Annotated in this window: 54 protein-coding genes (2 of these 54 cut by a window edge); 19 read left to right on the top strand and 35 right to left on the bottom strand. The window is 61.1% G+C overall.

Translation table 11 applies throughout. The annotated features are described in order from the left end of the window. The 9 genes from nuoL to BLR80_RS00960 form a co-directional block, all read right to left on the bottom strand. Positions 1–1,391, bottom strand: the 5' portion of a protein-coding gene (nuoL, locus tag BLR80_RS01000; RefSeq protein WP_092075355.1) for an NADH-quinone oxidoreductase subunit L. Its footprint begins 589 nt before the window's first position; 1,391 of the gene's 1,980 nt are visible here — the first part of the coding sequence; the start codon lies at positions 1,389–1,391; its stop codon lies off the left edge, out of view. Between the two features lie 48 nt (positions 1,392–1,439). Beyond that, on the bottom strand, positions 1,440–1,742 hold the full coding sequence (gene nuoK, locus BLR80_RS00995) for an NADH-quinone oxidoreductase subunit NuoK (RefSeq protein ID WP_092075354.1): 303 nt from the start codon (positions 1,740–1,742) through the stop codon (positions 1,440–1,442). Positions 1,743–1,751: 9 nt separating this feature from the next. Beyond that, positions 1,752–2,264: an NADH-quinone oxidoreductase subunit J family protein gene (locus BLR80_RS00990; RefSeq protein WP_092075353.1), complete on the bottom strand. Its 513-nt coding sequence runs from the start codon at positions 2,262–2,264 to the stop codon at positions 1,752–1,754. Positions 2,265–2,284: 20 nt separating this feature from the next. Next, positions 2,285–2,680 carry a NuoI/complex I 23 kDa subunit family protein gene (locus BLR80_RS00985; protein ID WP_092075352.1) on the bottom strand — a complete coding sequence of 132 codons (396 nt, stop codon included), beginning with the start codon at positions 2,678–2,680 and terminating at the stop codon, positions 2,285–2,287. A 33-nt stretch (positions 2,681–2,713) separates the two neighbouring features. Next, positions 2,714–3,718 carry an NADH-quinone oxidoreductase subunit NuoH gene (gene nuoH, locus BLR80_RS00980; RefSeq protein WP_245691298.1) on the bottom strand — a complete coding sequence of 335 codons (1,005 nt, stop codon included), beginning with the start codon at positions 3,716–3,718 and terminating at the stop codon, positions 2,714–2,716. Between the two features lie 74 nt (positions 3,719–3,792). After that, positions 3,793–4,971 carry an NADH dehydrogenase (quinone) subunit D gene (gene nuoD, locus BLR80_RS00975; protein WP_092075350.1) on the bottom strand — a complete coding sequence of 393 codons (1,179 nt, stop codon included), beginning with the start codon at positions 4,969–4,971 and terminating at the stop codon, positions 3,793–3,795. A gap of 39 nt (positions 4,972–5,010) precedes the next feature. Then, entirely contained in the window at positions 5,011–5,490 is a 480-nt protein-coding gene (locus tag BLR80_RS00970; RefSeq protein WP_092075349.1) for an NADH-quinone oxidoreductase subunit C, read from the bottom strand. A gap of 53 nt (positions 5,491–5,543) precedes the next feature. Then, positions 5,544–6,086, bottom strand: coding sequence for an NADH-quinone oxidoreductase subunit B (locus tag BLR80_RS00965; protein WP_092075348.1), 543 nt, complete (start codon positions 6,084–6,086; stop codon positions 5,544–5,546). After that, on the bottom strand, positions 6,077–6,433 hold the full coding sequence (locus tag BLR80_RS00960; RefSeq protein WP_092075347.1) for an NADH-quinone oxidoreductase subunit A: 357 nt from the start codon (positions 6,431–6,433) through the stop codon (positions 6,077–6,079). The genes BLR80_RS00965 and BLR80_RS00960 overlap by 10 nt, the downstream gene beginning before the upstream one ends. 338 nt (positions 6,434–6,771) lie before the next feature. Here BLR80_RS00960 and BLR80_RS00955 point away from each other — a divergent pair, with 338 nt between their 5' ends. Continuing rightward, on the top strand, positions 6,772–7,674 hold the full coding sequence (locus BLR80_RS00955) for a complex I NDUFA9 subunit family protein (RefSeq protein WP_092075346.1): 903 nt from the start codon (positions 6,772–6,774) through the stop codon (positions 7,672–7,674). Between the two features lie 93 nt (positions 7,675–7,767). Here BLR80_RS00955 and BLR80_RS00950 read toward each other — a convergent pair whose 3' ends face one another. Next, a complete protein-coding gene (locus BLR80_RS00950) occupies positions 7,768–8,166 on the bottom strand; it encodes an iron-sulfur cluster assembly scaffold protein (protein ID WP_092075345.1) in 399 nt (132 codons plus the stop codon). A 218-nt stretch (positions 8,167–8,384) separates the two neighbouring features. On the opposite strand from BLR80_RS00950, the gene BLR80_RS00945 reads away from it, so the two are divergent. Next, positions 8,385–10,895: a helicase C-terminal domain-containing protein gene (locus BLR80_RS00945; RefSeq protein WP_245691269.1), complete on the top strand. Its 2,511-nt coding sequence runs from the start codon at positions 8,385–8,387 to the stop codon at positions 10,893–10,895. Positions 10,896–11,257: 362 nt separating this feature from the next. Continuing rightward, a complete protein-coding gene (locus BLR80_RS00940; protein ID WP_092075343.1) occupies positions 11,258–13,375 on the top strand; it encodes a carboxy terminal-processing peptidase in 2,118 nt (705 codons plus the stop codon). A 64-nt stretch (positions 13,376–13,439) separates the two neighbouring features. On the opposite strand, the gene BLR80_RS13290 is transcribed toward BLR80_RS00940, so the two are convergent. After that, a complete protein-coding gene (locus BLR80_RS13290) occupies positions 13,440–13,574 on the bottom strand; it encodes a hypothetical protein (protein ID WP_281241564.1) in 135 nt (44 codons plus the stop codon). Between BLR80_RS13290 and BLR80_RS00935 the strand changes: the two genes are divergently transcribed. From BLR80_RS00935 to BLR80_RS00890, 10 genes are all read left to right on the top strand, one after another. Then, positions 13,573–14,304: a PilZ domain-containing protein gene (locus BLR80_RS00935; protein ID WP_092075342.1), complete on the top strand. Its 732-nt coding sequence runs from the start codon at positions 13,573–13,575 to the stop codon at positions 14,302–14,304. The two genes, BLR80_RS13290 and BLR80_RS00935, sit on opposite strands and share 2 nt — an antisense overlap. A gap of 407 nt (positions 14,305–14,711) precedes the next feature. Further along, positions 14,712–16,049 carry a Na(+)-translocating NADH-quinone reductase subunit A gene (locus BLR80_RS00930; protein WP_092075341.1) on the top strand — a complete coding sequence of 446 codons (1,338 nt, stop codon included), beginning with the start codon at positions 14,712–14,714 and terminating at the stop codon, positions 16,047–16,049. A gap of 5 nt (positions 16,050–16,054) precedes the next feature. Next, complete coding sequence (locus BLR80_RS00925) at positions 16,055–17,209, top strand: NADH:ubiquinone reductase (Na(+)-transporting) subunit B (RefSeq protein WP_092075340.1); 1,155 nt, start codon at positions 16,055–16,057, stop codon at positions 17,207–17,209. Beyond that, the gene (locus tag BLR80_RS00920) at positions 17,202–17,969 is read left to right on the top strand and encodes a Na(+)-translocating NADH-quinone reductase subunit C (protein WP_171906267.1); all 768 of its coding nucleotides are present in this window, start codon (positions 17,202–17,204) and stop codon (positions 17,967–17,969) included. The genes BLR80_RS00925 and BLR80_RS00920 overlap by 8 nt, the downstream gene beginning before the upstream one ends. A 2-nt stretch (positions 17,970–17,971) precedes the next feature. Beyond that, the gene (locus tag BLR80_RS00915; protein WP_092075338.1) at positions 17,972–18,589 is read left to right on the top strand and encodes an NADH:ubiquinone reductase (Na(+)-transporting) subunit D; all 618 of its coding nucleotides are present in this window, start codon (positions 17,972–17,974) and stop codon (positions 18,587–18,589) included. Between the two features lie 11 nt (positions 18,590–18,600). Further along, positions 18,601–19,209, top strand: coding sequence for an NADH:ubiquinone reductase (Na(+)-transporting) subunit E (nqrE, locus tag BLR80_RS00910; RefSeq protein ID WP_092075337.1), 609 nt, complete (start codon positions 18,601–18,603; stop codon positions 19,207–19,209). Between the two features lie 32 nt (positions 19,210–19,241). Continuing rightward, positions 19,242–20,468, top strand: coding sequence for an NADH:ubiquinone reductase (Na(+)-transporting) subunit F (gene nqrF, locus BLR80_RS00905; protein WP_092075336.1), 1,227 nt, complete (start codon positions 19,242–19,244; stop codon positions 20,466–20,468). 101 nt (positions 20,469–20,569) lie between these two features. Continuing rightward, positions 20,570–21,025, top strand: coding sequence for a ferritin family protein (locus BLR80_RS00900; RefSeq protein WP_092075335.1), 456 nt, complete (start codon positions 20,570–20,572; stop codon positions 21,023–21,025). 177 nt (positions 21,026–21,202) lie between these two features. Next, a complete protein-coding gene (locus BLR80_RS00895; protein WP_092075334.1) occupies positions 21,203–22,243 on the top strand; it encodes an FAD:protein FMN transferase in 1,041 nt (346 codons plus the stop codon). A gap of 111 nt (positions 22,244–22,354) precedes the next feature. Next, positions 22,355–22,636 carry a hypothetical protein gene (locus BLR80_RS00890; protein WP_092075333.1) on the top strand — a complete coding sequence of 94 codons (282 nt, stop codon included), beginning with the start codon at positions 22,355–22,357 and terminating at the stop codon, positions 22,634–22,636. 101 nt (positions 22,637–22,737) lie between these two features. On the opposite strand, the gene BLR80_RS00885 is transcribed toward BLR80_RS00890, so the two are convergent. Next, positions 22,738–23,616 (bottom strand): GGDEF domain-containing protein, encoded by an 879-nt coding sequence (locus BLR80_RS00885; protein ID WP_092075332.1) that lies wholly within the window; start codon positions 23,614–23,616, stop codon positions 22,738–22,740. Positions 23,617–23,921: 305 nt separating this feature from the next. Between BLR80_RS00885 and BLR80_RS00880 the strand changes: the two genes are divergently transcribed. After that, the gene (locus tag BLR80_RS00880) at positions 23,922–25,115 is read left to right on the top strand and encodes a M24 family metallopeptidase (RefSeq protein WP_092075331.1); all 1,194 of its coding nucleotides are present in this window, start codon (positions 23,922–23,924) and stop codon (positions 25,113–25,115) included. Positions 25,116–25,374: 259 nt separating this feature from the next. Here the strand turns inward: BLR80_RS00880 and BLR80_RS00875 are convergent, their stop codons facing one another. From BLR80_RS00875 to BLR80_RS00850, 6 genes are read right to left on the bottom strand one after another with little or no spacing between them, the layout of a single operon-like run. Beyond that, positions 25,375–26,259 carry an eIF2B alpha/beta/delta subunit family protein gene (locus BLR80_RS00875; RefSeq protein WP_092075330.1) on the bottom strand — a complete coding sequence of 295 codons (885 nt, stop codon included), beginning with the start codon at positions 26,257–26,259 and terminating at the stop codon, positions 25,375–25,377. After that, positions 26,259–26,726 carry an NUDIX domain-containing protein gene (locus BLR80_RS00870; protein WP_092075329.1) on the bottom strand — a complete coding sequence of 156 codons (468 nt, stop codon included), beginning with the start codon at positions 26,724–26,726 and terminating at the stop codon, positions 26,259–26,261. The genes BLR80_RS00875 and BLR80_RS00870 overlap by 1 nt, the downstream gene beginning before the upstream one ends. 4 nt (positions 26,727–26,730) lie before the next feature. After that, on the bottom strand, positions 26,731–27,756 hold the full coding sequence (locus tag BLR80_RS00865; RefSeq protein ID WP_092075328.1) for an ABC transporter substrate-binding protein: 1,026 nt from the start codon (positions 27,754–27,756) through the stop codon (positions 26,731–26,733). After that, on the bottom strand, positions 27,753–28,526 hold the full coding sequence (locus tag BLR80_RS00860; RefSeq protein ID WP_092075327.1) for an ABC transporter permease: 774 nt from the start codon (positions 28,524–28,526) through the stop codon (positions 27,753–27,755). The genes BLR80_RS00865 and BLR80_RS00860 overlap by 4 nt, the downstream gene beginning before the upstream one ends. A 1-nt stretch (position 28,527) precedes the next feature. After that, positions 28,528–29,397 (bottom strand): ABC transporter permease, encoded by an 870-nt coding sequence (locus BLR80_RS00855; protein ID WP_092075326.1) that lies wholly within the window; start codon positions 29,395–29,397, stop codon positions 28,528–28,530. Next, complete coding sequence (locus tag BLR80_RS00850) at positions 29,394–30,530, bottom strand: ABC transporter ATP-binding protein (protein WP_092075325.1); 1,137 nt, start codon at positions 30,528–30,530, stop codon at positions 29,394–29,396. The genes BLR80_RS00855 and BLR80_RS00850 overlap by 4 nt, the downstream gene beginning before the upstream one ends. 279 nt (positions 30,531–30,809) lie before the next feature. Here BLR80_RS00850 and BLR80_RS00845 point away from each other — a divergent pair, with 279 nt between their 5' ends. Then, positions 30,810–31,304, top strand: a complete 495-nt coding sequence (locus BLR80_RS00845; RefSeq protein WP_216095154.1) for a macro domain-containing protein — start codon at positions 30,810–30,812, stop codon at positions 31,302–31,304. On the opposite strand, the gene flgL is transcribed toward BLR80_RS00845, so the two are convergent. From flgL to BLR80_RS00805, 8 genes are all read right to left on the bottom strand, one after another. After that, a complete protein-coding gene (gene flgL, locus BLR80_RS00840) occupies positions 31,261–32,136 on the bottom strand; it encodes a flagellar hook-associated protein FlgL (protein WP_092075324.1) in 876 nt (291 codons plus the stop codon). The two genes, BLR80_RS00845 and flgL, sit on opposite strands and share 44 nt — an antisense overlap. A 2-nt stretch (positions 32,137–32,138) precedes the next feature. Further along, on the bottom strand, positions 32,139–33,536 hold the full coding sequence (gene flgK / locus BLR80_RS00835) for a flagellar hook-associated protein FlgK (protein ID WP_092075323.1): 1,398 nt from the start codon (positions 33,534–33,536) through the stop codon (positions 32,139–32,141). A 3-nt stretch (positions 33,537–33,539) separates the two neighbouring features. After that, positions 33,540–33,896: a hypothetical protein gene (locus BLR80_RS00830; protein ID WP_092075322.1), complete on the bottom strand. Its 357-nt coding sequence runs from the start codon at positions 33,894–33,896 to the stop codon at positions 33,540–33,542. A gap of 21 nt (positions 33,897–33,917) precedes the next feature. Beyond that, positions 33,918–35,216: a flagellar hook protein FlgE gene (locus BLR80_RS00825; RefSeq protein ID WP_092075321.1), complete on the bottom strand. Its 1,299-nt coding sequence runs from the start codon at positions 35,214–35,216 to the stop codon at positions 33,918–33,920. A gap of 42 nt (positions 35,217–35,258) precedes the next feature. After that, positions 35,259–35,528, bottom strand: coding sequence for a hypothetical protein (locus BLR80_RS00820; protein ID WP_171906266.1), 270 nt, complete (start codon positions 35,526–35,528; stop codon positions 35,259–35,261). A 32-nt stretch (positions 35,529–35,560) separates the two neighbouring features. Next, on the bottom strand, positions 35,561–36,229 hold the full coding sequence (locus BLR80_RS00815) for a flagellar hook assembly protein FlgD (RefSeq protein WP_092075319.1): 669 nt from the start codon (positions 36,227–36,229) through the stop codon (positions 35,561–35,563). A gap of 54 nt (positions 36,230–36,283) precedes the next feature. After that, complete coding sequence (gene fliD / locus BLR80_RS00810; RefSeq protein WP_092075318.1) at positions 36,284–37,591, bottom strand: flagellar filament capping protein FliD; 1,308 nt, start codon at positions 37,589–37,591, stop codon at positions 36,284–36,286. Between the two features lie 271 nt (positions 37,592–37,862). Next, on the bottom strand, positions 37,863–38,522 hold the full coding sequence (locus BLR80_RS00805; RefSeq protein WP_171906265.1) for a winged helix-turn-helix transcriptional regulator: 660 nt from the start codon (positions 38,520–38,522) through the stop codon (positions 37,863–37,865). A 321-nt stretch (positions 38,523–38,843) separates the two neighbouring features. Between BLR80_RS00805 and BLR80_RS00800 the strand changes: the two genes are divergently transcribed. Both BLR80_RS00800 and BLR80_RS00795 read left to right on the top strand, forming a co-directional pair. After that, the gene (locus BLR80_RS00800; RefSeq protein ID WP_092075316.1) at positions 38,844–39,551 is read left to right on the top strand and encodes a response regulator transcription factor; all 708 of its coding nucleotides are present in this window, start codon (positions 38,844–38,846) and stop codon (positions 39,549–39,551) included. Positions 39,552–39,572: 21 nt separating this feature from the next. Continuing rightward, on the top strand, positions 39,573–40,937 hold the full coding sequence (locus tag BLR80_RS00795) for an ATP-binding protein (protein WP_092075315.1): 1,365 nt from the start codon (positions 39,573–39,575) through the stop codon (positions 40,935–40,937). A 38-nt stretch (positions 40,938–40,975) separates the two neighbouring features. Here the strand turns inward: BLR80_RS00795 and BLR80_RS00790 are convergent, their stop codons facing one another. The 4 genes from BLR80_RS00790 to BLR80_RS00775 all read right to left on the bottom strand — a co-directional run bounded on the left by BLR80_RS00790 (position 40,976) and on the right by BLR80_RS00775 (position 48,726). Then, a complete protein-coding gene (locus BLR80_RS00790; RefSeq protein WP_092075314.1) occupies positions 40,976–44,080 on the bottom strand; it encodes an efflux RND transporter permease subunit in 3,105 nt (1,034 codons plus the stop codon). After that, entirely contained in the window at positions 44,077–45,291 is a 1,215-nt protein-coding gene (locus BLR80_RS00785) for an efflux RND transporter periplasmic adaptor subunit (RefSeq protein WP_171906264.1), read from the bottom strand. Before BLR80_RS00785 ends, BLR80_RS00790 begins: the two co-directional genes overlap by 4 nt. Before the next feature lie 97 nt (positions 45,292–45,388). Then, positions 45,389–46,846 (bottom strand): efflux transporter outer membrane subunit, encoded by a 1,458-nt coding sequence (locus tag BLR80_RS00780; protein ID WP_171906263.1) that lies wholly within the window; start codon positions 46,844–46,846, stop codon positions 45,389–45,391. Between the two features lie 128 nt (positions 46,847–46,974). Further along, positions 46,975–48,726, bottom strand: coding sequence for a PAS domain-containing sensor histidine kinase (locus BLR80_RS00775; RefSeq protein ID WP_092075311.1), 1,752 nt, complete (start codon positions 48,724–48,726; stop codon positions 46,975–46,977). Positions 48,727–48,843: 117 nt separating this feature from the next. Between BLR80_RS00775 and BLR80_RS00770 the strand changes: the two genes are divergently transcribed. Further along, positions 48,844–49,680, top strand: a complete 837-nt coding sequence (locus BLR80_RS00770; protein ID WP_092075310.1) for an ATP-binding response regulator — start codon at positions 48,844–48,846, stop codon at positions 49,678–49,680. Next, entirely contained in the window at positions 49,677–50,549 is an 873-nt protein-coding gene (locus BLR80_RS00765; RefSeq protein WP_092075309.1) for an HDOD domain-containing protein, read from the top strand. The genes BLR80_RS00770 and BLR80_RS00765 overlap by 4 nt, the downstream gene beginning before the upstream one ends. Positions 50,550–50,596: 47 nt before the next feature. Here BLR80_RS00765 and nosR read toward each other — a convergent pair whose 3' ends face one another. The 5 genes from nosR to BLR80_RS00740 all read right to left on the bottom strand — a co-directional run. Then, a complete protein-coding gene (gene nosR / locus BLR80_RS00760) occupies positions 50,597–51,940 on the bottom strand; it encodes a response regulator c-di-GMP phosphodiesterase, NosR family (RefSeq protein WP_171906262.1) in 1,344 nt (447 codons plus the stop codon). A gap of 167 nt (positions 51,941–52,107) precedes the next feature. Then, positions 52,108–54,138 (bottom strand): diguanylate cyclase domain-containing protein, encoded by a 2,031-nt coding sequence (locus BLR80_RS00755; RefSeq protein WP_092075307.1) that lies wholly within the window; start codon positions 54,136–54,138, stop codon positions 52,108–52,110. Next, entirely contained in the window at positions 54,138–54,638 is a 501-nt protein-coding gene (locus tag BLR80_RS00750) for a ferritin family protein (protein ID WP_092075306.1), read from the bottom strand. The genes BLR80_RS00755 and BLR80_RS00750 overlap by 1 nt, the downstream gene beginning before the upstream one ends. Then, positions 54,635–56,326: an ATP-binding protein gene (locus BLR80_RS00745; protein ID WP_092075305.1), complete on the bottom strand. Its 1,692-nt coding sequence runs from the start codon at positions 56,324–56,326 to the stop codon at positions 54,635–54,637. The genes BLR80_RS00750 and BLR80_RS00745 overlap by 4 nt, the downstream gene beginning before the upstream one ends. A gap of 3 nt (positions 56,327–56,329) precedes the next feature. Next, positions 56,330–56,531, bottom strand: the 3' portion of a protein-coding gene (locus BLR80_RS00740; protein ID WP_092075304.1) for a response regulator. 176 nt of this gene lie beyond the right edge of the window; only the last 202 of its 378 coding nucleotides appear in the window; the start codon falls outside the window, past its right edge; its stop codon occupies positions 56,330–56,332.

The following is a 56,531-nucleotide window of genomic DNA, read 5'->3' as shown; positions in this document are numbered from 1 at the left end:
GCACGGGCGTCCGTCTTCTGCTCGCCAAAGAAGGTCATAAAAACCAGGCGGAACATATAGAAGGCGGTCATCCCGGCGGCGATGGCCCCCATCAGCCACAGACCCCAGTGGCCACGGGTTGACGCAAAAGCCCACCAGAGAATCTCATCCTTGGAGAAAAAGCCGGAAAAGAACGGGATGCCGGCAATGGCCAAAGTCGACAACAGAAAGGTCACAAAGGTGATCGGCATTTTCTTGCGCAAACCACCCATGTTGCGCATATCCTGCGGATCATCATGCAAGTGAGCATGGTGATAGGCATGGTGCATAGCGTGGATCACTGAGCCGGAGCCCAAGAACAGACAGGCCTTGAAGAAAGCGTGGGTCAGCAGATGGAAAATGCCGGCAGTGAAGGCGCCGACCCCCATGGCCAAAAACATATAGCCAAGCTGCGATACCGTGGAGTACGCCAGAACCCGTTTGATATCATTCTGGGCCAGGCCGATGGTGGCGGCAAACAGGGCCGTAGCGCCACCAACAATGGCGACGACCAGCATGGTTTCAGGTGCCAGGGCATAAAGGCCATTCATCCGGCCAATCATATAGACCCCAGCGGTCACCATGGTGGCGGCATGAATCAGGGCCGAAACCGGCGTCGGACCTTCCATGGCGTCTGGCAACCAAGTATACAGCGGAATCTGGGCGGACTTGCCGGTGGCACCAAGAAAGAAACACAGGGTCACCAGCGTCACAACCAGACCACCCTGTTCCAACAGATGAGCATTGGCGGCGATTTCCGTGAACCGAATAGTCCAAACCCCCTTGGAGCCAAGAGACCAGAACAGCAGAAACAGACCCAGCAGAAAACCGAAATCGCCGATCCGGTTAACGACAAAGGCCTTTTTCCCGGCATCGCTGGCGCTTTTCTTCTCGTAATAATAACCGATCAGCAGGTATGAACACAGACCGACGCCCTCCCAGCCAACAAACAGCACCAGGGCGTTGTTGCCCATCACCAGCATCAACATGGCGAAGGTGAACAGGTTCAGGTAGGAAAAATAACGCGGATAGCCATCCTCACCATGCATGTAACCAATGGAATACAGGTGAATCAGCGTCGCCAAGCCGGTGACATTGAGCATCATCAGGGCCGACAGGGGATCGAACAGGAAACCCCAGTCCACCTGCAGGCTGCCCACCGACATCCAACTGGCGACAACAACCTCGTGCACCTTGACCTCATCGGCCAGTAATTGCAGGAAATAACGGCACGACAGCAGGAAGGAAGCAAAGATGGCAAGGGTACCAATGGCACCAATGACTTTTTCATTCTTGATTTTTCTGCCAAGCAGCCCGTTGATCAGAAATCCCAGAAAGGGAAACAGCGGGATGAGCCATAATTTATCGTACATCTATCTCTCCTCTAGGCGAGTCTGGATACCCGGCGCAACCCCGACAAACTACCATTTCAACAGGCTGAAGTCCTCGACATCAATGGACTCGCGGTTGCGGTAAAAGGCGATCATCAGTGCCAGGCCAACCGCCGCCTCGGCAGCAGCCACCGTCATAATGAAAAAGACGAACACCTGGCCATCCATGTTGCCCAGATGGCTTGACAGGGCGATGAAGGACAGATTGACAGCATTGAGCATCAGTTCAACGCACATGAACAGCACGATGGCATTACGCCTGGTCAGCACACCGATGACACCCAGGCTGAACAGGATGGCGCTGAGCACCAGATAGTGATAAACGGTAATCATAAACGCCCCCTAGACCTCCCGCTTGGCCAGCACCACTGCACCGACAATGGCCACCAGCAACAGAATGGATGCGATTTCAAACGGCAACAGAAAATCGGTGAACATGGCAAAACCAATCAACTCGGTATGGCCGACCGCTTCGACCGTCTGGGCGTTGATGGTACCGCCCGTAGGACTGACACCGCCCTGCTTGACCAGAATCAGCAGTTGCAGCAACAGCAATCCACCCGCCACCAGTGCTCCCGTCACCGCGTGGCGGTATCGTCCCACCACTTCAGAGCCCAGATTGAGCAGCATAATAACAAACATGATCAGCACCATGATGGCACCGGCGTAAACCATGATCTGTACCGCCGCCATGAAGGGCGCATGCAGCATCACATAAAACACCGCCAGGCAGAAAAAGGTCATCACAAGGGATATGGCGCTATTGATGGGGTTTTTGCACCGAATGACCAGAAAGCCGGAAACCAGAGTCACCAGCGCAACCAGATAAAAAAACAGCTGCTGCAACAGATCCATGAGTAAGGCTCCTCTACCGTTTATTTAAGCAGGCGATCTTTGCTGAAACAGAAATCTTCCCGCGTGTAATTGGCCAGCTCATACTCTCCTGTCATTTCGATGGCTTCAACAGGACAGGCTTCAACACAGTAGCCACAGAAAATGCAACGCAGCATGTCAATCTGGTAGACCGTCGGATATTTCAGGCCGTTTTCGTCCTCAGCCGCTTCTACCGTAATACATTTGGCCGGACAGACGGTCGGACACAGGTAGCAGGCGACACATTTCTCGCGGTTATGCGCTGGCACCAACCGATGCAGGCCACGGAAGCGTTCTGACGGCTGCAACTTGACCTTGGGATATTCGACCGTCGTGGAATGACCCGGCAAAAGATGCTTGGCGGTGATGCTCAGGCCCTGGATAAATTCTTTGATCATGGGTTGTTCCTTTGTATCGATGTTGGCCAGCGACTAGAGCACCAGCACGATTCCGGTCACGACAATGTTCAGCAGCGCCAGCGGCAGAAACACCTTCCAGCCCATGAACATCAACTGGTTATATTTCACTCGCGGCATCGTGGCCCGGACCCAGATAAAGAAGAACATGAATCCGAACACCTTCAGCAGCAGATTGACGGCACCGGGAAACGGGCCGGCCGGACCACCCAGAAACAGTGTGGATGCGATAGCCGATACGACCACCATGTTGGCATATTCAGCCATGAAGAACAGGGCGTACTTCATCGACGAATATTCGGTGCAAAAACCTGAAACCAGTTCGGTTTCTGCTTCCGGCAAGTCAAAGGGCGTCCGGTTGACCTCAGCCATGGAGGTAATCACAAACAACACGAAGGCCAGCGGCTGTGAAAAAATGTACCAGTTCATTACCGAACCGGACTGGGCTGCAACGATACCGCGCAGGCTCAGGGTTTCTGCCAGCATGAACACAGCGATGATCGAGAGGCCTGCCGCGAGTTCATAGGAGATCATCTGCGCAGCGGAACGCACGCCACCAAGAAGGGAATACTTGTTATTGGAGGCCCAACCAGCCAGAACAATGCCATAGACCCCCAGGCCGGCCATGGCCAGAACATAGAGGATACCGACATTCAGATCAGCTATCTGCAGCGGAACACGATAGCCACCAACCTCGATATCACCACCAAAAGGCACCACCGCGATGGTGATGAAAGCTGGCACCAGAATCATCATCGGCGCCAGCACAAAGGCCACCTTGCTGGCCTGAGCCGGGATGATGTCCTCCTTGAAAAACAGCTTCAATCCATCGGCAATCGGCTGCAACAGCCCCAGCGGCCCGGTCATGGTCGGGCCAAGACGCGTCTGCATGTGGCCAATGATCTTGCGCTCGGCGTAGGTAGCGTAAGCCACGATCAGGATGACGACGACGAACACCGCCAGAATCTTGGCCAGCATCACCGCGACAAACAGGAGGGGGTCGTTCGAGAGGCTAAGCATCTCAGGCATGATCTTCCTCTTTCTCTATCGGTTTATTCCACCGCCAGGCCAGCAGGCCGCACCGACGGAAACGATCAACGGTCGATTTCACCCAGAACGATGTCCAGGGTTCCGATGGCGGCAATAACATCAGCCAACAGCGCGCCCCGGACCATCTGGGGCAGGGCCTGCAGATTCACAAACGATGGTGGCCGGATCTTCATGCGGTAGGGTTGAGCTGAACCATCGGAAACCAGATAGTAGCCAAGTTCCCCCTTGGGGGCCTCGATTCCCTGGTAGACCTCGCCCGCCTCGGGCTTGAAGCCGTCAGTGATCAGCTTGAAGTGATGAATCAGCCCCTCAATACTGCTGACCACATCCTTCTTTGCCGGCAAACAGACACCCGGCGCATCGGCCAAAATGGGGCCGGGCTTAAGCTTATCAAGGGCCTGGCGAATGATCTTGCAGGATTCGCGCATTTCGTCGAGCCGCACCTTGTAGCGATCGAAGGTGTCACCACCACTGCGGGTCACAACCTTGAATTCATAATCCTCATAGCCACTGTAGGGGTTGTCGCGCCGCAGATCCCAATCGACGCCACTAGCGCGCAGGGCGGGCCCGCTCAAGCCGACATCAATAGCGGCAGCAGCATCGATCGTCGCCACACCGATCGTACGCTTCTGCCAGATCTTGTTGCCAGTCAGCAAGCCTTCATAGGTTTCAATATGACCTGGCATGGCATCAATAAAGGTCCGCACATCGGCCTCGAAGCCCTCGGGCAGATCCTGCGACAGACCACCAACACGGAAATAGTTGGATGTCATGCGGGCACCGGACAGCTTCTCGTACATATCCATGATGGCTTCGCGCTCACGGAAGCAGTAGAGAAATACCGTCATGGCGCCGATATCAAGCGCGTGAGTCGCCAGCCAGACCAGGTGACTCTTGATGCGGGTCAGCTCCGCCATCATGACCCGCACCACCTTGGCACGCTCAGGGATCAGGTCCGTGATGCCCAGCAGCTTCTCCACAGCCAGCACATAGCCCAGGTTGTTACTCATTGGCGCCAGATAGTCGAGCCGATCGGTCAGCGGCAATGCCCGGTGGTAGCTGCGATTCTCCGCCAGCTTCTCTACCCCGCGATGCAAAAAACCAATGTGCGGCACCGCATCGACAACGGTTTCGCCATCAAGCTCTAGGACCAGCTGCAACACCCCGTGGGTCGAGGGGTGCTGAGGGCCCATATTGATTGTCATGATATCTTTTTTAGCCATAGGAAAGCCTCGTCAGTTGAAGTGCCCGGCAGTGATCAATCAGGAAAGACGTCCCTGGTAAGGCTCACGACCGGGCCCCTGCAGCGGGTAGTCCTTACGCAGGGGGTGGCCCTGCCAGTTGTCCGGCATCAGAATACGCCGCAAATCCGGGTGGCTGGCAAAGCGAATACCAAGCAGGTCCCAGCACTCCCGCTCATGCCAGTTGGCCGTACTCCAGACCCCCGACACGGTTTCAACGCAGGCGTCCGCCTCGGGCACCTGAACCTTCAGGCGCAGCCGCTCTTTGGTGGCAATGTTGTAAAGATTGTAGACCACCTCGAAACGCGGCTGGCGACCGAGATAGTCCACACCACAGAGGTCACAAAGGAAATTGTAACCAGCCTGTTCCTTAAGATAACGGCAAACAGCAACAACCTGCGCGCGGTCGACAACCACCGTCCACTCGCCGCGATGCTCCCGCACCGACCCGACCGCAGCCGGGAAGGCTTCCTTCAGCTTTGCAACGACAGCTTGACTCATAGTCCCTTACCCTCATCCGCAACCGCCAGGCGGTGCGTTTCAAGAATGAATCTCTATCCGCGAATGACCTGGCCGGCGCCAATGGCGGCACCGAAACTGTTCCGTTCCCGCATGATCTTTTCCTGCAGCTTGATCAGACCATACAGCAGTCCTTCGGGCCGCGGCGGACAACCGGGCACATAGACATCCACCGGCAGCTCCTGATCAATGCCCTGCAGCACGCTGTAGGTATCGAACACGCCGCCAGATGAGGCGCAGGCCCCCATGGCAATGACATATTTGGGCTCGGGCATCTGCTCGTAGACAGTACGGATAACCGGCATCATCTTGTGGGTCACGGTACCGGCAATAATGATGACATCAGCCTGGCGGGGTGACGCCCGAAACAGAACCCCCAGCCGGTCAAGGTCGAAACGGGCCGCGCCGGCCGCCATCATCTCAATGGCACAGCAGGCCAGACCGAAGGTCATCGGCCACAGCGACCGTGACCGCGACCAGTTCACCAGCTTATCGAGAGACGCGGTCAGGATATTGTTGCCCAGCACATTGTTGTGTTCCGCCAGGGACGGCGCAATCTCCTGCTGATTCACTCCCATTCCAGCGCTCCTTTTTTCCAGACGTAAACGTAACCCACCAGCAAAATCAGGATAAAAACACCCATTTCGATAAAGCCGAACATGCCCAGCCGCTTAAACACCACCGCCCAGGGATAGAGAAATACCGCTTCAATGTCGAACAGAATAAACAACATGGCGACAATGTAGAACTTGACGGAAAAACGCTCGCGCGCCGTTCCGAAGAGCGGCATCCCACACTCGTAGGGAGCCAGCTTGACCGCGCTGGGCTTTTTGGGTCCGAAAATGAATGAAAAAACAACGGATCCCAGAGCGAACAGGACGGCGAGGGCTATGAGGACGAGTATCGGCAGATAACTCTCTAGCATGAAAACAGCTCCTCCAGACAGGGTTGACTTCGGGACTTGGCAGGCCGCAACCAGTGGTTTCAGCGTCGTGCACGTTAGGTCAATCGACTGCCTTTGTCAAGGGAAAAATAGGGTATACTGTATGCAGTAGATCCACTACTGACTCATGTTATTTCAGGTTGTTACAGAATGCTTGTCCCTGATTTTAGCTGGTCTTCAGACCCCTTCCGAAGCAGCTCCGGACAGCCCGCAAAATGGCCGCTTGGCCCAGTTCGAAAGCCTGTTATACTGCCCGGCAGCCAGAGGCAGAAAACCTGTCTACTTCCGATTCCCATCCGCTCCAGCGACGGAGGCCTACCATGAAAATCCTTCTCACCGGCGCCACCGGTTTTGTCGGTCAAGCCGTCCTGACCTGCCTGCTGCATCATGGCCACCAGGTTCACTGCCTGGTGCGCCGCCCGAATGCCCTGCCCCCCGCCCATGGGGCCCTTGCCTTTACCGGCGACGTGCTGGATGATACCAGCCTCGACCGTGCCGCCGCCGGTTGCCAAGCCGCCATCCATCTGGTCGGCATCATCCGCCAGTACCCGCAACAGAATATTACCTACCAGCGCCTCCACGTCGAGGCCAGCCGACGGGTGCTGGCCGCCGCCCAGCGGGCCGGCATCCGTCGTTATCTGCATATGAGTGCCAATGGCGCTCGCAGCGGCAGTCCCAGCGGCTACTGTGACAGCAAGGGCCGCGCCGAGGAACTGGTGCGCCAGAGCGCGTTGGACTGGACCATCTTCCGTCCCTCGCTGATCTACGGCCGGCAGGGTGCCTTCACTCGCATGCTGGCCCAGCAGGTCCGCCTGCTGCCGGCGGTGCCAGTCATCGGTGATGGCCGCTACCCGCTGGCTCCAGTCGCGGTTGACGACATCGCCGGAGCCTTTGTCTCCGCCCTGGAGCAACCAGACAGCCACGGACAAACCTACCCCTGCTGCGGCCCGGATCGGCTTAGCTACAATGAATTGATTGATGCCGTAGCCCTGGCCCTTGGCAAAAAACCACCACTCAAACTGCATCAGCCGGCCAGCCTGATGCGTTGGCTCAGCCGCCCCCTGCAACACCTGTCCTCCTATCCGGTAACAGTAGAACAGATTGACTTGCTGCTGGCCGGCAACTGCTGCGACGATCAGCGCTGGTGCGACACTTTCGCCCTGCAACCCACCTCCCTGACCAACGGCTTGCACCAGGCATTGGAAGACTTCCCCTGGCACTGAAATCAAAAGGGCCCCGCAGGAAATCGTTCCGGCGGGGCCCTCTGTGGGAGGATATTCAATTCATTTGCCCGACCGAAGGTCGGCGGCAGGCGGTCAGTTTCCGCTGCCTTCACCACCCGCCTTGACCTCCGGCGGATGCAGGTAACGGGTGACCGCGGCCCGAATCGCCGTCGCCGCCAGATTGGAGCAGTGCATCTTGCTCTCGGGCAGGCCACCGAGGGCCTCAGCCACACGCTCGTCAGTCACTTCCAGCGCATCGGTCAACGTCTTGCCTTTTACCAAGGTACTGGCCATCGAGGTGGTGGCAATGGCAGCACCACATCCATAAACCCGGTATTTGATGTCAACGATGATATCGTTTTCGATTTTCAGAAAAATCAACACCGCATCGCCACAGCCGGGGTCACCGACCTTGACAACAACGTTGGGATTGTCAATCTGCCCCACGTTGCGCGGATTGGAAAAATGATCCATCACTTTATCGGTATACATCGCCTGACCTTTCCTTTCCCGACCAGCCCTGTTTTCCGAGTCTGACCGTCTGGATTCTGGCGGGCGATCTTACTCCGCCCAACTGCAACCGTCAAGCCTGGCGCACCTCGACAAAAAAAACCCTCTTCAGCCTTCTTGGTGATATGGTAACGACCTCTGGCCATCGCCAGGTCCGCGTCGACCGCAACCACCGTTCCCCTCAACCAAAGCCTGAACCCGTGAGTGACCAGTCCCCCCAAGACGTCTATCCATCGCATTGCATTGCTCAATTGCGCCAAATCATCGACGAAAATGCTGGAAACGCCCTGTATTGTATTGGTCAAACCGATGCCAGCCAGCAGCTGCAAAGGGTGCAACCCCTGACTACCAGCGATCTGCTGGCGCTGCTGTCCCGGCCGGAGCCACCCCCCCACAGCGCCATCCTGATCCATAATCATCCATCCGGCGACCTCTCTCCGACGGCAGCTGAACAGGATTTGGCGCGCGAATTGGCTGACCGCGGCCTGGCCTTACACCTTGTGGACAACCCGGTGGAAAACATCAGGGCGCTTGTGGATAACGACAAAACCGTACCACTACCCGGCCTTGACCCGACCCTGGTACGACAGCATTTCAGCGCCGACGGCCATCTGGCCAACCAGGTCGGTGGCTACGAGGACCGCCCCCAGCAACAAACCATGGCGCGCCAGATCACCGCCGCCCTCAACGCCAACCTGCTGACCGTCATTGAAGCCGGCACCGGCACCGGTAAAAGTCTGGCCTATCTGCTGCCCTGCGCCCTGTGGGCTGAACGCCACGACGAAACCATTGTCATTTCGACCAACACAATCAATTTGCAGCAGCAACTGCTCAGCAAGGATCTGCCACTGCTGCACCACTGCCTGGACGATCCGCCCCGAGCCGTGCTGGTCAAAGGCCGCAACAACTATCTCTGCCTGCGCCGGTTGCAACAGTGCAACCTCGAACCCGATCTGTTCCGCACAGGCCAACAGCAAGAGCTGGCCAACCTGCGTCATTGGGCCGAAAGCGCCGCAGCCGGCAGTCGCGATGACCTGGCGCAACCGCCCAGCGCCGAGCTATGGCAGGAAGTCTGCTGCGAAGCCGACCAGTGCCCCCGCCACCAGTGCCCCTTCCACGGCCGCTGTTTTTTCCACCGCGCCCGCCGCCAGGCCAGCCAGGCCAACATTCTGGTGGTCAATCACGCCCTGCTGCTGTCAGATCTGGCCGTGCGCAGCCAAACAGGCAACTACAGCAGCAGTGCGGTTCTACCGCCCTACAGTCGGGTGGTCATGGACGAAGCCCACCATCTGGAGGATGCCGCTACACGCCATTTTTCCCTGCGGGTAAGCCCCTACAGCTTTAGCCGCGTCCTGCAGCGGCTGGCACCGACGCGCAAGCCCGAACGAGGTCTCCTGTTACGCTGGCTCATTCAGATGGAGTCACGCGCGCCACAGCTGCGCGAGAACCTGATGCAACAGGGGCACATTCTGCTGCCACAGCTCGAACAGCTGCAACACACCAGCCGGCAGCGCTTCGCGCAACTGTGTGGCAACTTCTGTGGTCAAGGCCAGGGCGGCAGCTGGCGCCTGACGCCGGAGCACCAGTCCCAGCCACAGTGGCAGGATCTGCGCCAGAATCTGCTCCCCCTCACGGCAACCAGTCTGCAGCTGGCGCGACGACTTGACGAGCTGCTGCAGCTGACCCGCCAGCTGGATGACGAAAGCCAGGTAGCTCTGGCCGCTACCACCATCGACGTGCGCGCGATGTCACAGCGCCTGACGGCTGCCGCTACGGATCTGACCGTTCTGCTTAATGGCGACAGCCAGCTGTGTATCTGGGTCGAGGTTCAACAACCTCGCGGCCTGCGTGATGAGCCCTTTCTGTGCCTTAATGGCGCTCCCATCAACGTGGCCAGCCAGTTACAACATGCCCTTTACGACCGCTTCCGCACCGTCATTCTAACCAGCGCCACCCTCAGTGTCGGTCGTTCCTTCAACTATTTTCTCCACCGCAGCGGACTCGACCGCTGTGACGCAGCCCGGCTGCGCTGCCTGCAACTCGACTCGCCATTCGACTTCGCCCACCAGGCCGTCATCGCCATTCCGACCGACCTGGTCGAGCCGACCCATCCCGATTTCGCCCGCCAGATTCAGCCCCTGATCGAACGCAGCCTGGTTGCCGCCGGCGGCAATGCCTTCGTGCTATTTACTGCCTATGGCCTGCTGCGCAGCCTCTACAACGCCCTGGAACCGCCCCTGCAAGCCCAGGGCCTGACCTGTCTGCAACAGGGCCAGCACGGCCGCCATCAGCTGCTGCAACAATTTGTCGACCAGCCACGTCAGGTGCTGTTTGGCACCGATTCGTTCTGGGAAGGCGTTGACGTTCCTGGCGCCGCCCTGCAACTGGTCATCATCACCCGCTTGCCCTTTCGTGTCCCAACCGAACCCATTCAACTGGCCCGCTGCGAAGCCATCAGCGCCAGCGGCAGGGATCCTTTCATGCTCTACACCGTGCCCCAGGCGGTCATCCGCCTCAAGCAGGGGTTTGGCCGCCTGATCCGCCATCAGCAAGACCGCGGTCTGGTGCTGATTCTCGACCGACGCGTCACCAGCCGATCCTATGGCCGCATCTTTCTCGACTCCCTGCCGCCGGCCCGTCGTCTGACCGGTGACAGTGCCAGCCTACAGGTCTTCATTCAGGATTTTTTCCAGCCGGTCTGTCCGTCATGACAGGATGAAAAACGCTTGCGTTCCCGTCGCTGAAGAAAACTGTGTAAAACCACAGCCAGACAAACCGCATCCGCCCCCAAAAAATGCGCGATTGCCCCTGTCGCCGGCAACAGAACCGGATTATCCTCCCATCAACAAAGCAACAAAACTCCTTCCAGACCTCCTTCTTTTTTGGTCGGTGCCGGCAACGGCGCCGGCCTTTTTTTTAGCCACGCCGGGATGCTTTCTTCGCTGCCCTCAAGCGTCGCTCTGTGCTACCATGCGTAACCGGGCTGGCTCTGCCTCCAGAGCGGCCGGCGGCTCAGACCGAAGCCACCACGGAGCCAAGGTCTCAGCGCTTCACCCACAAAGGATATCTTTTCATGCACGCTTCACACCTGCGTCTTCGGCGCTTCGGTTTCGCCGCGCTACTCCTTATCCTGCTGTTATGTGGCCATGTCGCCGCCGCGCCAGCACCACCGGCCAGCTTCGATGCACAGCGGGCGAAACTGCTCGGCTTCATCCTCAGTCAGCACTTGGTGCGACACCATTACAGCCACAAATCCATCGATGACACCCTGTCACGGGCAGCTTTCGACCTGTATATAAAACAACTGGATGCACAAAAACGTTTTCTGCTTAAAACCGATTTGCAACAACTCAAAGCCTATGAGGCCTACATCGACAACGAGATTCGCCGTGGCACCATTCATCTCCCGCTGCATGCCGCCGAACTGCTGCAGCAACGCCTGACCGAACTGGCCCGCCTGGTCGACGAACTCCTGCAGCAGCCCCTCAATTTTGAACTGAACCGCCAGATCGAAACCGACCCGAAAAAACTCGACTTCTGCGCCACGCCGGCCGATCTGCGCGCCCGCTGGCACGACATTCTGACCTATCAGGTTGCCAACAGCTTCCTCGACCTGCAGGAGGAAGCCCAAAAAGCCGCCGAGCGGCCAGAGAATCCCGAGCCACTGCCGGACGACGCCACACTGGAGCGACAGGCGCGTGAAAAGGTCGCCAAACGCTACCGCCATCTGTTCGCCCGCATGGCCAAAGAACAGCTGCAGGACTATTTCGATCGCTATCTTGACGCCATTGCCCGTGCCTACGACCCCCACAGCCTGTATCTGCCGCCGGAGCAGAAGGAAGATTTCGACATCCACATGCGCGGCTCCCTCGAAGGCATCGGCGCCCTGCTGCGTGAAGATGAGGGCTATATCAAGGTTGTCAGCCTGATTCCCGGGGGTGCCGCCCAGCGCCAGGGCCAGCTGGAGAGCGAGGACATCATCCTGAAGGTGGCCGAAGGCAACCGGGAGCCCGTCGACATCAGCGACACCCGCATCCGCGATGCCGTCAGCCTGATCCGTGGTCCCAAGGGCAGCACGGTCCGGTTGCACATCCGCAAACCCGATGGCAGCCGACGGACCATCGCCATCGTGCGCGACACCGTCCAGATCAAGGAAACCTTCGCCCGCGCTGCCCTGCTCGAGATGCCGGACGGCAGCCGCTACGGCTATCTGAAGATTCCCAGCTTCTACCGCGACTTTACCAACGGCAAAAAAACCGCCCGCAATGTCACCGACGATGTCCGTCGCGAACTGGCCAAGCTGCTGACCAAAGGCATCGGCGGTCTGGTGCTGGATCTGCGCAACAACGGCGGTGGCTCGCTGACCGATGCTGTCGACACCACCGGTCTGTTCATCGACCAAGGGCCGGTAGTACAGATCCGCGACAGCGAACAGAAGGTGGAGGTGCTGGCCGACGAGGAACCCGGCAGCATCTATGACGGACCGTTGATCGTGCTGGTTAACAAGTTCAGCGCTTCAGCGTCGGAGATTCTGGCCGGAGCACTGCAGGACTATGGCCGTGCCATTGTGCTCGGCAGTCGTCATACCCACGGCAAGGGCACGGTGCAGGCGGTCATTGATCTGGACAGCAATCTGCCCTTGCGCAACATGGAGAAATATAAGCCCCTCGGTGCCTTGAAAATCACCGTGCAGAAGTTTTACCGCGTCAGTGGCGCCTCGACCCAGTACCGCGGCATTGAAGCCGACATCGTGCTGCCGGATCGTTTCGAAGCCATCAAGAGTGGCGAACGCCACATGGATTATTCGCTGCCGTGGGACACCATCGCCGCCACGGACTATCAGCCTCTGACCGCCAGCTTCAATCTCGAACAGCTACAGGCAGCGAGTTCGCGGCGGATCGCTACCAACCCCGAATTCATCCGTATCGCCGAACAGGCCGAGCGCGCCCGCCGCCGCCTGGACGACAGCCGCCGGAGCCTGCAACTGGCCGACATCCGCGCCGAACGGCTGGAACTCAAGGACGCGGTCGACGAGATGGATCAGGACCAGGAAAAGGAAGATTCACCGCAGGACGATGCCGCCCTGCAGGAAGCCTTGGCCAAGGACGCCTATGTCCAGGAATCTCTCCATCTGCTGCAGGACATGGCTGGCCAGCCCCTGAGCGCACCCCTGCGGGCCGCCCTGCTTTGATGCACAGTCCCACAGGCTGATGAACAACGACCTGTAGCGCCCATGGATGGGCACCCAAAATCAATCATTGCTCCACAATGAATTGTATTTTTTGAGCAAGACGAAAAAGTGCATTTTCGGCCTGCGTCGTTGAAAAAGCCCTGGAGAGGACTTTTTCAACATCCTGCTGAAGCCCTACACCGCCGGGAGAAATCACCATGTCGGGTCACCTCATCCTCGTTTCCGCCGAGATCCAGGCCCTGCTGCAGTTCAATCAAGACTTCTCCCGCCGGGAGGGTTTCGAGTTGCTGGTCGGCAATGACGGCGAGGACATCCTCCGTCAAGCCCGGACACGCCGCCCGGATATCATTTTCGTCGCGCCGCAACTCTCCTGCCAGAATCCCACCTGCATCTGCCGGCAACTCAAGGAGGATGACCAGTTGCACGGCATCCCGGTGGTCGCCGTCATCGACGGGAACGATCCCGACGAGCGGCGCCATTGCATTGCGGCGCGACCCGATGATGTGCTGTTCAAACCCATCAACCAGCACCTGTTTCTGGCCACCGCCCGCCGCACGTTGGGGCTGGCCCACCGCGCCTTCTACCGCCTGCAGACCAGCCTGATTGTCCAGTTCGGTCCCGCCCGCGATCAGTTGCGCGCCGCCTGTGCCTACAACCTCAGCAGCGGCGGCATCTTCATCGCTACCGAGACGCCGCCATCCCTCAACAGCTCCCTGTGTGTTCTGCTCGATCTGCCGACGGGCCGCGAGCCGATCCTGTGCCAGGCCATCGTCACCTGGATCAACGACCGCGACCAGCCGGCCAGGCCGGAAATCCCGGCCGGCATCGGCCTGCAGTTTCTGTCCCTCAACCTGTCGGAGCTGTTTGCCATCCGCGACTATATCGCCTGCCACGAGCAGGACCACGAGGGTTCCGGCAGACCACACTAAGCAGGTCTAAAGCGCGTCGGGCAAACGGTTTTTGCCTGCTTTTTCGTCACAGTCTATTGACAGGCAAGCGACGAACATCGTAATACTGTCAGCTGCCATTTAATTATACCGTATACAATTTGTATACAATCCGCAGTCGAGAAATCCGACTGCAAAACCCCGTTATTACGGGCTCATGTCCTGCCATCGCTTTCAACTTATCTCAAGTGGAAGCAGGGTTCTGTTGTTGTTCATTCAACGAAGGGGAGATTACCGATGGAATGGAAAAAAAAGGTTCGGGCCGGGCCCTGGCTGGCCCCTGTGCGTGACAATCAACTGCGTCTTTTTCGCCTCGTCAGCCCTGTAACGATAGCGCGGAACTGAACATGGCTTGATTTAAAACCCCTTTGACAAGAAAGTGGATTGAAATGATTAAAATCACCAAGGGCCTGGATCTGCCAATCAGTGGCAGCCCCGAACAGAAAGTCTACGACGCCCCTTCGGTCAAGTCCGTCGCCCTGCTCGGCCCGGACTATGTCGGCATGAAGCCGAGCATGACCGTCAAGGTCGGCGACCAGGTCAAGCTGGGCCAGCTTCTGTTCACCGACAAGAAAAACGAAGGTGTCAAATTCACCTCTCCCGGCTGCGGCAAGGTCGTAGCCATCAATCGCGGCGAGCGCCGCGTACTGCAATCCGTTGTCATCGAACTCAACGGCGACGATGCCGAGATCTTTGCCAGCTACAAGGAAGCCGAACTGGATGGCCTGGCGCGCGACAAGGTTGTTGCCAACCTGGTCGATTCCGGCCTGTGGACGGCGCTGCGCACCCGTCCCTTCAGCAAGATTCCGGCCATTGACAGCACGCCGGCAGCCATCTTCGTCACCGCCATGGACACCAATCCCCTGGCCGCCCGCGCAGAACTGCTGATCAAAGAGGAAGAGCAAGCCTTCGCCAACGGCCTGAAGGTGCTCAGCCGACTGACGGATGGCAAGCTTTATGTCTGCCAGAAACCCAATGTGGTGCTGCCGCGTATCAACGGCGCCAGCTATGAGGAATTCGACGGTCCCCATCCGGCGGGACTGCCCGGCACCCATATCCACTTCCTCGCACCGGTGAATGCCGCCAAGACGGTCTGGTATATCAACTATCAGGACGTTATCGCCTACGGCAAGTTCTTCCTCAGCGGCAAGATTCCGACCGGGCGCATTGTCGCCTTGGCCGGCCCGGGCGTCAGCCAGCCGCGGCTGCTGCGTACCCGTATGGGTGCCAACCTGCAGGAACTGACCGCCGGCGGCCTCAAGCAGGGTGAGCAGCGCATCGTTTCCGGTTCGGTACTGCACGGCGCCACGGCGGCTGGCCCGCTGGCCTTCCTCGGTCGCTACCACCTGCAGGTGAGCGTGCTGCCGGAAAAACGGGATCGTGAATTCCTCGCCTCGCTGACCGCCGGCGCTGACAAGTTCTCGATTAAACGCGCCTTCCTCACCGCCTTCACCGGCGGGCCTTCGGGTGAAATGAACACCAGCACCTACGGCCGGCCGGGCAACATCCTCGATATCGGCTCCTTCGACAAGGTGATGCCGCTGGATATCCTGCCGGGCTTCCTGCTGCGCGCCCTGTGCTCCGGCGACACCGATGAGGCCCAGAATCTGGGCTGCCTGGAGCTGGATGAGGAAGATCTGGCGCTGTGCACCTTTGTCTGCTCGGGCAAGAAGGAATACGGCCCGCTGTTGCGCAGTGCACTCACCACCATCGAGAAAGAAGGATAGCCGCCGTGAAATTACTCGAAGATTTGAAACCCGATTTTGACAAGGGCGGGAAGTGGGAAAAGTACGCTGCGGTGTACGACGCCATCGACACGACCCTCTATTCGCCGGCCAGCGTCACCAGCGGCCCGGTTCATGTACGCGACAGCATCAACCACAAGCGTGTCATGAGCATTCTCATGCTGGCCCTGTTGCCCTGCATCATGATGGCCATGTGGAATAGCGGCTACCAGATCAACCTGACCCTGGCCCAGATGGCCGGTGGCGCCGCACAGCCGGGCCTGAGCAATCACACCTCCCTGGTGGCCAACCTGCTTAAGGGTGCCGGCCTGTTCCTGCCGGTGCTGCTGGTCAGCCTGATCACCCAGGCCATCTGGGTCACCGTTTTTGCCGCCATGCGCAAAAAGAACATTGATGCCGGCTTCCTGGTCACCGCGACCCTGATCGCCCTGCTGATGCCACCCACCGTACCCCTGTGGCAGGTGGTGCTGGCTACCTCCTTCGGCGTGGTTATCGGTCGTGAAATTTACGGTGGCATTGGCATGAACTTCCTCAACCCGGCGCTGGTGGCCTGGGGCTTCATGTACCTGGCCTATCCGTCCTCGCTGACCGGTGAAACCGCCTGGACCGCCGTCGACGGCTACAGTGGTGCCACCCCCCTGACCATGGCGCTGAACAACGGTCTGCCGGCCCTGAGCGAGCTCGGCATCAGCTGGAAAGCGGCCTTCCTCGGCACCATCCCCGGCACCATGGGTGAAACCTCGGCGCTGGCCTGCCTGATCGGTGCTGCCATCCTGCTGGTCAGCGGCATCGCCAGCTGGCGCATCATGGCCTCGATCCTTGTCGGCGTAACCGCCGTTTCCTCCCTGCTGTGCATGTTCAATCCGGCCGCTCTCAACCCGGCCTGGCATCTGGTACTCGGCGGCCTGGCCTTCGGTCTGGTGTTCCTCGCCACCGATCACTCCTCGGCGGCCATGACCGGCCTGGGCCAGTGGATCTATGGTTTTATGATCGGCGCTCTGGTTGTTGTCGTGCGCGTCTTCAACCCGATGATGCCGGAAAGTGCCGCTCTCGTTATCCTGTTCGGCAATGTCTGTGCTCCGCTGATCGATCGCCTGATCGTCAATGCGCATATCAAAAAAAGGAAGCTGCGCCATGTCTAATGACTCCATCGTAAAAACCTTTCTGGTCGCCTTTCTGCTGTGCGCGGTCTGTTCGGTTCTGGTGTGTCTGGCGGCCATCGTCCGGATCGATCGTGAAGCCTACAACAAACAGCTGGAGGTGCGCAAAACCGTGCTGGCCGCAGCAGGCTTCAGCGAAGAAATGAAAGGCGGCAATATCGACGAACTGTTCGCCAACAACTTCGAACCTCGTGTGGTCGACGTGGCCAGTGGCAACTATACCGATGCGGTCGATGTTGCGACCTATGACGATCGCGAGGCCCTCGACATGGCCGACATGGTCATCAAAGCCCCCGAAGGCAATGAAGCCGGCATCGCCAATCAGGTCAAATACGCCAAGGTTTATCTGACCAAGGATGGCGGCGTGGTTCTGCCCATCCGTGGCGCCGGCATGTGGGGCCCGATGCTCGGCTACATCGCTGTGGCCGCCGACGGCAGCACCGTCAAGGGTCTGACCTTCTTTCAGCACGCCGAAACACCGGGTCTGGGCGCCGAGATCGATAACCCCCGCTGGAAGGCTCAGTGGCCCGGCAAACAGATCTTTGACAACAGCGGCGCCGTGGCCATCAAGGTGGTCAAAAACGGCAAGTACGATCCCAATGCGGCGGATGCCGCCACCACCATCGACGGCCTGGCCGGCGCCACCGTCACCGGCAGCAAGGTCCAGGGTGTCGTGCGTTACTGGTTCTCGGATAGTGGATTCGGCAAATACCTTGCCAATCTGAAAGCGAAGAGAGGTTAATCATGGCTAAAGCTAAAGACGCGCTGCTGGATCCGTTGCTGAAGAACAATCCCATCGCGCTGCAAATTCTGGGAATCTGCTCGGCCCTGGCGGTCACCAACAAAATGTCCACCGCCCTGACCATGTCCATCGCTGTAACCCTGGTCACCGGCTTCTCCAATGCCGGCGTCAGCGCCATCCGCAACCATATTCCCAACAGCATCCGCATCATCGTGCAGATGACCATCATCGCTACCCTGGTCATCATCGTCGATCAGATGCTCAAGGCCTTCGCCTACGAAATGAGCAAGGCCCTGTCGGTTTACGTCGGTCTGATCATCACCAACTGCATCGTCATGGGCCGTGCCGAGGCCTATGCCATGAAAAACCCGGTTTACGAGAGCTTTCTTGACGGTATCGGCAACGGCCTGGGCTACTCCCTGGTACTGCTGCTGGTCGGTTTCGTACGCGAACTGTTCGGCTCTGGTAAAATCTTTGGCCTGACGATCCTCAGCCCGACCAACGATGGCGGCTGGTACGTCACCAACGGCCTGATGCTGCTCGCTCCCAGCGCTTTCTTCCTGATCGGCTTCATCATCTGGGCGTTGCGCACCTGGAAGCCTGAACTCCAAGAAGAATAGGAACCGATATCATGGCTCATTATTTCACGATATTTTTCAACTCTGTCTTCATCGACAACATCGCTCTGAGCTTCTTCCTCGGCATGTGTACCTTCATCGCCCTGTCGAAGAAGGTCGATACCGCCTTCATGCTCGGTATCGCGGTCGTCGCCGTTGAGCTGGTCACCGTACCGGTCAACAATATCCTTTATAACCTGCTGCTGAAAAAAGGGGCTTTGGCCTGGGCCGGCTACCCGGAACTGGACCTGAGCTTCCTCGGCCTGATCACCTATATCGGCGTAATCGCTGCCATCGTTCAAATTCTGGAGATGGCCCTCGACAAGTATGTGCCCGCCCTTTACAACGCCCTGGGCATCTTCCTGCCGCTGATCACCGTTAACTGCGCCATTCTGGCCGCTTCGCTGTTTATGGTCGAACGCGATTACAATATCGTGGAAAGTACGGTTTACGGTGTCGGTGTCGGTGTCGGTTTCGCTCTGGCCATCTGCCTGCTGGCCGGTATCCGTGAAAAACTGGTTTACAGCGATGTGCCCAAAGGTCTGCGCGGCGTCGGCATCACCTTCATCATTGTTGGTCTGGTTGCCATGTCCTTCAAAGCGTTCTCCGGACTGCACTTCTGACGCTCCGGCAAACTGAATAAAGGATTGATACTATGGACTTAGTAATAGCAGGATCCGTGATGTTCACCGGAATCATCCTTGCTCTGGTTGTCGTTATCCTGGCAGCCCGCAAGAGCTTGGTTCCCAGTGGTGACATCAAATTCGAAATCAACGACAATCCAGACCTGACCCTCACGACCAAGCCGGGTGGCAAGCTGCTGGGGGCGCTGGCCGACAAGGGCATCTTCATCCCTTCGGCCTGCGGCGGTGGTGGCACCTGCGGTCAGTGCCACATCAAGGTCTATGAGGGCGGCGGCGACATCCTGCCCACTGAAACCAGCCACATCAACAAGCGCCAGGCCCGCGAAGGTCTGCGGCTGGCCTGCCAGGTCAACGTCAAGCAGGACATGAAACTCGGCATTCCGGCCGAGGTGTTCGACATCAAGAAGTGGGAATGCACCGTACGCTCCAACGAGGGCCGCGCCACCTTCATCAAGGAACTGGTGGTCCAGCTGCCCGAAGGTGAAAACTGCGACTTCCGCGCCGGCGGCTACATCCAGATCGAGGCGCCCGCCCACGAGCTGTCCTACTCGGACTTCGACATTGAAGAGAAGTATCGCGAGGACTGGGACAAGTTCAACCTGTGGCGCTTCAAGTCGGTGGTGAAAGAGCCGATCATGCGCGCCTACTCCATGGCCAACTACCCGCTGGAAAAAGGCATCATCATGCTCAACGTTCGCGTCTGCCCGCCGCCGCCCAACGCGCCGGATGCCCCTCCGGGCCAGATGTCGTCGTTCATCTTCAACCTCAAGCCCGGCGACAAGGTCACCATTTCCGGCCCCTACGGCGAGTTCTTCGCCCGCGAGACCGACAACGAGATGGTCTTTATCGGTGGTGGCGCCGGCATGGCACCGATGCGCTCACACATCCTCGACCAGCTGCTGCGCCTGAACACCAAACGCAAGATGACCTACTTCTACGGCGCCCGCAGCGCCAAGGAAATGTTCTACGTCGACGAGCTCAACGACCTGCAGGAGCGTTTCCCCAACTTCAAGTGGTACTGCGCCCTGTCCGATCCGATGCCGGAAGACAACTGGACCGGCCCGGTCGGGTTCATCCATCAGGTCATGTACGATCTGTACATCAAGGATCACGAGGCACCGGAAGATTGCGAATACTACATGTGCGGTCCTCCCATGATGGCCAATGCCGTCACCAAAATGCTCATGGAGCAGGGCGTCGAGCGTGAAAACATCATGTTCGATGACTTTGGCGGCTAAACCGCTATACTTTGATGCAATGACGGCAACCGCCAGTTCTGCAGCCCGCAGCTCTGGCGGTTGCTCCATCTGGTGCGCAGCAGACGAGAAAAGGAGGCCCCATGCCCTACGGACAAGCCAAGGAATTTATTCAGCACGCCCGCGATTTTCACCGCAAGGCCAGTGAGTTTTACCAGCAACTGTGCGACACCTCCGACCAGCCGCGTGTCAAGCTGCTGCTGGACTACCTTGCCCGCCACGAGAAGCACCTTGAGCGGGCCCTGTCCGACTACGAAACCAGCATCACCCGCAAGGCCATGGACACCTGGTATCAATTCGCCCAACAAGCCTGTACGTTTGAGCCTCTCAACAGCCTGAACTACGACAAAAACGTCACCACCGATGAAATCCTCGCCATTGGCGCCAAGATCGACGAATGCCTGATCAATTCCTACAAGGCCGTCCTCGATAAAGCCACCACGGCGGAGGTACGTGAAATCTTTGAAAGCCTGCTGCAGATGGAAGAACAGGAAAAACACGTCAAGGCCCGCATGGCGCTGGGCCTGCAGGATATGTGATTCCTGCCTTCTTTGTTCAACAACAGCCTCTCCGGTACCTCACCCTCGCGCTTTCAGCGGGGAAGAGAGATCGGTCGGGCGTTGACCGAGAGGCAATTCCGTCAGCCAGAGATTCATCCGCGACAGACAAGGGCCACGTTGCTGCAACGTGGCCCTTTTTTCCGATGGAGACAGATCATGAAACGCCCCCTTGTGCTGCTTCTGCTGCTGTTCGGTGCCTTGCTGGTCGGGCCGCGCCTGTTCCAGCCCGAGACCCTGCACGACAACGTCATTCTGAGCCTGAATGGTAAAACCATGGGCACCAGCTACAGCATCCGTCTGGTCGCCGACCAGATGGCGGCCGACAGTGAACAGTTACGCGACCGGATTGATGGCTGCCTGGAACACATCAACGACCTGATGTCGACCTATCGGCCAGCCTCGGAGCTGAGCCGGATCAACCAGACGCCGGCTCATCAATGGTTCGCGCTGTCGCCCGAAACCTTCGGCGTTCTCAAGGCTGCCCAGCAAATCAGCAAGCAAAGCGATGGCGCCTTCGATATCACCGTCGGCAGGCTGGTCAATCTGTGGGGCTTCGGGCCAACCATCAATCTGCAGCACATGCCGGACGCAAAAGAAATAACCCGATTGCGCAGCGCCCTTGGCCATGACAGGCTGCAGCTGCGCGACGATCCCCCGGCCCTGCTCAAAGCTGGCAAGGAGCTGGCCCTCGACTTGTCAGCCATCGCCAAGGGCTACGGCGTCGATGCAGTGGCCCAGCTGCTGGAACAGCTGGGTTATCACAACTACATGGTCGAAATCGGTGGCGAAATCCGCACCCGGGGGCACAAACCGGGTCAGCAACCCTGGAACATCGCCATCGAGCGCCCGGATGTCAGCGGCCGGGTCGCCCAGAAGATTCTGCACCTGACCACAACCGCCATGGCTACCTCCGGCGATTACCGCAACTATTTCGAGCAGGATGGCAAACGCTACTCCCACACCATCGATCCCCGCACCGGCTATCCCATTGAGCACCGGCTGGCCTCGGTTTCAGTCCTGCACGACTCCTGCATGATGGCTGATGGCTACGCCACGGCACTGATGGTGCTGGGGCCGGAAGCCGGCATGGCTCTGGCCGAGGAGCTTGATCTGGCCGTCTACATGCTGGTAAAAGACGGCGACAGCTTCACCAGCCGGCGCAGCAGCCGATTTGACAAATACCTCGCGGCGCAATAAAACAACAACGTCCCGCTCAATTCCACGGGCACTGGCCGCCCGTCAATGGCATATAATTCCTGGCGCAGGCAACCAGCCCGCACCCTCAACCCTTTGCCCCGAGGAATCCGTATGAAACTGCTACTACCGGCCCTGCTGATCTTTTTGCTGGCCTTTTTGGGCCTCTCTCTCGGTATTCTGTTCAAGCGACCCGGCATCAGCGGAACCTGTTCAAGCGCCAGCAAGGACCCCCGTCTGGCCGACCTTAAATGCACCTGCGGCCGCGAGGACAGCGACGCCAGCTGCGACAACAGCCCAACCATCGAGGTCATCTGTCCTCAACAGAATCCCGAACAGTACCGCCAGCTGCTGGCGGGGCTCAACGAGCCACCCCAGAACAGCAAAAACGCCTGAAGTCAGCCGATTGCCGGGAGGCAACAACCCTCCAGCAGAATCTCACCGTCTTCAGGCGCTCAGCACTCCTGTCGGTCCGGCAACCGCGTCGCCGCCAGCGTTCAGTCCGTCGCGTCAGCCTCCGTTTGTGCCGCCCTTGGCGGCACAACAGCCGGTGGCGCCGCGTAGACTACCCGATTGCGGCCCGCCTGCTTGGCCTGATAGAGGGCCGCATCGGCACGCGCCATCAATTGACCTTCCTCCTCCTGTGTCGGCACAAAGGTGGCCACACCGATACTGATGGTCACACGCAGATCAGGACAGCCGAGTTGCTCGTCCCTGCCGACCAGACAGCGATCGGCCAGCCAATGACATAGCCGTTCCGCCAACACCATGGCACCCTGGCCTTCGGTATAGGGCAACAGCACCACCAACTCCTCGCCGCCATAGCGAAACACCAGGTCGAAGTCACGCACACTGCCCTTGATGGTCTGCGCCAGCGCCTGCAGCACCCGGTCGCCGACGGCATGACCATAGGTGTCGTTGACCTTTTTGAAATGGTCCACATCGATCAACATGGCCGACAGCGGCAGTCCGTAACGGCGGCTTTTGGTGGCTTCCTGCCGCAAACACCGATCCAGGTGACGACGGTTATAGATACCCATCAGCGGATCGGTAATAATTTCATGCTCCAGATGACACAGCCGCATCACATCGTCGGCGGTTTTGGCCGACAGCCAGCAGACCACCAAGACAAAGACCGCGCCAAAAAAGAAGACAGCCGGCACCACCAGGTCAGCCCAGTGCTCGGCCCGGTTCCAGGCCAGGACGGCATAGCCCAGATAGCCGGCAAAAAATAGCAGAATCAGACCCGACAGGAACATCCAGGCCATGCGATTGGCGCCCGGCGGCAGACGTCGTCGCATGTAACCCAATGGAACCAGCGCCAGCAACAGCAACAGGCTGCCGGCCAGAACCAGAAAATCCGCCAGAAGTGCCATATTCTCCTCCCTCCACAGCCCTGCTGCCGCCGGATTACCAGGGTCTGGTGTTCCCGCCGGTTTCGCCCGCCATTCTCCGCCTTAAGACATAAAAACATCGGCATAGCCGCATAATGTCGACGATGTGCAAATCACCGGCCAGAATGATCGATTCGTTGCAAAAAAGCTGCGCTGCCGACCTGCTGTGTTCAGCTCCTCAATGGGCGCATTTCGCGGTTGGGCTTCGCCCCCGTTCTGAGGTATGCTGCCGAGTCGATAAAACAAGGTTTCCGTTTACCCGCCACAGCAATAGCAGAGGAGAGTCCATGTTCGCCAAGGTTCCCCGCACCGAACTCGACAGCCGCATGCAGCGGCTGCGTCAGCGTCTTGAGCAGGATTGCCCCGACTGGCGTCTGCTGATCGTTACCAGCAAAATCAACCAATTCTATCTGACCGGCACCATGCAGGACGGCTTGGTACTGATTCCGCGTGACACAGCCGCGAGCTACTGGGTGCGCCGCAGCCTGCAGCGGGCCGAGGATGAATCGCTGTTCGGCGACATCCGCCCAATGGGCAGCTACCGCGACCTGGCCGCCGCATTAACCAGCGTGCCGGAAACCGTCCATCTGGAAAGCGAGCGTGTCCCCCTGGCCGTCTATCAGCGCCTCAACAAGCATTTCGGCTTCCGCCAGTTTGCCAGCGCTGATCTGTCGCTGGCCGCCACCCGCGCCGTCAAGAGCGCTTACGAGTTGGAGCGGCTGGAGGAATCGGGCCGTATTCACCAGCGTATTCTCGAACAGCGCGTGCCTGGCCTGCTGCGCGAAGGCATGAGCGAGGCCGAATTCGCCAGCGCTCTGTATCCTGTAATGGTGGAGGAAGGCCATCACGGCATCGCCCGCTTCGGCATGCACGATACCGAGGTTTTGCTCGGCCACATCTGCTTTGGCGAAAGCTCCATCTACCCCACCTCCTTCGACGGCCCTGGCGGCAACTTCGGCATGAGCCCGGCCGTGCCCCTGCTGGGCAGTCGTCAACGCTTGCTGCGCGCCGGCGATCTGGTCTTTGTCGATATCGGCTGCGGCGTCGACGGTTACCACACCGACAAAACCCTCACCTACGTCTTCCGTGGCCAGCTGCCGGCCGCGGCTATCGAAGCCCACCGGCGCTGTGTCGCCATTCAGGATGAAACGGCCGCCCTGCTGAAACCGGGCGCCATTCCCTCACAGATCTATGGCCGCATCACGGCCGCGCTGGATAATGATTTCCTGCAAAACTTCATGGGTTTCGGCGAACGGCAGGCCCGCTTTCTCGGCCATGGCATCGGCCTGCACATCGACGAATGGCCGGTTCTGGCCAAGGGCTTCGATGAACCGCTGCAGGAAAACATGGTACTGGCACTGGAGCCAAAAAAAGGCATCCCCGGTATCGGCATGGTCGGCACCGAGAACACCTTTGTTGTCACACCGCAGGGCGGCCGCTGTCTGACCGGCAACCATCCCGGCCTGCTTGCCGTCGCCTGAACCGCCCTGCCCGCAAGCCGGACGACACAAACAGCAACGCCCCGACGTAAAATCGTCGGGGCGTTGCTGTGACAGACACTGCCCCTCGACAAAGAGGCAGAGGGAAATTAGCGGAATATTGGAAAAATTCCGGCCGGGGCTTTTTCAACAACGCCAGCCGAACAGGCACTTTCCGTCCTGCTCACAAAATAAATCTATTATTGATTATTGAGCAAGGATTGATTTTGATCGCCCAGCCATGGGCGCCACCGGCTGTTTGTCAACAGCCGGTCAATGGGGCCGGCGGCCGGGCCGAAACACCGGCCTCAGTCACCCAGGCGCTGACCAGCGAGGCCTCGGTACAATCGAAATAGAGGTTGCGCTGGGCTGTCAGCGGCAGGCAGTCATGCCCCAGTTCGGCCGGGTCCATCTGTTCCCGTGCCAGATCGGCGCGCGTCTGCGCCGTTACCTTGAACCCTTCGCAACAACAATAGAACGGAACGCCGTCGGCCCGCGCCGCCAGGGCCAGCAGACGTGTACCCGCCTTGTTGACAATACTGCCATCGACCAGCAGACTGTCGGCACCCACCAGCGCCAGATCGGCCTCGGCCACAAACAGGCCCAGCTGCGCATCGGTAATCAGCCGCACCTCATGCCCCAGACGCAGCAATTCAGCCGCCAGCCCGACACCTTCATTGAGCGGCCGGGACTCACTGACAATCAGCCGCAGTCGCGCCGGCGCCAGCTCGGCAAACAGCAGCCGCAGGGTGGAACTGGCACTGTGGGTGATCAGACACTGACCGGGGCGCAACCGCCGCGCCATATGTCGGGCAGCGGCTTGACTGGCCGCCAGCGAAGCGGCAGCCACCGCCTGGGCCTGAGCTGCCAGCCCGTCGGCCAGCTTCCCCGCTGCTGCGGCTGGCTGGTACAGCCGCTGACGCCACAGCTGCAGCAGATTGGCCACCACCGCCATGCTTGGCCGGCAGCCCGCCAGCAGACAACAGCGCCGCTCCAGTTCGGTCCGCAGCCGGTCGTCATCCAGTGCGGCCAGGCTCTGGCAGCTGGCGGCCAGCAACGCCAGGGCCTGACGGGCCAATTCGCTGGCGCCGTGCCGCCGGTCAGCCCGCAACGCCGCCAGAGCATGCCTGAACGCGGCCTCATCCATCAGCTCTGCGCCTCCGTCATGGCCTGCCGCTCCAGCTCCAGGCAGGTCTGCAGCGCCTGCGCCAGACGCGGTACCGTCGGCAGGGCGGCCAGCTCCTCGGGCCGCACCCAGCGCCAGCCGTCGTGCTCCCAATCGGTTCGCAGGTGGGTTTGCCGCATCAGTTCAAACAGAAAAGGATGCACCAGCCAGTGTCGGCCGAGGGCGTCATCGTCGACCGGCAGGGGCGGCGCCGCCACCACCAGATGCAGCTGGGCCGGTCCCAGCCCGGTCTCCTCGTTCAGTTCACGCCAGACCTGGGCCTCGGCGGTGGCCTCTTCGACAAAACCACTCACGCCGGCCCAACAGCCACGATAGCTGCCCACCCGCTCACTGCGGCGCAGCAGCAGGATGCGCCCCCGATAACGGACAAAAGCGGTAACCACAGCCGTCAGGAGCTCAGACGGACGGGTCGGCGACACCCCGGTCATGGCGTCAGTCCGCCGCCTTGATCTGATCCCAAATCTTCGAATACAGGGCGTTATCGGCACCCAGATCACGAATCGGCTCGCATTTGCCAAGCAATTCCTGCGGCACGAAGATGGTCGGATCGGCACGAACCTCGTCCGGCAGCAGGGCATAGGCCGCCAGGTTGGGGCTAAGGAAATAGACATAGGCAATGTTCTGCGCCGCCACCTCCGGCCGATGGATAAAGTCAATAAAGGCGTGGGCCAACTCGACCTTCTGCGCGCCCTGCGGAATTACCATGTCATCGCTGGCGATGCTGCCGCCCTCGCGCGGCAGGGCATAGCCGATATCCTCGTTCTCCTCCATGGTCTGCTGGATATCGCCATTATAGCCATGCACCAGCAGAAATTCGGCCGAAACCAGGCCGTTCTTGTACTGGTCGGTTTCAAACTTGGCAATGTTGCGCTTCCAGGCAATCACCAGGTCACGCGCCTCGGTCAGCTCCTGTTCGTTGACCGTATTCAGGCTGTAGCCCAGGGTTTTGAGCGCCGCGCCAAGGGTTTCACGCATGTCATTGAGCAGGGTCATCCGACCAGCCAGATCGGCTCGTCCGAACATCGTCCAGGAGGGCTCGAAATCGGCCACCCGGCTTTTAAGATAGCCAATACCGGCGTTGCTGACCATGTAGGGCACGCTGTGATGCATGGCCTCGTCCTCGGTAAAACGCAGATAGACCGGATCGATGTGCTTGAGGTTGGGCAGCCGGTTGTGATCAAGGGGCTGCAGCATGTTCTGCTGCTGCATGATCGCCACCATGTAGCTGCTCGGAAAAATCAGGTCATAGCCGGTGGCGCCCGCCTTGAGCTTGGCGAACATGGCTTCGTTAGAATCGAAGAAGTCCATCACCACCCGGCAGCCCTGTTCGGCTTCGAACTGCTGCACCAGTTCGGGCTTGATGTAGTCGGACCAGGTATACAGATGCAGAACCGGTTTGTCTTTTTCGCAGCCGCACAGCGCCAGCAGCGTCACCATCATCAGCAGCACAGATTTCATTGAAGTTTTCCCTTCGTCAGACGTTGAACAGCAAAGACCACCGCAAAGGTCAGCACCAGCAGCAGGGTCGAGAGGGCATTGATCACCGGCGGCGTGCCATGCCGCATCATGCTGTAGATCTGGATCGGCAAGGTGGTGGAACCCGGTCCGGCGGTAAAAAAGGAGATGACAAAATCATCCAGCGACAGGGTAAAGGCCAGCAGGGCCCCCGCCAGGATGCCCGGCGCCAGCAGCGGCAGAAACACCCGCCACAGAATCGTCCACCAGCCGGCGCCGAGATCCTGCGCCGCCTCGATGATGCTGAAATCGAAATCCTGCAGCCGCGCCAGCACCACCATGGCCACATAGCTGATGCAGAAACTGGTATGGGCCAGCATGATGGTGGTAAGCCCGAGAGAGACCCCCAGATGAACAAACAGCAGCAGCAAACTCATGCCCAGCAGCACATCGGGCACCACCAGCGGCGCATAGACCAGCGTGTAATGAACCTGCTGCCAGCGACTGTGGTACCGGTGCAGGGCAAAGGCGGCCAGGGTGCCCAGCACCGTCGCCACCAGGGTTGCCACCAGTGCCACCAGCAGGGTATTGACCAGCGCCTGCCAAACCCGCTCATTGGCCAACAGTGCCCGGTACCAGTGCAGCGAAAAACCGCCCCAGACACTGCCGAAGCGTGAGGCATTGAAGGAGTTGACCACCAGAATCACAATCGGCAGATAAAGAAACAGCAGGCACAATGCGGTGATCAGGCGAAAGGCGGCACAGCGGCGCATGCTAGGCCCCCTCCTTGAGCGCCACCGGCTCTTCCGGCCGCTTGCGGTTGAGCAGCAACGCCAGCAGCAGCGGCACCATCACCGCCAGGGTCAACAGCGCCGACAGGGCGCTGGCCTGGGGCAGATTACGATCGACAAACACCCGCTGGGCAATCTTGTTGCCGAGCATCTCGCTGGCCGGTCCGCCCATGATATCGGGGATGACATAGGAGCCCAACGCCGGAATGAACACCACCAGTGCCGCCGCCAGTAGGCCACGGCGGACACCGGGTAAAAACACCGTGCAAAACGCCCGCCACGGCCGCGCGCCCAGATCCTGCGCGGCTTCGAGCAAACCGAAATCGAAACGTTCGGCGGCGGCGTACACCGGCAGAATGGCAAAGGGCAGATAGGTGTAGACCAACACCAGCAGCACGGCGCCCTCGCAATACATCAGCGAGGCCTCCGGCGCTACCAGCCCCAGCAGCAGCAAGCCCTGCTTGACCAGACCTTCGGGATGCAGCAGTACCTTCCAGGCAAAGATGCGAATGAGAAAATTGGTCCAAAACGGCAGCACCACCAGCAACAGCAGCAGCCGCTTGAAGCGCTGCCGCGCCCGCGCCAGGGTATAGGCCACCGGCACCGCCACCAGCAGACAGATCAGCGTGGTGACCGCGCTGAGCCACAGGGTACGCCAGATAATGGCCGGATAGTTCGGGCTGTACAGCCGGGCGAGGGTCTCCAGCGTCCAGCCGCTGCCCAACCCGCCATAGGGATCGGCCGGCCGGAAGCTGGTGGAAAACACCATCAGGGTCGGCAGCAGAAAAAACAGCGCCAGCCACAGCAGCGACGGCAGGGTCAGCCAGCATTCGGAGCGGCGCGACCGTCTCATGCCTCGTCCTCCGGCGGCAGCGACAGCAGGGCTTCGTGCTCCTCGGCGTAGCGCTGCAGCATGTAGCCGTCATCCTCATGCCAGCCCAGGGCAACCTCTTCACCCCACTGCAGCGGCTGCTGGTCCAGCAGATAGCGGCTGTGCTGCACCGCCACCGCCAGACGGTATTCGCCCACCCGCACCCAGAAACGGCTTTCGCCGCCCAGGTAGACCTTGTCCTCAACCCGGCCGCTAAAACGGTTGCGCCCCAGTTCCAGCGGCTGACGGCTCAGCCGCATCTTTTCCGGCCGCACGGACAAATAGACCAGTTCGCCCTGACGCCGGCCCCGGTCATTGTAGCACCAAACCTCGCCCAGACCTTCAATGGCCAGGCGGCAGTAGTCACCCTCCTGCGCCACCACACGGCCTTCAAAAAAATTGGTGTCGCCAATAAAAGCAGCAGTAAAACTGCTTTCCGGCGCCTCGTACACCTCGACCGGCGTCCCCACCTGCTCGATCTGGCCGTCATTCATCACCGCCAGCCGGTCGCTCAGGCTCATGGCCTCGCTCTGGTCGTGGGTGACATAGACAAAGGTGGTGCCAACCTCATCATGAATCTCATCCAGTTCGATGAGCATGCGTTTGCGCAGCTTCAGATCCAGCGCCGCCAACGGTTCATCCAGCAGCAGCACCTTGGGCCGCTTGACCAGCGCACGGGCGATGGCGACCCGCTGCTTCTGGCCGCCACTGATCTGGTGCGGTTTTTTATCGCCCTGTTCGCGCAGTTGCACCAACTCCAGCATGGCCTCCACCTGACGGTCGATGTCCCGCCGTGGCAGCTTTTCCAGCTTCAGGCCAAAAGCGACATTTTGCCGCAATGTCAGGTGCGGGAATAACGCATAGTTCTGAAACACGGTATTGACCGGCCGCTTGTGCGGCGGCAGCGCGGTGATATCGCGCCCCTGCAGCAGCACCCGGCCACTGTCCGGCTGCTCGAAACCGGCGCAGATGCGCAACAGCGTCGTTTTGCCGCAGCCGCTCGGCCCCAGCAGCGAAAACACCTCGCCCTGACGAATGGCCAGCGTCAGTTCGCGTACCGCCCAATCCTGGTCAAAGCGTTTGCTGACCCGGTCAAACAGCAGAAAATCATCCATCGGTTTCCGTCTCCACCCCTGGCGTTTTCACGCCCGACTGCGATTTCATCATGCAGCATCCATCGGGACGGGAAAATAACGCATTTAGCTATAATGTAGTAGGCCCTTGTTCGCTTCTGGTAAGAAAATGAGCAAAAAGCGGGCTCGCCAAGGGCCAGCCCCCTCCGTCAGCAGGCATGAACCCACCAGACCTGCCGAAACCAAAAGAAACGTATGGCTTATACTTGATATGATGAACGGTGAGGGTATCAGGAGCAAAGCAGAAAGGAGAAATTATCGATGCGTTTTACCACGATTGATCTTTTAACCATCGCCGGGAAAGAAGCCATCGCCATTTCTACCAACGGCACGGTAAAACCGGACGGCTCAGCCAACATGGGACGGGGCAACGCCCTCGCCGTGGCGGCCCGCTTTCCGGCCATTGCGGCCAAACTGGGGCACCTGATCCAGACGAGTGGCAACCATGTCCACGACCTGGGCAGCAATATCTTCAGCTTTCCGGTGGAAGAAACCTGGCTATCCCAGGCTGAGCTGCGCCTGGTAAAACGTTCAGCGCAGGAACTGCTGGCGCTGGTCGAAGCGCGCGGCATCGACCGGATCACGCTGCCCCTGCCGGGTTGCGGCAAAGGCGGCCTCGACAGAACCGAGGTCATCGCCGTTCTCGAACAAATTTTTGACGACCGCTTTCTTGTCACGCAGCAACCCGACAACCTGCCCGGTTCAATATCTGTCAAAGATAGTCCAGCAGGCTTAAAGAAGCAATCCGGCTGCTGACGGCCAGCGCAGCCTCCAGGGCCTGTTCCGCTTGGGCCATTTCGCTGACAACCTGAGTCAGGTCAGCATCTTCATAACACGACAGGGTGCTCTGCAGTTGCAGTTGGGCATCCTCCAGCAACACTAGGCTGTCATCCAGGCGGGCATTGTTGCTACCTAGAATGCCACGCTGACTGCGAATCTGCTCCGCCGCCTGTTCGAGGGTTGCCAGCTTTTCGTCCAACACCGCGCTGTCGCCAGTCAGCAGGGCGGCCTCCAGCGCATCAACTTCGCCAAAAACATCGACGGGCGCTATAAACAAAACATCCCCCGTCAGATTGCTCTGCACGGTTTCGCCCGGCCCACTTTCGATCCATTTGGTATCCGTGGTGCCACCATAAACCACTGGATCACCACTGAACGGTACAATCTGGTCATTAAATCCGGCAAAGAGATATTTCCCGTCAACCTGGGCGTTCGCCACATCCAGTAACTGCTCTTTAAGCGTTACGACCTCTTTGGCGTAAGTCGTTAGGTCCGCCTGGGAGGCACTGCCATTGAGCGCCGCCGTAGTGATTTCCGTCAACCGCTGCATGACGTTCTCAGCCGACCCGAGATAGCTGTCGGCGCTGTTCATACGATCCTGCGCGGTGGCAATGTTTTCCATATGGCGCTCCTGCATGGTAATCCCGCTGCGACTGCTCAGAACCGTTCCCACAGCGGAGGGGTTATCCGACGCTAAACGGAATTTCTCGCCCGTGGTAGCCTGCAGGTAGAGCCGGTCAACCCGACTGCTGGCCTTGCTCAGATTATGCTGGACACTGCGGTACTGGCCCATTGCCGTAGAACGCATGATCAGTCTCCTATTCCCATAAGAATGTCGAGCATTTCTGCCACAACGCTGACATATTTGGCTGCGGCTTCATAGCCGCTCTGATATTGGGCCATCAGCAGGACTTCCTCATCAACCGACACGCCGGCCAGGGCATCACGCAAACTCTGCGCCTGCACCAGCGCATCTTCGGAGGTTTCCAGATCATAGCTGTTCTGCTCCACCGCCAGCCCCAGCTTCGCAGCCACGCGGCTGTAAAATTCGTTGAGCGTGCTGCCATCGATCAGATTTTCACTCTGCAACGCCACCAGCGCCAACACATTGGTGTTGTCGCCCGTGGCACTACTGGCGCCGGCGGCAATCTGGCTGCCGCTGGTCAGCGCCAGAGACAGGGAGGCCGCTGAGCCACTCCAGAGTTCGGCCGCCGGATCCGTGGGACCAACAACGGTGAAAAAAACACTGCCGCTGTTGCCTTCGGCATCCAGACCGCCGCCGTGAACCGAATTCACCTGCGTCGCCAGACCATAGGCCAGCTGATCGAGCTGGGAGCGCACCGTCTGGATCGTTTCGTCACGCACGGACATCAGCCCGCCAATCCGGCCGCCAAGATCCTCCAGCCCGAGGCTGGCCTGAGCACTGCCCATATCCAGCGACAACAAAACTGCACCATCCACCCGTTGGGCCTCCAGCAGGTTGGCGCTGCCACCCTCCACCAAGGTCAGTCCCGACGTAAGCTGGGCTGAAATCATGCCGTTGCTGCTCTCATAGGTCTGGATACCGATGGTTTCAGAAATCTGCTGCACCAGCAGATCGCGTTCATCGCGCAGACCATTGGCCGTCTGTCCGCTGGCCTCCGTCGACAGAATGCGGACATTGAGATCGGCCAGTTGTTCCAGTTGCTGATTGAGCCCGCCAATTTCACCTTCAATGCTGACATTGATACTTTCTTCCACCTGGCCGAGCTCCTGCTCCATCTGATTGAACTGGTCCGCCAGGGCGTCGCCGGCCTGCAACACCTGCTGCCGCACCACCGTGCTGGCCGGATCAGTACTGAGCGACTGCCATGCCTCGAAAAAGGCATCGATTTCGCCCGCCAAACTGGTGTCTGTGACACTGAGAATCCGTTCGATTTCCGCCAGCGGCTCAGCCATGGCATCCTGCTCGCCATAAGCGGCGCTTTTACTGATCAGCTGGCTGCTGACAAATGCTGACCCTTGCCGGCCAATACCGCTGACGGTCGCGCCCAGTCCCACCATAGTGCCGTTGTATTCCAGACTTGGAGCCGCAGAAACCTCCAGTGTTTGCCGCGAATAACCTTCCGTGCCGGCGTTGGTGACGTTATTGCCGGTCACCTCCAGTCCTTTCTGACTCACCATCAGCCCGGTTTGGCCGATGTACAGCGCACTGATCAGACCCGCCATCGCTCAGATCCTCCCCTGTAACAGGCACTGCACCCAGGACTGCGGCGCCATACGCCCCCCCGGCCCGTAGCAGCGGCCGGCGGGCAGCTGAAAATAATGCGTCAGGCAGGTCGCGGCTTGCTGGCCGGCCCACGCAAACAACCGACCGTTCCGGCGGTTCTCACGGGCCAGACGGCGCAACAGCTGACGCTCCGCAGCCGCGGGCGCAACCAATGGAAACAGATTCAACCGCATCAGCAGACTGGTTTTTTCCTGTGCCAGCCGCCGCAGTTCATTCATCCGCAGCTGACAGGCGCAGTCCCGTTCGCGCCGCAGCAACTCGGCCAGCTGATTCAATTCATCGCGCACTTCAAAACACATGAGACGTCTCCTCCCACAGCATCAGCGAATCAGGTTGATCACTTCCTGCAGCATCTCATCCACGGTGGTAATCACCTTGGAACTGGCGGAATAACCATTCTGAATCGTGATCAGATTGACGAATTCCTGTGACAGATCGACATTGGACAGCTCCAGCGAATTGGTGTACAGCACCCCTTGCGCCGCCCCCGGCGTACCGACTTTCGGATCACCGGAATAGGCGCTGACAGCGTAGAGACTGCCGCCATCCTTCACCAGTCCCCCCGGATTGGTAAAGGTGGCCAGGGTCAGGGTGGCGACGTTGCGGGTTTCACCATTGGAATAGCTGACGCTGATCACACCATCACTGCCGATGGTGGTCGACACCACCTCGCCCGGCGCATAACCATCCTGACTCTGGGAAAACACCACCGAACTGCTGTTGAACTGGGTGGTGTCAAAGCGGATAGCGATGGTCTGACTGGCATCGGCACCATTGGCCCAGGCCAGACCAACCACGTCGAGATCAAACTCGGAAGCTCCGCTGAGGCTGCCATCACTGGCAAAGGTCAAAACACCCGAGCCGATAAGAGTAGCGCTTTCCGCGCCGGCCACGCTGGCATCCAGATCCGTGCTGGCCACCACCGTGTTCCATGACCAGGTCTGGTCGTCGGTCTTGGTGAAATAGGTTGTTACCTGGTGACTTTCTCCCAGGGCATCGTAAATGGAAGTCGAAGTCGAATAGTTGGAGGTGTTGACTGGATCGGCGATGTCAAAACCATCCGCCATGCCGTCAGCATCCTGGTCGATGATTTCCGAACCGGCATTGAGGTTGGTGGTCAGCACGATACTGCTGGTCGACTGTGCCGGCACCTGACTAACCATGTCCACCTGGATATCAGTCGGGTCGCCACCACCAGCCGTACCATCCGCATTGAACAACTGACCCTGCACACGGTAACCATCGGCATTGACTAGATAGCCGTCGCCATCGAAACTGAAGGCGCCATTCCGGGTATAGAGCACCTCATCACTTCCGGCGGCGCTGACCATGAAAAAGCCGTCGCCCTCGATGGCCAAATCGGTATTGCTACTGGTGGACTGGAACGACCCCTGGCTGAAACTGGTCTGCACCGTAGAAAGCCCCGTACCGCGCCCAACCTGGTTCACTCCACTGGCCGAGGAGGAAATGGTGGCGGAGAGCAAATCGGCAAACACCGTCGAACTTGATTTGAATGCCACGGTATTGCTGTTGGAAATATTGTTGCCCGTCACACTCATGGCTTCGGAATTGGTCTGCAGACCGCTGACCCCACTGTAAAGCGTACTTGAAAGCCCCATTGTTCCTCCTTTTCGGCCGCCGGCAGGCTGCCGTCATCGTTGTCAGGCCAGCAGAGCGCTGTCGATCCGGGTCAACACCTGCTGACGCATCTGGCTCTGTTCCATCACGGTCACCACCAGCGACTGAGGAACACTCAGCACCAGCACCAGACGATCAAGCAGTACCGCCGCACTGCAGCTACCCTTGGCGCGCAACAATTCGAGTGCCTGCTGGGCGCGATCCAACTGCCCGGCGTCAAGGGGCAGGCCTCGGTTGGCCATGCGCTGACGAGCATGGGCGGAAAAACGCAACGTTGCGGAACCCTGCTCCATTCCCTGACCTTCCTGCGCAACCCGGACCGGCATCACTGCCCTCCCACGTTATAGAGATCCGCCAGATCCAGCTGCCCGGCAGCGGTCAGCAGCACCGCGCTGCTGCCACTGAGATCCACTTCGGTGACGATAGCGCGTACCAGCGGCAAGGCCTCCTCTTCAGCCAGCAGGTTGCCGCCGTTGCCGGCATTGACCACCATCTGATAGCTGCCACTGGCCAACGCATTGCCATCGGCATCAGTACCATCCCAACTGAAAAAGGTCTGGCCGGCGGCAACATCGCTGAAACTGAACGTATTCACCACGGCGTTGTCGCTGTCGAGAATGCTCAGCGTCACGTCTGTGGCCGGCGTTGTCAGCCCGAAGCCGACCTCGACCGGCTCACCGGCGGACAGACTAAAACTGCTTGTCTGGGCGACCACCTGCTGATCGAGCAGATTCAGGCTGGCAAACTGCTGGTCATTGACCGCGGCGGTTATCACCTGATCAAGTTTGTCGTTGGTCAGGCTCGCCTGTTCGACATTACTGAAAGTCGCCAGCTGCGCGATAAACTCGGTATTGCTCTGCGGTTCCAGCGGATCCTGGTTCTGCAACTGGGCAATGAGCAGTTCGAGGAAATCCTCCTGCCCCAGACTGCTGGTGCCGGAGGTGGAACTGCTGCTGTAACTGGACAGACTTTCGCTGATCACACTGATGGACATGGCGCTGCTCCCTGATAAAAAGTCCGTTAAAAACCGCCTCTGACAGAGCGGCAGTTAGTCATCGTTATATTTTTCAAAGAAAGACGTGATATATTCAGATTGGCTGTTGAGTTCAGACACCAGCAGCTCCAGCGCATTGAATTGCGCCGTCAGGGTTTCCTCGCGTTTTTCCAGGCGGGTTTCCATCCGTTCGATGCTGGTATTGAGACGTTCGATGTTGGCGTCGTTGGAAGCGATTCTGCTGGCGCTAAAGCCGGTGCTGCTGTCAAGCTGGTCATCAAGGTAGCTGCTGATCTGCTTGGCCAAACCGGGGGAATCCGCATCGCCGACAAACAGGCTCTGCAAATCGCTGAGATTGGTGGACAGGGCGGTGCTCAGAGTGGTGCTGTCGTAGGACAGCTCACCACTTTTGGAATCCGTCGTAAAACCGAGGGCTGCCAGACTGTTGTAACTGCCGCTGGTGCTGCTACGGTTCGACAGCAGGGTCTGCAGCTTGCGTTCGATGCCGCGAAAGGTCGTTCCCAGGCTGCTGTCGGCAGCGCTAGCCTCATCAATGAAGGTAAGAAATTCATTATAGGTGGAAACAAAGCTGTCAATTTTCTCTACGATGGCGTTGGGATCGCTTTTAACCTGCACTAGTTGGGCGCCATCACTGCTCAGGCCCGTCAGATCCAGACTGACGCCGTAGATGGCCCCTGTCACCGTGTTGCTGTCCGAGGTGATTTCGATGCCGTCCACCATCAGCCGCGCCAGGGAACCCTCCAGCGTATGGCCGTCTCTGGCGCTGTCGATGCTGATACTGCCGCTGCCCAGAATATCCGGCGTGGTGGCAGCATTATCGGCCGTCAGAACCAGCCGCAAACCGGCGTCACTGCCATCATCGATAATGCTGGCAGTGACGCCGGTGTCGGCATCATTGATGAGATCGGCGAGATCCATCAGCGACTGATTTTCGTACGTAAGAGTGGTTTCACCGATGATCAGACTACCGCTCAGTTCCGCTGTGGTCGAACTGACAAAGCCTTCAGCACTGATGTCTTTCTGCTGCCGGGCCAGACTGAGCACCTCGACCTGGTAGCTGCCGGCCTTGGCGTAACCGCCAACCGTGGCACTAAATGGCGCGGAACTTGCCGTCAACACCTGCCAGGAGTTAAAATCCGAAGCCGAATCAAACGCATTGACGGCACTGGCCAGTTCCCCCAGCAGCGTATTGCAGTTGCTGTAGGTTTCGTTCCGGGCTTCCAGGTATTCGACCTTGCTTTCCAGCAGGGTGACGGGAGCACGCTCGACCTCAATAAGCGAAGAGATCAAGGACTCGGTATCCAGCCCGGTAGCCAGACCGCTAAAAGTAATCGTTGACATGACAGCGCTCCTTTTCCAGAGGTTCTCTCAGTGAGCAATCGTGTTGCACTGATAGCCTCTTCGTAACTTCAGGAGCTATTTTATATAGTAAATTCGTATAGTTATGTTTCTATCTGGTTACAGGATTTCCTTCCTGCGCAATAAAGCGCTACAGGTTGTTACAAAAGGGCTGCGGACACAAAAAAACCGCCCGGGGGGGCGGCGAAGAGAGCGCTGTTCCTGAAAATGCAGCCCATACGGGTGCGCAACAGCGAATAAGATAAAGAGAGGATCAGCCTCCCAACAAATAGCCACCACCGCGGACTGTTTTCAGCAGCGCCGGGCGAGCAGCAACAGCACGAAGCTTGCTCCGCAAGCGAGACACATAGATATCAACATTGCGATCTATCCCGTTGTATTCCTGATTGAAAACCTCACGGGACAGCTGATCGCGACTGACAACCTCACGACAATGACGCGCCAGTGCCAGCAACAAATCAAACTCTCGCGTGGTCAGCTGTAATTCGCGGCCAGCATAGAGGACAAGACGGCGCACCCCATCGATAGACAGATCATCCACAACAATCCGGTCGCCAGCGCTGGTGGTCTGACGCCGTAAAAGCGCATGCAGCCGAGCCAACAGCATCTCGTTGCCAACTGGGCGAGTCACCACGTCGTCGGCACCCAATTCAAGCGCCATAATCTGTAAGGCTTCAGCGACAGGATCAACGAGACACAGCATTCCCCCTGCATAATCCTGCCGCAACAAATGAATCCGTCGAACCGAGTCGTACCCTAACGACTTCATGTCCGCCACCACCAGATTCGGCATCAGCTCGACACACAGCTGTTGACATTCATTCCAGTCATGACACAGTCGTACAACAAAACCCGCCGCTTCTAAACAGTGCAGCAGAGCACTCTCCATCGCCGGCCCATGCAGCAACAACAAGCCTCTCGAATTTTCCTGACAAACCCTTTCCGACAAACACGAATTCGCAGGACGTGCTCTCCGGGCACAGTCTGTGGGCAGGGGCATGGCAACCTCATGGCATAAAAGTGCTGAAAATTACTCTTCAGAAGGTTAACCGCAAACCTGCAGGCTCTGGGGTAAAGATCTGTAAACTTCTGTAAAGGTTTATGCTCCCAGACGTTTACATTTCTTTACCCTCAAGGCTGCAAAGTTTGCTTATAGTCCGAACTGCCATATTCTCCCCGCCATCGACCGCATCCGCCCAAACCCGCTCAATCTGAAATCGAAACGACCCTGCCCATGACGGTTTCTCAGCACCGAATACTGTTGGTCGATGACGACATCACGCTGTGTGAACTGTTGAGCGACTACCTCGAAGCCCAGGGCTACCAAGTCACAATCCTGCACCAGGGCGAAGAGGTGCGGCAGCGGCCCCTGGCGGCCTATGATCTGATGATTCTCGACATCATGCTTCCCGGCATCAACGGTCTCGACATCCTACGGCAACTGCGGCGCCACAGTACCATTCCGGTGTTGATGCTCAGCGCCCGGGGCGACGATGTCGACCGGATTCTCGGCCTCGAGCTGGGGGCCGATGATTATTTGGCAAAACCCTTCAACCCCCGCGAACTACTTGCTCGCATTCGTGCTATCCAGCGACGCAGTGCCAGCCTGTCCGAGCAGGCAGAGTTGAGCATCGGCGACCTGTCTCTCTATCCGGGGGAATACCGTGTACTTTGCAATCAACAACGGGTGGAATTAACAGCGGCGGAGTTCGCGCTATTGCATGTCCTGCTGCGCAAAGCTGGCCTGGCCATTTCACGCGAGCAATTGTCCCTGCAGGCACTGGGTCGTGAACTGTCGCCCTACGACCGTAGCATTGATGTCCACATCAGCAATCTGCGCAGAAAACTCGGCCCCACTCATGATGGCCATGAACGCATCAAAACCCTGCGGGGACACGGCTACACCTATCCCCTGCCCGACTCAACCCTCGAACACCCCTGAAACTACGTGAGGTACCATGCCATGCACAGCTTGTTTCTGCGCCTGCTGTTCGCCTTTTTTATCACCGTGCTGGGCTCTCTCTCGATCGGCGCCGTTCTCGGCCAGCTGCTGCGAAATCAGGCCAATCCCCCTGAGCCATTGCGCCGCTTCGCAGAACAGGCACTATTGCGTTACGCTGATGAAGCGGTCAACGTTTACCGCGCCAAAGGCCTCACGGCTCTGGCCTTGGCTAAAGCCGGCCCGGATCCCGGTGCCACATCTTTCTATCTGTGGATTCCCGGTCGCCACGATCAACCACCAGCCCCGCTGAAGGAACTGTTGCAACGCACACTGGCAACAGGGCAGCTGACTTTTTCAGCCGACAGACTGCACCCAGCTATCGCCATGGCGCTTGAGCCAGCCTATCTGCCCGCTACAGCCGTCGCCATGGCTCTGCCACGACCGCCTAAAATGCCGCAGCGTGGAGGGCCCTTGTGGCTCCATGCTCTTATTCTGATATGCCTCAGCAGCCTCATCTGTCTGCTGTTGGCCCGATCACTAAGTCAACCATTGCTACAGTTGCGGTCAGCAACCCACCAGCTGGCAAGGGGAGATTTCAGCGCCCGAGTCAACTATCCCCGCGGCAGCCAGGAACTCACTGAACTCGCCATGGATTTCAACCATATGGCCAGCAAGATCGAGGATCTAATCCAAACCCAGGAACAACTTCAACGCGACATTTCCCATGAATTGCGTTCCCCGCTGGCCCGACTACAGGTGGCTCTTGAGCTGGCCCGCCAGCGCAGTCCCCAGCAGGACACGGCATTGCAACGCGCGCTGGATCGCATCGAAACAGAATCCTGCCACCTGAACGAGCTCATCGGCCAGCTCCTCGGACTCAGCCGACTCGCCAGCGGCATCCCGCTGGAGCAAACCCGTTTTTCGCTTTTGCCCCTGTTGCAGCGAACCATTGATGATGCCCGATTTGAAGCCCAGCAGCGTAAAATTCAGGTGGTGCTGGAAGCCGCGAGCACCCCATCGCTCAATGGCTCGAGCCACTGGCTTCAGCGTGCTCTGGATAATATTTTGCGTAACGCCATCCGCTACAGCCCCAACCAGGGATTGGTCCGTGTTTGCCTGCAGCTACAGCAAAAAAACATTCAAATTGAGATTCTGGATGAGGGCCCCGGTGTGCCGGAAAGCGAACTGGAAAAAATCTTTCGACCCTTTTATCGGGTAACAGTCGGGCGTGAACGCAGCACGGGTGCCAGCGGTATCGGACTGGCCCTGGCTCAACGCATCATTGTCTATCATGGCGGCCAAATCCGTGCCGTTAATCGCTCAACAGGCGGATTGATGGTTCAGATTGAATTGCCCCTGTCAACAGATCCACAAAACCCCAGCTGACGCCTCAAGGCTGTAAATCTCCTGAAAGTTCGTTGTAACTACGAACCGGTCAGGCCCTTGAGATCCTCCACCAGCAGATAAAGCAGCGGCACCAGCAGCAGGGCGATCAGGGTGGCGAACAGAATGCCGAAGCCCAGGGAAATGGCCATGGGGATCAGAAAACGTGCCTGACGCGAGGTTTCAAAAATCATCGGCGCCAGGCCGCAGAAGGTGGTCAGGGTCGTCAGCAGAATCGGCCGGAAACGCTGAATGGCGGCAGCGACAATGGCGTCATGGGCACTGTCGCCGGCCTGGCGGCGGCGGTTGGCAAAATCGATCAGTACCAGCGAATCGTTGACCACCACGCCGGCAAGCGCCACCACGCCGAACAGACTCATCAGACTGAGACTGTAGCCCATCAGCACATGGCCGATGGTGGCGCCGATCATGCCAAAGGGAATGCTGATCATGATGATGGCCGGCTGGATATAGCTGCGAAAGGGAATGGCCAGCAACAGATAGATCAGCAGCAAGGCCAGCAACAGGCCAAGAAACAGGCCGCGCACGCTCTCGCGCAGATCGGCCTGACGACCTTCGTAGCCATAGCTCAGACCGGGATAGCGCTGCAGCAGTTGCGGCAGGGTGTCGCGTTCGAGGGCGGCGCTGATCTGGCCGGCCCGCGAGCGGGGCGTGACATCGGCCGTGGCGGTGACAATGCGCCGGCCACTGCGCCGGTCGATGCTGATATAGGCCCGCCCGCGCTCGATCTCCACCGCCTCGCGCAGGGCAATCTCGCGCCCGTCGGCGCTGCGCAGCACCATCTGCTCCAGATCGTATTCACTGACGCGCTCGGCCTCGGGCAACCGCACCCGTACCGTCACCTCGTTGCGGCCGCGCTGCTGGCGCAGCACCTCGGCGCCATCGTAGGCGTGGCGCACCTGGCGGGCCACCTCCTGCACCGTCAGACCCAAGGCCTGACCGCGCGCGCTGAGGCGGAAATCAAGCTGTTGCTTGCCCGGCGCGAAGCCATCATCGATGTCGCTCACCGCCGGGTAGGCCCGCAAGGCCTCGGCCAGTTCGGCGCTGGCCTGCTCCAGCACCGCCAGCTCGCGATGACTCAGCTCGATGGTCAGGGCGGCGCCGGAGCCGGGACCGCCGGCATCGGATTCAAAGCGCAGGCTTTCGATTCCGGCCAGGGTGCCAACCTGCTCGCGCCACTGGCGCACGAAGCTGTCCGTCGAAATCGGTCGCCGGGCCGGATCGGTCAGATACAGCCGCAGCAGGGCGCTGTGGCCACCGTTCTGGCCGATCTCGACAAAGCTGCCACGCAACAGGGCAGCGCCGCCATGGCGCTCGGCTACCTGCTCGGCCGCCGCCACCAGCCGTTCGCACAGCTGGCGGGTGTGCGCCACCGGCGCGCCGTAGGGCAGCGTCAGGGTGGCCTGGGCGAAATCGGCCTCCACCTTGGGGAACAGGCTCATGCCCAGGCGACCGCTCTGGACATAGGCCGCCATCAGCAGCAGGCTGGTACAGGCAAAGGCGATGGCGACATAGCGCCACCGCAGCAGCCGTTCCAGCAGCGGGCCGTAAGTGCCCTCGACAAAGCGGCTGAAGGCGGCACTGAAACGCTGCTGCAGGCCATGCAATGCCCGCAGCGGGCCCCAACGGCGTGGTTCCTCGCGCAGATGACCGAGATGGGCCGGCAGCACCAGCAACGACTCGATCAGCGAGATGACAAACACGCTGATGACCACCACCGGAATGACCAGCATGATCTTGCCCATCACCCCCGGCACGAAGTACAGCGGCAAAAAAGCGGCGATATTGGTCAGAATGCTGAAGGTCACCGGCAGCGCCACCTCACGCGCGCCGGCCACCGCCGCCTGGCCAAACGACAGACCCTGCTGGCGGAACTGGTAAACGTTCTCCCCCACCACGATGGCATCGTCGACCACGATACCCAGGGCAATGATGAAGGCGAACATCGACATCATGTTGATGCTGACGCCATGGGCGGCGATCAGAAAGAAGGCGCCGAGAAAGGACACCGGGATGCCCAGCGTCACCCAGAAGGCCAGCCGCGCCTCGAGAAACAGGCTCAGCAGCACCAGCACCAGCCCCAGCCCCAGATAGGCGTTTTTCAGCAGCAGTTCGGCGCGCTGGCGATAGTCCACCGAGCGGTCCTGCAGCACCTCCAGCGCCACCCCCGGCGGCAGCACCTCGGCCCGCCACTGCTCAACCCGCGCATGGACCGCCGCCGCCACGCCGGTCGGGGTCTGGTCACCGATGCGGAATACCCGCACCAGCACCGCCGGCTGGCCGTTGTACCAGGCACTGTAGTCGCTGTCCTCGTAGCCATCGATGATGCGGGCGACATCCTCCAGCCGCAGCGGGCTGCCGTCGCTACGCTGCTGCAGCGCGATGGCGGCGAACTCACGACCATAGTCGCGCCGCTCGGTCATGCGCACCAGCACCTCACCGGCGGCACCCTTGATGCCGCCGCCCGGCAGTTCCAGCGCGGTTTGGCGCACCCGCCCGGCAATCTGGTCCAGCGTCAGGCCATGACGACGCAGCTGAGCCTGCGGCACCTCGATGGCGATTTCCAGCGCCCGCACCCCGGCCAGCTCCACCTGGGTGATATCGCCCGCCTGCAACAGGGCATCGCGCAGATCCTCGGCCAGCTGATGCAGCACCGGCGGTGTCTGCGGACCATAGAGGGCCAGCTCGATCACCTCGCGCTTGCGGCTGGCGATGGTGATCTGCGGCTCCTCGGCATCCAGCGGAAAGCTGGTGATGCGATCGACCTCGCTCTCGATGTCGCGCGCCAGCTTCTGCAGATCGGCGCCCAGCAGCAGCTCAACGGTCACGCTGCCGACCCCCTCGCGGGCGCTGGAGGTCACCTGATCGACGCCATCGAGGCCCTGCACCGCATCCTCGATGGCCAGAATGATGCCCTGTTCAACCTCGGCGGGGCTGGCGCCGGGGTAAACCACCGTCACCGTTACCAGATCAAGATCGAACTCGGGAAACACCTCCTGCTTGACGCGGCTGCCGACGATCAGGCCGCCCACCAGCAAAAACAGCATCAGCAGGTTGGCCGCCACCGAGTTGCCGGCCATCCAGGCAATGGGGCCCCGCGCCCGCCCCCAGGCGGCACGCTTCATGCGTCATCCTCCGGCGCCAGCGGCCGCAGGGCCATGCCGGCAACCGGCGCCGCCAGATCGGTTTCCACCAGCTGCTCGCCGGCGACGACACCGCGCAGATACACCTGGTGCTGATCGCGCCACAGCACCTCGACCGGCCGGATCTCCAGGGTCTGTTGCGGCGTCAGCAGCCACAGCTGATCGCCGTCGCGCAGCAGGGCACGCGGCACCACCGCCACCTGCGGCAGCAGCCGGCCCAGCAGGCTGACCGCGACATAATCGCCCAGCAGCAACGGCCAGTCGGGCGGCGTCGCTGCCCGCAGCGCCAGCGGATCGGCCACCGCCACGCGCAGCCGCGCCATGCGGCCATCGGCCAGCTCACCCAGTAGGGCAATCACCTGGCCCTGACGGGCGCTGCCGCCGCCGGGCCGGTCTGTCCGTTCAATGCGCGCCTCGGCGCCCCCCGTCAGGTGGCCGGGCCGTGGCAGATCGAGCAAGGCCAGCGCGTCGAGCGGCACTGTCACCTCCACCTCGAAGGTGCCACTGTCAACCAGGGTGGCTACCGTGCCCTGGCCAACCAGCTGCGCCCCCTGCTCCACCTGCTGGCGCAGAATCAGCGCGTCAAACGGCAGGCGGATCGCGGTGCGTTCCAGTTCCAGCCGGGCCTGCTGCAGCGCCGCGCGGGCGCTGGCCAGATCGGCGCGGGCCTGCTCCTGCTGCGGCTGGCGCAGCACCAGATGAGCCGATTCGGGCAGGGGCTGGCCACTGCCCTGGTAGCGCTGCCATTCCTGGCGCGCCACCTGCTGCTGGCCCTCTTCCAGCGCCAGCCGCGCCTCGGCCTGGCGTACCGCCGCCTCGCGCTGGGCCAGCGCCAGCTGATAATCACGCGCATCCAGCTGCACCAGCAGGGTGCCGGCGGGCAGGCAGGCCCCTTCGCTGAACTGCGGATGCAGCGCCACCACCTCGCCGGCCACCTGGGCCTTCAGCTCAATCTGGCGCGCCGCCACCACCTGACCGAAGCCGCGCACCTCCACCTGGGCATCCTGCAGTGTCACCGGCCGCACCGCGACCCAGCGGGCCTGCGGCTGCGGCGCAACGCGCTGCGCCCGAGGCGCGGTTTTCTTCAGGCCATAGGCCCCCAGCATGCCGGCCAGCAGAATCAGGCCGATCAACAACAGACGCAGCGGCAGCCGGCGGCGCGGCGGCAAAGCCTCTTCCTCCTTCATGGTCATGCGCGTGATCATCCTTTATCGGGCGGTTGAACAACCGCCTGTCAAGCCCAGCGAGGGGCAACCAGAAGCCATCGAAAGGCTTTGTGCGAAAGCATCATCATTGACCCGTCATGGCGTGATTTTGCCGAGATTGGGCCAAAACCTCCGCCGTTGCTCCCGACGGCGGGCGCAACGGCTGGCCGGCCAGGGCACGCTGCAGCGCCACCCGCGCCGCCAGCACTTCCCGCCGGGCCTGCAGCAGCTGCTGCGCCAGCGCCAGGCGCGCCTGTTCGGCGGCCAGCAGTTCCAGATAGCCGGCCGTGCCGGCCAGATAGCGTTCGCGCTGTTGCAGGCACAGGCGCTGTTGCTGCGTCAGCTGCGCCTGCAGGGCCGTGACAATCCGGCCACGCTGCTGCTCCTGCGTCAGCGCCAGTTCCACCTCCTGCACGACCCGCAGCACCGTCTGGCGATAGGCCGCCAGCTGCTCGGCCACCTGGGCGCGACTGCGCTCGACCTCGGCGCGGCGGCGACCGCCATCCAACAGGGGCCCGCTGACACTGGCGGCCAGATTGGCCAGCCAGCCATCAAGCAGTTCGGCCAGGGCCGTGCTGTTGGCCGACAGCCCGGCGGTCAGACGCACGGCCGGCAAGCGCTGGGCCTGGGCCGCGCTCACCTGCCAGTCCGCCGCCCGCAGGCGCAGCCCCGCCGCCCGCACATCCGGCCGCCGCGCCAGCAGATCGGCCGGCAGACCGAGCGGCGGCAAAGCCGGCAGATCGGGCAGATCCGCCGGGGCGGCCGGCAGGGGCAAGGGCGCCGCCGTCCCCACCAGCAGGGCCAGCTCCAGGCGGGCCTGGTGCAGGGCTTCGCCCAACCGCGCCAGCTCGGCCTCATCGGCCGCCAGACGCTGCTGCTGATCGGCAATATCGATGCCGCTGGCCTGACCGCGGCCAAAACGCTGCACCAGCAGCTCCAGCCGCTGACGACCCAGGGTCACCTGCTGGCGCGCCAGCGGCAGCCGGGCCGCCGCCGCCTGCACATCGAGCCAGGCCAGGCAGACCTGCGCCGTCAGGGTCAGCTGACCGGCATAAACATCCTCGGCCGCCGCCTGGGCGCCGAGTTCCCCGACCCGGCTCTGGGCGCTGACACGGCCCCACAGATCCAGTTCGTAACTGCTCAGCAGCGCCACGGCAAAGCTCTCCCAGCGCTGCACCGATTCAGATCCCGCCACCGCGCCGCTGCGACCACGGTTGTGGGCGGCACTGGCGTCAGCGGTCAGTTCCGGCCAGTGGGCCGCAGCGGCACTCCGGGCCAGGGCGCGGCTCTGCCGCAGGCGCGCCCACAGCTGCTGCAGATCGGGGTTGTGGCACAGGGCCTGGTCAATCAGCTGATCCAGTTCGGGGCTGGCAAAATCCTGCCACCAGGGCTGATCCGCCACCGCCGCCGGCGTCGCCGGATAGAGCTGAAAGGTCGCCGGCACCAGATCCCTGGCCTGCGGCCGCTCAGCCGGCAGCAGGGGCCGGCAGCCGAGGGGCAACAGCAGCAGTGACAGCACCAGACAGAAGCCAAACGGATGCACGGGCTCTCCTTGAAAGAAGCCGAAAAGAAACCGGCCGCCGGCGCAGCAGCACGTCCAACCGGCGGCGCGCATTCTAGCATGGCAAGAGCGGCAGAATCGTGTCACAAATGAGGAAAAACCGTGCAGCGCTAGCGGCCGATCGGGCCGGAACGCGGCTTCACGGCACCCTGCAGGCGGCGAGCATAGCTGGCGGCCGGTGCCGGCCGGTCGACAGCATCGGCGCCCTCGCCGGCGGTCAACGGCAAGCGCACACTAAAGCAGCTGCCACGCCCAATGACACTGCGCACCCGCAGTTCGCCATGGTGTTTTTGCACGATATCGCTGCAGATGCTCAGTCCCAGACCGCTGCCCTCGCCGGCCGGCTTGGTGGTATAGAAGGGATCGAAGATGCGCTCAATCACCTCCGGCGCCATGCCGCAGCCGCTGTCCTCGATCTCCACCACCAGAAAATCGCCCTCCTGGCGGGTGCGCAGCTCGATCAGGCCCTGCTCGGCGATGGCCTGGGCGGCGTTGACCAGCAGATTGAGAAACACCTGGTTGAGCTGCTGCGGGCAACAGTACAACGGCGGCAGCTCGGCATAGTCGCGTTCGACACGCGCCCGGTACTTGATCTCGTTCCAGGCGATGTTGAGGCTCGATTCCAGACATTCGTGCAAATCGGTCCACTGAAAACCGGCATCATCGACCCGCGAAAAACTCTTAAGATTCTGCACGATCACCTGTACCCGCCCGGCACCGTCGAGGGATTCGGCGATCAGATCATCGATATCCTCCAGCGCCCCGGTCACCTTGTGCTGCCGGCGGGCCTCCTGCAAGCCGCTCAGGGCCGCGGCGTCGCCCGTCTGGCGCAGCAGCTGCTCAAGCTGATCGATATAACCGCGCAACCGCCCGGCATACTTGGCCAGGGTACCCAGATTGCTCTTGATAAAACCGACCGGATTGTTGATCTCGTGGGCCACACCGGCGGCCATCTGACCGATGGTGGCCAGTTTCTCCTGCTGAACCAGCTGGGTCTGGGTCTGCTGCTGGCTGGCGTAGGCCTCGGCCAGTTCGGTGGTGACATGGCGCAATTCGGTGACATCATGCAGCGTCACCACCAGTTCGGCCCGCCGGGTAACAAGCTGCTGGGTCGCCAAGGGCACCGACTGCCAGGCGAACCAGCGCTGCAGCCGGTCATCGAAGAACTCGCCGCTGCCATAGTTCAGCACGGTATCAACCACGGCCGCCGGCAGAAAAGCCGCCAGCGGCTGGCCAACCAGCGCCGCCGGCTCCTGGCCGTACAGCCGGGTGACCGCGCGGTTGATGCGACAAATCACCCCTTCGACATCCACCAGCACGATGACCTGATCGATACAGTCGAGACTGCTCTCCCACTCGCGCTTGATACACTCGACCTGGGTCACCAGCCGCTGCAGCTCGGTGTTGCGCGCTTCCAGCTCCTCGGCGCCGCGCCGCCGCTGGCTGACATTGAGAAAGGTGCCAATCCGGCCCAGGGGCGCGCCACTGACATCGGTCAGAAGCCGGCAATAATGCTCGAACCACTCCCTCTGGCCGGAGGCGGCCAGCAAGCGCACCTCGAAGGGTTCATGCCCCGGATCAAGATGACGTTCATGCCACAGGGCCAGATCGTCGGGATGCACCAGGGCTTCGAGCCGGCCCGGCTCGGCCAGCAGCTCGGCGGCGCTGCAACCCAGCTGCGCCTGGCAGTTGGCCGACACATGCCGCAGCACGCCGGCGGCATCGAAACAAAGCACCAGCTCACGGCTGAAACGGCTCAGGCCCTGAAAAATCAGCTCGCGCTGCTCGGCTGGCAAGGCCAACGCCTGTTCCAGCAGCCGCTGCAGCCGGCCGGCTTCGAGGGGTTCCAGTTCTGTTATCATGCGGCCCTCCCGTTTTTGCGTCTTTCGTCAGGATGATTTTCTGTTATCTTGGCAGGCAGTGTTGCCCGAACCGGCCGGACGGCCCGCCACCGCTTCTCTTTTACCAAAGGCCCCGCAATGACCGCGACCGTCAAGATTCTCTTTGTCGATGACGAGCCCAACGTGCTCAAGGCCCTGCGCCGTCTGTTTCTCGATTACGACCAGTACGAGGTGCTGTGCGCCACCTCCGGCGGCGAAGGGCTCGAACTGCTGGCCCAGCAGCCGGACATCCGGGTGGTGGTGTCCGATTATCGCATGCCGCAAATGAATGGTGTTGAATTTCTTCGCGAGGTCAACAGCCGTCTGCCGCAGACGGTACGCATCGTGCTGTCGGGCTTTGCCGATGCCGCCGCCGTGGTCGAGGCCATCAACGTCGGCCACATCTACAAGTTCATTCCCAAACCCTGGAACGACGACGAACTGCGCATCGACATCGCCAACGCCGTCGAAACCGCCCTACTCGAAGAGAGCAACCGCCAGCTGCGCCGCGAGCTGGAGGCCCGCAACAACGACCTGCTGACCATGAACCGCGAGCTGGAAAAACTGGTGCAGCAGCGCACCGAGTCGCTGCAGCTGCGCAGCCAGGTGCTGCAACTGGCCCAGGACATCCTCGACAGTCTGCCCATCGGCGTGCTCGGCATCGACCGCGACGAGCAGATCGTTCATATCAACAGCTGCGCCATCCGCCTGCTGGCCCGCGACGGCCGCATGCTGCTGGGCGAGAAGGTCGAGGACCACCTGCCGACGGGCCTGCTGGCCTTCATCGAGCAGGTCAAGCTGACCGGCTCGGCCACCGAGGAATTCGGCTGCGGCCAGCAACTGGTCACCGCCACAGGTTCTTTTCTCGACGGCGACCGCCGCCGGGGCCTGATCATCACCCTGACCCCGCGCCGCGAAAGGATCGCCAACCCATGAAGCCGGTCGACGATTATCTGCCGTTCCGCACCGCCACGGTGCTCGACAGTCTGGCCAAGCTGCCGGCCATGCCGGTAGCGGCCGCCTCGGTCATCCGTCTGCTCAACCGTGGCGAGGGCGATGCCGCCGGTCTGGCGGCGGCCGTGGCCTGCGATCCCGTTTTGGCGGCGCGGGTGCTGCAGGTGGCCAACTCCTCCTTCTACGGTCTGGCCCGCCGCATCCGCACCATTCAGGACGCCGTGGTGGTGCTGGGCCAGAAAGCCCTGCGCAACATGGTGCTGGCCATGGCCATCAAGGGCATGCACAGCCATTTCGGCGCGGTGGAAAAAAAGCTGTGGGAAGAAGCCATCGGCCACGCCTGTGCCGCCCGGCTGGTCGCGCGCCGCTGCGGCGTCTGCGATGCCGAGGAGGCCTTTCTCGCCGGCCTGGTCTGCAGCATCGGTGAACTGGTGTGCAACAACCAGGCACCGGACAAGTACCTGCAGGTGCTGGACCAGCAGCAACAGCAGCGTCTGTCACGCGATGCGCTGGCGCCGGCCCAGTTCGACTTCAGCTTCAGTCAGATCGGCGCTTCGGTGCTGTACCACTGGAAACTGGCGCCCGAAATCGTGCTGGCCACGCTGTTTTCCTGCCAGCCCGATCTGCCGGCCGATCTGGAACCGACGGCAACGGCCCTGGCCCACACGGTATTCTTCGCCCGCTGTCTGTGCTGCCATCTGGCGCTGGGCAACTACCACAGCCCCTGTCAGGAGCTGCAGCAGGCGCTGCAGCGCAGCCAGTTACCCCTGCCGGCCGACGAGCTGCAGGACTTTGTCGCCAGCCTGGCCGAACAGCTGCGCGAAAGCACCGGCGCCCTGGCCAACGCCTGAGGGGCTGCCGCCGGCGCCACAGCCGGCCAGACCCGCCAAACGGACACTCAGCTGTGGCACAGCACCAGCACCGGCCCCTCGGGCGGATCGGAATCGTAGTAGCGCTTGAGGGCCTGAATGCTGTCGCCGGTCAGCACCGTACCGCGCCGCAGCAGCAGCAGGCCGGTACCGCTGTAGACATCCTGCAACACCACCATGCCGGGCCACAATGACGGGGGATAGAGCTCGCGGCGACAGCCGGCGGCGCCGTCGAGTTCAAAACTGCGATACAGCTCGCGTGCCGCCTCCACCAGCAGCGGAAACAGCACCGGATCGAAACGCCGGCCCAGTTCCGCCCCCACCAGCGCCAGACTGGCATCCAGTGCCAGCCCCGCACCACTGTGCTGGCGATCGAAGTATTCCGCCAGCGCCAGAATGCGGCTGCCCAGGGGAATCGCCTCGCCGGCCAGGCCATCGGGCGTGCCCGTGCCGTCGTAGCGCTCCAGCAAATGGCGGATCAGCTGGCCAGCCGCGCGCAACGGCGCGATGGGCTCCAGCGCGATCTGGCCCCGCACCGGATACTGCAGGTATTCGCGCCACTGACTCTCGTTGAGCCTTTCCTCATCCTTGCTCAGCAACTCATCACTGATCCCCAACTTGCCGATCCCATGCAGCAGCGCCGCCGCCCGCAAGGTTTCGCCCTCGGCCGGCTTGAGCTCCAGCGCCTCGGCCATCAGGGTCACCAGCGCCGCCGTATTGAGGCTGTGATGCTGGTGACGCTGGTCGCGCATCTCCAACAGGCAGGCCAGACTGCGCATCATGCTGTCAAGGCCGTCGCGCAACTCGCGGTTGCTCTGTGACAGGGCGACATTCTTCTGGCGAATCAGTGCCGTCTGTTCCAGCACCCGCTGCTTGAGGCGCTGGTTCCAGTCCTTGAGTTCGGCGTTCTGTGCCTGCACCAGCGCCTGCAGGCGCTGATTGTCGCGTTGCAGACTCACCTGCCGCAGACCATCACGCACCAGCAACAGCAGGGCCTCGTCGTCCCAGGGCTTGTTCAGATAACGCCAGACCTGCCCCTGATTGACGGCGGCCACCGTCGCCGCCAGATCGGCATAGCCGGTCAGCATCACGCGCAGGGCCTGGGGCGCCAATACCCGCGCCTGCTGCAGAAACTCCACCCCGGTCATCTCCGGCATGCGCTGATCCGACAGGATCAGACCGATCCGGCCCACGCCCGCGTCCTGGCGCAGCAGTTCGATGGCCTCGGCACCGGAGTTGGCCAGCAGTACCGGATAATCGTCCTGCAGCAGCCGGCGCAGCGCCTTGAGAATCCCGGGCTCATCATCGACACAGAGCACCGCCAACTCCTCGGCGGCAGCTGGCGACTCCGGCTGATCGGTCAGCGTTTCCATGACGTCCTCCGCATCTTGGGCGGGTTTCATTCCCAGCCATTCGGCAACGCGACACCCCAGGGGCATCGACGCCAGCCGCTTGTCTCCTTGACCTTGCGCCAGACGCCGCAGAGCGCGGCTCGAGCGCACCCTGCCGCTAATCCGTTGTTTACCCTCTGCGACAGACCTCAGGCCTGCTGCGGGTCATCAAGGGTACAGGGCGCCGCGCCGGCCACGGCGTAACGGTTGCGGCCGGCCTGCTTGGCCCGGTACATGGCCTCATCGGCCTGCTGCATCAGCTGGCCGCTGTCCTGGCCGTGAGCCGGATAGAGCGCGATGCCGATGCTGACCTTCACCTGCAGGCGCTGGTCCTGCAGCCGGACCGGTTCCCTGAACCCCTGCAGAATCTTGCGCGCCACCTGGGCGGCATCCTCGGCGAAGGTCAGTTCGGTCAGCAGCAGGACAAATTCGTCACCGCCCTGACGGCTCACCGTATCGCTCTGCCGCACCGCCTGCTGCAGGCGGCGGGCCACTTCACACAGCAAAGCATCGCCGCCTTCATGGCCATAGGTATCGTTGATCTGCTTGAAATGATCCAGATCGAGAAACAGCAGCGCCAGATAGCGGTCCGTCCGGCCGGCCAGCGTCAGCGCCCGCTCCAGCCGGTCCAGCAACAGCCGCCGGTTGGGCAGGCCGGTGAGACTGTCGTGAAACGCCAGCTGCTCAATTTCGGCCTGATAGGCCTTGATGGCGCGCAGATCCCGGAACGCCACCACCGCGCCACTGACCCCGTCCTCATCCGTCAGGGGCGCGGCGCTCAGGCCCACCGGCAGGCGGCTGCCATCGCGGCACAGCAGTTCCTCGTCCTCGCTGCGGTAAACCGTTCCCTCAAAGGGAACGCGGCACAGGCCACAGCGCTGCGCCGGCGTCGCGGTCGCCGACCCCTTACAAAGACGAAAAATCCGATGGCTCTCGACCCCCAACAGCTCCTCGCGCGACCAGCCCAGCAGACGGGCCGCCTCGGGATTGACCTCGGTCAGGCGGCAGGCGCCGTCGAGCACCACCAGGCCCTCGGCCAGGGTATCGGTAATCTCGCGGTAGTGGCGGGCCTGATGCCGCACCTGCTGAAGCAGCAGACGACGACCAACCAGCAAACGGGCCAGCAGGGCGCTCAGGGGCAGCAGCAGCGCCAGGCCGCCGCCATAGAGCAGCAACGCCAGGGGATGATGAACCAGACCGGCAGCCGGCAGGCGGTCGGCCGCGATCCGCGACACCACCCGCCAGCGGTACTCGCTGGCGGCCAGCACATAGGCGCTGGTGCCCGCCTGGCGGTTCGAACCGCTGGAGGACACCAGTCCCTCGGTCAACGGCAGCAGGGCCCGGAAGCTGAACAGGCCCTCGCCATCACGCCAATGGCCGGCCACCGTCGTCTGCATCTGCCGCCAGGCCGCCGGATAGCGGCGGGGAAAGCCGGCCGGGCGATCAAACATGAAGCCCCATTCCAGCTGCGGCTGGGGCGCCACCAGAAAATCGCCGGTGCGGTTGAGCAGCATCGGTTCGACATCGCTGCCCATCAGTTGGCGGAAACGCTCCAGCAGACTGTTGCCCAGCAGATTGAGAACCAGCAGGCCACTGCACTGGCCGTCAGCGCCAAACAGCGGCGTCGCCAGCCGGATCATCGGCTTGTAGGGCTGTTCGATACGACCCCGTTCGATGTTGAGATCGAGCGGCGAGATATAGATCTGCCCCGGCGCCAGTCGCAGGGCATCCGCGACATAATAGCGACCGCCCTTGTTCTGCAGCTGGGCCGGCGGCACGACAACCGCCTCGCCCTGGCGCAAATCGACCCGCAACCGTTCCTGGCCCGTCGCATCGAGCACACGCGCCTGATCGTAAACCCCCTTTTGCGTGACAAAGGCACACAACAGCCGGGTCAGCGCCTCGCGCCGGGCGGGGTTGTCCTGCTCCAGCAGTTGCCGCACCAGCGGTGTCGCCGCCAGAAAGCGCAGATCGGCCAGATGATTTTCCAGCCGCCGTTCCAGCACACTGCTGGCGACCTGCACCCTGGCCTGTTCCCGCAAACACAGGGCCTCGAACTCGCGCGCCGTCCGCTGCTGCAGCAGCAACAGGGTCACAGCCGTCAGCAGCACGGCCGCGCCACCGAACAGGGCCGCGAACAGGGCCAGCAGCTGGCGGCGCTGCGTTTGGCCGACTATCATCAGGCCGGTCCTGTCTTGGCCGGCGCTGGCTCGCCAGCGCGCCCAAGCAGCCGTAACAGGGCCTCGAAATGCTCCTGATCGCCGGTCCGCAACTGACGAAACAGGCGCGCCAATTCTTTATTGCCGGTCGTCTGCTCCAGCAGGCAGTGAACCTCGATGAAGCGCTCCTCCATCCGCTTGTCCAGGGCATAACCCTGCGCCAGGCTCAGCTCGGCCGGCTTGACCCCGGCCGTTTCCCGCTCACAGGCCGCCAGCAGCTGGCGCTGTTCAGCGGTCAGCTCGAACGCCAGTTCCAGTTCCTGCGCCAGCCGCAGCAACCGCTGGACAAACTGCAGGCTGGTGATGTGATCGCGTTCCTGCGCGGCCAGCTGCCGCAACAGCACGCGATCCGCCTCCGCCACCTCGGGACGGCGGGCCAGTTCCTCATAGAGTCGCTCGGCAAAGACCTCCTGGCGCAGACACCAGTCGAGATAGTCGCCATTGGTCAGGGGATTGTTCATGGGTTCTCCTTGTGGTCAGCCTGCGCCAACGGCAGACAGAGGGTGAAGCAGCTGCCCCGCCCCGGCTGGCTGTCCACCCGCAGCTGGCCCTGATGGGCCTCGACAATCTGCAACGAGATGGGCAGCCCCAGGCCGGTACCCTGGCCGGCTGGCTTGGTGGTGAAAAAGGGTTCGAAGATGCGCGCCCGCAGGGTTTCCTCCATACCGCAGCCGTTGTCCTCCACCGCCAGACAGGCCCTGTCCGCCTCGCGCCAGCTGCGCAGCACAATGCGCCCGCCGGGCTTGTCGATGGCCTGGGCGGCATTGACCAGCAGGTTCATCAGCACCTGGCTGAGTTGCTGGCTGTTGCCGCGCACCGCCGGCAACGGCTGCAGTTGGCGCTCCAGTTGGGCGCTTTTTTTGATCTCGCCCCAGACAATGTTGATGACGCCTTCCAGGCAGGCCAGCAGATCGAGCGCCTCCAGCTGGCGACTGTCGCGGTGGGAGAACAACCGCAGATCGCGCACGATGCCGACAATGCGTTCGATACCATCCAGGCTGTCGCGCACCAGTCCCGGCAACTGGCGCGAAATGGCGTCGATGTGGCAGTCGTGGCGCAGCGCCGCCAGCGCCGCCGGCAGGCCGGTGATGTCGGTGCCGGCCAGCAGCACCTGCTCCTGATCGAAGTAGCGCCGCAGATGCGCCAGATAGCGGTCGAGGCTTTCCAGGTTGCTGTGGATGAAGCCGGCCGGGTTGTTGACCTCGTGAGCGATACCGGCGGCCAGCTGGCCGACACAGGCCATCTTGTCCTGCTGCATCATCTGGCTGTGCAACAGCGCCCGTTCGCGTTCGGCGGCGCGGATGGCGGTCAGATCCTGAAACAGTGTCAGCAGCCGATCCCCGACGAAGGTGGCGCTGATGCGCAGATCGTGTGTCTGACCGGCGCTGTCGCAAACGCGGAACTCACCCGCCGGCTGAACCAGCCCACCGCCGAGGCGCGCCTCGCTGAGGGCCTGCTGCCACCGCTGTTGCACCCGCGCCCGATAGGCCGGATCGGGATAGGCGCGCGGCCACCAGTCATCAATACGCTGCAGATCGGCAAGACCATAGCCCAGCAGGTCAACAAAGGCGCTGTTGACCAGCTCGACCACCCCGCTGGCGGCCGAGACCGCCAGCGCCACCGGGCACTGCTGCAAAAAGGCGCGAAAGCGCTCCTCGTTCTGGCGCAGGGCGGCGTTGGCCCGTTCCAGCTCGGCCATCTTCTTTTCCAGCTTGCGGAACAGGACCGCACCGTATTCCTCGGCCAGCTGACCTTCGTCCGGCACGGGCGCCGGCGCGGCCGCCTGCGCCAGCAGGGTGCGGATCTCGGCCAGCAGCACCTCGGGTTCCTGCGGCTTGAGCAAAAAACGGTCGGCACCCAGCTGCAGGCCGAGGGCGGCATCGCGGTCGCTGGTAAAGGTGGCGGTATAGAAGATGAAAGGAATGGCGCGCAGGGCGGCATCGGCCCTGAAGGCGCGACAGAGCTGGTAGCCGTCCATGCGCGGCATCAGGATATCGGAAATGACCAGATCCGGTGGCTGCTGCCGCGCCAGCGCCAGGGCGGCCGCGCCATCGGCGGCCTCGGCCACGTTCAGGCCATGGCCCTGCAACAGCGCCTGCAGATAATAGCGGTTGTCGGCGCTGTCATCGACCACCAGAACCGTTGCCATGCGCTAGCCTCCCTCCGCTGGCGGCAGATGCGGCTGCAGCTGGGCGATAAAGGTATCGGGATCGATGGGTTTTTCGATGTAGCCATCGCAACCGGCCAGCAGCGCCTTGTCGCGGTCGCCGGCCATGGCGTAGGAGGTCAGCGCCACGATGGGGGTTCTGGCCAGCCGGCTGTGCGAACGCAGCGCCCGGGCAACATCGTAGCCG

It is taken from the genome of Desulfuromonas thiophila, from assembly GCF_900101955.1.
GTDB classification, from domain to species: domain Bacteria; phylum Desulfobacterota; class Desulfuromonadia; order Desulfuromonadales; family Desulfuromonadaceae; genus Pseudodesulfuromonas; species Pseudodesulfuromonas thiophila.
Note: the sequence above shows the minus strand (reverse complement) of the source record. Positions and strands in the feature narration are given on the sequence as shown.

Excerpts from the sequence above, each read along its gene's own strand:
- nosR (WP_171906262.1), bottom strand. The coding sequence starts at position 51,940 with ATGGAAACGCTGACCGATCAGCCGGAGTCGCCAGCTGCCGCCGAGGAG.
- BLR80_RS00885 (WP_092075332.1), bottom strand. The coding sequence starts at position 23,616 with ATGGCACTTCTGGCGGATTTTCTGGTTCTGGCCGGCAGCCTGTTGCTG.
- BLR80_RS00880 (WP_092075331.1), top strand. The coding sequence starts at position 23,922 with ATGTTCGCCAAGGTTCCCCGCACCGAACTCGACAGCCGCATGCAGCGG.
- BLR80_RS00795 (WP_092075315.1), top strand. The coding sequence starts at position 39,573 with ATGCACAGCTTGTTTCTGCGCCTGCTGTTCGCCTTTTTTATCACCGTG.
- BLR80_RS00950 (WP_092075345.1), bottom strand. The coding sequence starts at position 8,166 with ATGTATACCGATAAAGTGATGGATCATTTTTCCAATCCGCGCAACGTG.
- BLR80_RS00875 (WP_092075330.1), bottom strand. The coding sequence starts at position 26,259 with ATGGATGAGGCCGCGTTCAGGCATGCTCTGGCGGCGTTGCGGGCTGAC.
- BLR80_RS00915 (WP_092075338.1), top strand. The coding sequence starts at position 17,972 with ATGGCTAAAGCTAAAGACGCGCTGCTGGATCCGTTGCTGAAGAACAAT.
- BLR80_RS00865 (WP_092075328.1), bottom strand. The coding sequence starts at position 27,756 with ATGAAATCTGTGCTGCTGATGATGGTGACGCTGCTGGCGCTGTGCGGC.
- BLR80_RS00820 (WP_171906266.1), bottom strand. The coding sequence starts at position 35,528 with ATGGAGCAGGGTTCCGCAACGTTGCGTTTTTCCGCCCATGCTCGTCAG.
- BLR80_RS00870 (WP_092075329.1), bottom strand. The coding sequence starts at position 26,726 with ATGACCGGGGTGTCGCCGACCCGTCCGTCTGAGCTCCTGACGGCTGTG.
- BLR80_RS00965 (WP_092075348.1), bottom strand. The coding sequence starts at position 6,086 with ATGGGAGTGAATCAGCAGGAGATTGCGCCGTCCCTGGCGGAACACAAC.
- BLR80_RS00860 (WP_092075327.1), bottom strand. The coding sequence starts at position 28,526 with ATGCGCCGCTGTGCCGCCTTTCGCCTGATCACCGCATTGTGCCTGCTG.
- nuoH (WP_245691298.1), bottom strand. The coding sequence starts at position 3,718 with ATGCTTAGCCTCTCGAACGACCCCCTCCTGTTTGTCGCGGTGATGCTG.
- BLR80_RS00890 (WP_092075333.1), top strand. The coding sequence starts at position 22,355 with ATGAAACTGCTACTACCGGCCCTGCTGATCTTTTTGCTGGCCTTTTTG.
- BLR80_RS00845 (WP_216095154.1), top strand. The coding sequence starts at position 30,810 with ATGCGTTTTACCACGATTGATCTTTTAACCATCGCCGGGAAAGAAGCC.
- BLR80_RS00750 (WP_092075306.1), bottom strand. The coding sequence starts at position 54,638 with ATGAACAATCCCCTGACCAATGGCGACTATCTCGACTGGTGTCTGCGC.
- BLR80_RS00955 (WP_092075346.1), top strand. The coding sequence starts at position 6,772 with ATGAAAATCCTTCTCACCGGCGCCACCGGTTTTGTCGGTCAAGCCGTC.
- BLR80_RS00785 (WP_171906264.1), bottom strand. The coding sequence starts at position 45,291 with ATGACCATGAAGGAGGAAGAGGCTTTGCCGCCGCGCCGCCGGCTGCCG.
- BLR80_RS00850 (WP_092075325.1), bottom strand. The coding sequence starts at position 30,530 with ATGGATGATTTTCTGCTGTTTGACCGGGTCAGCAAACGCTTTGACCAG.
- fliD (WP_092075318.1), bottom strand. The coding sequence starts at position 37,591 with ATGTCAACGATTACTTTTAGCGGTCTGGCTACCGGGCTGGATACCGAG.
- BLR80_RS00940 (WP_092075343.1), top strand. The coding sequence starts at position 11,258 with ATGCACGCTTCACACCTGCGTCTTCGGCGCTTCGGTTTCGCCGCGCTA.
- BLR80_RS00985 (WP_092075352.1), bottom strand. The coding sequence starts at position 2,680 with ATGATCAAAGAATTTATCCAGGGCCTGAGCATCACCGCCAAGCATCTT.
- BLR80_RS00920 (WP_171906267.1), top strand. The coding sequence starts at position 17,202 with ATGTCTAATGACTCCATCGTAAAAACCTTTCTGGTCGCCTTTCTGCTG.
- nuoK (WP_092075354.1), bottom strand. The coding sequence starts at position 1,742 with ATGATTACCGTTTATCACTATCTGGTGCTCAGCGCCATCCTGTTCAGC.
- BLR80_RS00775 (WP_092075311.1), bottom strand. The coding sequence starts at position 48,726 with ATGATAACAGAACTGGAACCCCTCGAAGCCGGCCGGCTGCAGCGGCTG.
- BLR80_RS00830 (WP_092075322.1), bottom strand. The coding sequence starts at position 33,896 with ATGTGTTTTGAAGTGCGCGATGAATTGAATCAGCTGGCCGAGTTGCTG.
- nqrF (WP_092075336.1), top strand. The coding sequence starts at position 19,242 with ATGGACTTAGTAATAGCAGGATCCGTGATGTTCACCGGAATCATCCTT.
- nuoD (WP_092075350.1), bottom strand. The coding sequence starts at position 4,971 with ATGGCTAAAAAAGATATCATGACAATCAATATGGGCCCTCAGCACCCC.
- BLR80_RS00935 (WP_092075342.1), top strand. The coding sequence starts at position 13,573 with ATGTCGGGTCACCTCATCCTCGTTTCCGCCGAGATCCAGGCCCTGCTG.
- flgK (WP_092075323.1), bottom strand. The coding sequence starts at position 33,536 with ATGGCGGGTCTGATCAGTGCGCTGTACATCGGCCAAACCGGGCTGATG.
- BLR80_RS00815 (WP_092075319.1), bottom strand. The coding sequence starts at position 36,229 with ATGTCCATCAGTGTGATCAGCGAAAGTCTGTCCAGTTACAGCAGCAGT.
- BLR80_RS00800 (WP_092075316.1), top strand. The coding sequence starts at position 38,844 with ATGACGGTTTCTCAGCACCGAATACTGTTGGTCGATGACGACATCACG.
- BLR80_RS00930 (WP_092075341.1), top strand. The coding sequence starts at position 14,712 with ATGATTAAAATCACCAAGGGCCTGGATCTGCCAATCAGTGGCAGCCCC.
- BLR80_RS00825 (WP_092075321.1), bottom strand. The coding sequence starts at position 35,216 with ATGGGGCTTTCAAGTACGCTTTACAGTGGGGTCAGCGGTCTGCAGACC.
- BLR80_RS00755 (WP_092075307.1), bottom strand. The coding sequence starts at position 54,138 with ATGATAGTCGGCCAAACGCAGCGCCGCCAGCTGCTGGCCCTGTTCGCG.
- BLR80_RS00790 (WP_092075314.1), bottom strand. The coding sequence starts at position 44,080 with ATGAAGCGTGCCGCCTGGGGGCGGGCGCGGGGCCCCATTGCCTGGATG.
- BLR80_RS00900 (WP_092075335.1), top strand. The coding sequence starts at position 20,570 with ATGCCCTACGGACAAGCCAAGGAATTTATTCAGCACGCCCGCGATTTT.
- BLR80_RS00770 (WP_092075310.1), top strand. The coding sequence starts at position 48,844 with ATGACCGCGACCGTCAAGATTCTCTTTGTCGATGACGAGCCCAACGTG.
- BLR80_RS00745 (WP_092075305.1), bottom strand. The coding sequence starts at position 56,326 with ATGGCAACGGTTCTGGTGGTCGATGACAGCGCCGACAACCGCTATTAT.
- BLR80_RS00960 (WP_092075347.1), bottom strand. The coding sequence starts at position 6,433 with ATGCTAGAGAGTTATCTGCCGATACTCGTCCTCATAGCCCTCGCCGTC.
- BLR80_RS13290 (WP_281241564.1), bottom strand. The coding sequence starts at position 13,574 with ATGGTGATTTCTCCCGGCGGTGTAGGGCTTCAGCAGGATGTTGAAAAA.
- nqrE (WP_092075337.1), top strand. The coding sequence starts at position 18,601 with ATGGCTCATTATTTCACGATATTTTTCAACTCTGTCTTCATCGACAAC.
- BLR80_RS00765 (WP_092075309.1), top strand. The coding sequence starts at position 49,677 with ATGAAGCCGGTCGACGATTATCTGCCGTTCCGCACCGCCACGGTGCTC.
- BLR80_RS00855 (WP_092075326.1), bottom strand. The coding sequence starts at position 29,397 with ATGAGACGGTCGCGCCGCTCCGAATGCTGGCTGACCCTGCCGTCGCTG.
- BLR80_RS00895 (WP_092075334.1), top strand. The coding sequence starts at position 21,203 with ATGAAACGCCCCCTTGTGCTGCTTCTGCTGCTGTTCGGTGCCTTGCTG.
- flgL (WP_092075324.1), bottom strand. The coding sequence starts at position 32,136 with ATGCGTTCTACGGCAATGGGCCAGTACCGCAGTGTCCAGCATAATCTG.
- BLR80_RS00970 (WP_092075349.1), bottom strand. The coding sequence starts at position 5,490 with ATGAGTCAAGCTGTCGTTGCAAAGCTGAAGGAAGCCTTCCCGGCTGCG.
- BLR80_RS00990 (WP_092075353.1), bottom strand. The coding sequence starts at position 2,264 with ATGGATCTGTTGCAGCAGCTGTTTTTTTATCTGGTTGCGCTGGTGACT.